Consider the following 57,671-nt stretch of genomic DNA (forward strand, 5'->3'; position numbering starts at 1 on the left):
CAAGCGCGTCTATTACATGTCGATGGAATTCCTGATGGGGAGAACCCTCTCCAACAGCCTCATCAACCTGGGGCTCTGGGAAGACTTCAAGGACGCGGTCACCTCGCTCGGCAACGACTTCGACCAGATCATCAACGAGGAGCAGGACGCGGGGCTCGGTAACGGCGGCCTCGGGCGGCTCGCCGCCTGTTTCCTCGACTCCATGGCCACCATGTCCATCCCGGCCTACGGCTACGGCATCCGCTACGAGTACGGCATCTTCAGGCAGCACATAGCCGACGGCGCGCAGGTGGAGATCCCGGACAACTGGCTGCGCTACCGAAACCCCTGGGAGCTCGACCGGCAGGAGCACCTGCACACGGTGAAGTTCTACGGGCGGGTCATCTCGACCTTCGACAAGAACGGCAAGCTGGTGCGCGAATGGGTCGACACCGACGACGTCATGGCCATGGCCTACGACACCCCGATCCCGGGCTACCAGACCCACAGCGTCAACACGCTGAGGCTTTGGAGCGCCAAGTCGAGCCGCGAATTCGACCTGAAGTTCTTCAACGAAGGGAACTACATCCGCGCGGTGGAAAAGAAGATGCAGTCGGAGACCATCTCCAAGGTCCTCTACCCCGCGGACAACGTGGTGGAAGGAAAGGAGCTCCGCTTCAAGCAGGAGTACTTCCTCGCCTCGGCCACCGTGCACGACGTTCTGTACCGCTTCAAGAAGAAGCACCACGACATGCGGCAGCTCCCCGACAAGGTTGCCATCCAGTTGAACGACACCCACCCGACCCTCGCCATCCCCGAGCTGATGCGCGTGCTCATGGACGAGGAAGGGGTCGATTGGGACGAGGCGTGGGAGATCACCAGGAAGACCTTCGCCTACACGAACCACACCATCCTCCCCGAGGCGCTGGAGCAGTGGCCGGTCTGGTTCTTCGAGCAGATCCTCCCAAGGCACCTGCAGATCATCTACGAGATCAACGAGCAGTTCCTGAGGGATATCAAGGCGCGCTTCCCGGACGAGCCCGACCGCCTCACCCGCATGTCCATCGTGGAGGAGCACTGGGAGAGAAAGATCCGCATGGCGCATCTCGCCATCGTCGGGAGCCACTCGGTGAACGGCGTCGCCGCGCTGCACACGGAGATCCTGAAAAACGAGCTTTTCCACGACTTCTACGAGATGTACCCGGAGCGTTTCAACAACAAGACCAACGGCATCACGCAGAGGCGCTGGCTAAAGATGTCCAACCCCGCCCTCTCCTCCCTCATCGACGAGTACATAGGCGACGGCTGGACCAAGAACCTCTTCGAGCTCGAGAAGCTCCGCGCCATCGCGGGGGACCCGGAATTCATCGGGCGCTGGCAGCAGGTGAAGCGGGGCAACAAGGAGGACCTCTGCCGCTACATCAAGCAGCATAACGACATCGACGTCGATCCCGACTCCATGTTCGACGTGCAGGTGAAGCGGATCCACGAATACAAGCGCCAGCTTCTGAACGTGCTGCACGTGATCACCCTCTTCAACCGCATCAAGGACAACCCGGCGCAGGAAGTGGCCCCACGCACCTTCATCTTCGCCGGGAAGGCGGCTCCGGCGTACGCCGCGGCGAAGCTCATCATAAGGCTCATCAACGCGGTCGCCGCGGTGGTGAACCACGACCCGGACGTGGCCGGCAGGATCAAGGTGGTGTTCCTCGCCAACTACAGCGTTTCGCTGGCGGAAAAGATCTTCCCCGCTTCCGACCTCTCCGAGCAGATCTCCACCGCCGGGACCGAGGCGTCCGGGACCGGGAACATGAAGTTCGCCCTGAACGGCGCGCTCACCATCGGCACCCTGGACGGCGCCAACATCGAGATCATGGAAGAGGTGGGGCGCGAAAACATCTTCATCTTCGGCATGACCGCGGCCGAAGTGTCGCAGCTGCGCGAGCGCGGCTACAACCCGCGGGAATACTACAACGGCAACCGGGAACTGAAACGTGTCATCGACATGATCTCCTCGGGGTTCTTCTCCCCGTGGGCTCCCGAGCTTTTCACCCCGCTCACCGATTCGCTTCTGGACCTCGGCGACCACTACATGCTCCTGGCCGACTACGCCTCGTACGTCGCCTGCCACGAGCAGGTGGCCGCGCTCTTCAAGGACCAGCGTGAGTGGGCGCGGCGCGCCATATTGAACTGCGCCGGCATGGGTAAATTCTCCAGCGACAGGACCATCGACGAGTACGCCAGAGAGATCTGGGGCATCAAACCGATCGACATCCGCCCGGGGGCCGTGGAACTACAGAGGCTCTGATTGGATCTTTTCAACGGCAACCAAGAACAATTCGCGCCGCTCGCCGAGCGCATGCGGCCGCGCACCATCTCCGAATACCTGGGCCAGGGGCACCTTCTGGGTGAAGGGAAGATGCTCAGAAGGCTCATCGAGAGCGACCGCATCACCTCCCTCATCTTCTGGGGCCCTCCCGGCTCCGGCAAGACCACCCTCGCCCGCATCATCGCCGGGGCCACCAAGAGCCACTTCATCTTCTTCTCCGCCATCATGAGCGGCGTGAAGGAGATCCGCGAGGTGGTCAAGGAAGCCGAGGAGACCCTCAAGTACCAGGGGAAGCGGACCATCCTCTTCGTGGACGAGATCCACCGCTTCAACAAGAGCCAGCAGGACGCCTTTCTCCCTTACGTGGAACGCGGCACCTTCACCATGATCGGCGCCACCACGGAAAACCCCTCCTTCGAGGTGATCGCGCCGCTTTTGTCGCGTTGCAAGGTGCTCGTGTTGCACCCGCTTTCCGACGAGGACATCCTCGAGATCCTCAAGGGGGCGCTCGCCGACCCCGAGCGGGGCTTAGGCGCCGCCGGCCTCACCGCGGCAGACGAGGCGCTCGCCTTCATCGCGGAGCAGGCAGGAGGCGATGCGAGGATCGCGCTGAACACCTTGGACATGGCGGCCCGCCTCGCCGAGGGGGGGACCATCACCCTGGAGACGGCGCGCGACGCGCTGCAGAAAAAGCCGCTGCTATACGACAAGGGGGGCGAGGAGCACTACAACGTCATCTCCGCCTTCATAAAGTCGATGCGCGGCTCGGACCCGGACGCGGCGCTCTACTGGCTCGCGCGCATGTTGGAAGCGGGCGAGGACCCGATTTTCATCTTGCGGCGCATGGTGATCTTCGCCTCGGAGGACGTGGGCAACGCCGACCCGCGCGGGCTGCAGATGGCGGTCTCGGCGCTCGAGGCGTTCCGCCTGGTCGGCATGCCGGAGGGGAGGATCATCCTAGGCCAGGCGGTCACCTACCTGGCCACCGCGCCCAAGTCCAACGCGAGCTACGCGGGGATCAACGAGGCGCTCGCCGAGGTGAGAAAGTCCGGCGGGCTCCCGGTGCCGATGCAGATCCGCAACGCACCGACCAAGCTGATGAAGGGCTTGGGCTACGGTAAAGGCTACCTCTACCCGCACGACCACAAGGATGGCGTCGTGGAGCAGCAGTATCTGCCGGACGAGCTTGCCGGGAGGCGCTTTTACACGCCGAAAGCCTCCGGCTACGAGAAGAGCATAAAGGAGCGCATGGAGTGGATCAGGGGGGAGCGGGAGAAGGCCTAGCGGCGCCCTACCCCTGTCGTTGAAAACGATTCCACGCATGCTATATTCAACCCTTGCTTGGAGCCCCCTCCTGCGGAGGGAAACGTCAAGGGCGGCAAGATCAAAGCGGAGCGACAGATGAAGAAGATAGGGATTCTGACAAGCGGCGGCGACTGTTCCGGCATGAACGCCGCGATAAGGAGCGCCACGCGCACCGCCCTCGGGCGCGGCGTGGAGGTGGTTGGTTTCCGCAAGGGGTACGCGGGCCTTCTGAAAGGTGACTTCTTCGAGATGAAGTCGAAGGACGTGGCGGGCATTCTGCACCGCGGCGGGACCTTCCTGCAGTCCGCGCGCAGCGAGGAGTTCCGCACCGTGCTCGGGCGGGAGAAGGCGGTGCGGCACCTGCAGGACTTCGGGGTGGAGGGGCTCGTCGTGATCGGAGGGGACGGCTCGTTGAACGGCGCCCTCGCCCTGCACAAGATGGGGGTTCCGGTAATGGGGATCCCGGCCAGCATCGACAACGACATAGCCTTCACCGACATGGCGCTCGGCGTCGACACCGCCCTCAACAACATCATCTACGCCGTCGACTGCATCAAGGACACGGCGAGCTCCCACGACCGCGCCTTCGTCATCGAGGTGATGGGGAGAAATTCCGGCTACCTTGCCAGCATGTCCGCCATCGCCACCGGCGCCGAGTACGCCATCATCCCCGAGGTCGAGTACGACGTGACCGACCTTTGCAACCAGTTGCGCAGGCGCTACGAGGAAGGACGCAGCAACGCCATCATCATCCTCGCCGAAGGGGCAGGTCGCGCCCAGAACATCGCGGACAACATCAAGGACGCCATCGGCTTCGAAACCAGGGTGACCGTGCTCGGCCACTACCAGCGCGGCGGCGCACCGTCGGTGTTCGACCGGCTGCTCGGGAGCCGCTTCGGCCATGCCGCGGTCGAGCAACTTTTGGCGGGAGAGATGGGGAAGATGGTGGGGCTTTGCTGCGGCGAGATCTGCAGCACGCTTCTTGAAACCGTGGTGGTGAGCGAGAAGACCACCCAGGACGAGCTGCACGAGCTCTCGATGATTCTCGGCATCTAGTCAGCGGGCAAGAGCAGAAAAAAAGGCCGCGCCACCGGTATGATCCGGGGCGCGGCCTTTTGTTTTAGAAGAAATGACATGATCTTACGCCAGCCCCGTCCACGTCCCCTCTCCCTCCGGGAGAGGGCTAGGGTGAGGGCGTCGCTGACCGGTCAATTCGCGCCCCGGGGTGAGAGGGAACAGGGGATCGTCCTGACCGAGGTTGGATTTTGCCGATAAGGCTGTGTGTACCTTCAGCGAAGCCCTATGCGGCTCAACCCGATCCCGAGCCACTTGTTCAGGAAGTGGTCGCGGCTGAGAAATGGGAGCGGCGGCGGCTTTCTCGTCCCCAGCTTCCTGAGCAGGTCGACGATCTCTTCGCTCCCCCCGATACCCATCCCTTTCCTCAGCACCTCGATGGCCTGTGGCTTGTTGCCGGCCACCTGGTGCACCCGGGCAAGGTTCAGGTAATGCGCCGGATTCTGCGGCTCGTGCTCAAGCGAGGCGTGGCAAAGCTCGGCCCCTTTTTTCACCTGTCCCCGCTCCTTGGCGATACAAAAGCCCAGGTAAGAGTGGAGCTGAGGGTTGTCACCGATCTTCAGCACGCGCTCCAACTGGGCGAGCGCGGACGAGAACTCCCCTGCGGAATAAGCGCAAAGGGCACGGCTGGTCAGCTTCTCCGCATCTTCCTGCGGCACGGGCTCCATAGATCGACCTCCGGGTTAAAGCAGTGACAGCAGATCCTGGTGTTTCTCTATCCTAAGCGGTGCGGGGAAATCGCCGCGGTACGAGACGAAGCGGACGCCCGCCCCTTCGGCAGCGCGCTGGTCCACCTCGGAATCCCCGATGAAGACGGCCTCCTCCGGGGCTATTCCGTAGTGCTCAAGAACCTTGAAGACCGGCTCCGGGTGCGGCTTCGGGTTTTTCACCCGTGCCGCGGTCATGACGCAACTGAAATACCCGTCCAACCCGAAGGTGGAGAGGAGTGCCTCCATGGAACTCGAGCGGTTGGTGCAGACGGCCAGTTCCACCCGCCCCTTCAGTGCGTCAAGCGTCTCGCGCAGCCCGGTCTCCATCACCATGAGGGGGAAGAGCCTGCGGTAATCGAGGCCGGCCGAGAAGGCTCGGACCTCGTCCATGCAATCGCAGCCGGCGAAGATGTGCTCCAGGACGACCTTGTTGCTGTAAGTGTGCAGGATGCGCATCGTCTCTTCGTCCGCCCGGTCGAGCGGCGGCCTGCCGAAGCGCTCCAGTATCAGGTGGTAGAAGGCGTAGTTCGCCTCGAAGGAGTCGAAGAGGACGCCGTCGCAGTCATAGATGACCGCCTTGATGCCGTTGTTCAAGTCATTCTCCACGGGAAGGCTCACCCTCCCCCGTCCCCATCTGTTCCAGGTATTCCTGCCACTCGATGGGGAGCATGTGCTTCTTCTTGTTGTTGCATTCCTTGCAGCAGGGGACCACGTTGCCCCGCGCCGATTTGCCGCCGCGGATCACCGGCACGATGTGGTCCATCGAAAGCTGGTCCGGGGAGAACTTCCCGCGGCACCAGTGACACACACCCTTGGCAACCCGGTTCTTCCACCACTGGGTGCGCCGCAGTTCACGCCCCTTCTCGCGTTCGCGCCGGATCTCCTCCTCGGAGACCTCGATGATGAAGTAATCCATCCCCTTCCCTATCTTCCTGCGCCCAGGCGGAAGCTGTCGATCGCGGCACGCGCGAGCTCGTCGCAGCGCTCGTTCTCGACATGGCCGTTGTGGCCGCGCACCCAGACCCAGGTGATCCTGTGCGTCCTGGAGAGGGCCATGAGGCGCTCCCAGAGTTCCCGGTTCAGGACAGGCTCCTTCTTCGAGTTGACCCAACCGCGCTTCACCCAGCCGTGGATCCATTCGGTCATACCCTTCACCAGGTACTGCGAGTCGGTGGTGACGACCACCTCGCAGGGACGGGTGAGCGCCTCCAAAGCGCCGATCGCAGCGCTCATTTCCATCCGGTTGTTGGTGGTTTGCCCCTCGGCCCCGGAGAGCTCCTTCACCTTGTCCCCGTACCGCAGGATGCTGCCCCATCCGCCGACACCGGGGTTGCCGCTGCAGGCGCCGTCGCAGAATATCTCAACTTGCATGAGGCTTCCCCCCTTGCCGTTCGATCAGTTCGGCAATGGCGGCCATGACCCGGTCCACGATGAGCTGATGCGTCTCTTTGCAGTCCTCCAACTGGTAGAGGTCGGAGAAATCGAGCGGCGCGCCGAAGGAGACACTTCCCTGCAGCCCCACCCCGGGGAACTTCCACCGGTTGATGCCGACCAGGGCGGTAGGTATCACGTGCGGCCTCGTGTCGTAAATGATCTTCCCGACGCCGCGGTTACCTTTGCCGAGGACGCCGTCCTTGTGGCGGGTCCCCTCGGGAAAAAGCATCACCTTCTGATCGGCCAAAAGAGCGTTGATCTGCTTCCCGGCGCGGACGTCACGCCCGCGCTTCACCGGGAAGGCACCCCAGGAGCGGTAAATGAGACCCGGGAAAGGCTTCTCGAAGAGCTCCTCCTTGGCGGGAGCCCACAGCATCTGCATAGGGTGGCTGCGGATGACAGCCCATGGGAGGAAAACCGTGTCGTAAGCGGAGATGTGGTTGGAAGCGATGAGCACGCCGCCGCTACCCGGGATTGCCTCGCCCCCAAGGATGCGGAAGCGGTTGAGAAACGAAGCGTAGAAGCCGATCACCCAGATGGAGAACGTCACCCAGAAGCGGCGTAGAAATGAGACCTTCAAGAAGATAACCTCTTCATCACGTGGATTTCATTACGAAGAATGGGTATAGCACGAATGCCGGACCCGGGGCAACCGTTTCGAGCCCACCTTACCCCGGGAGGGTGAAGTAGAAGCTCGCCCCCTTGCCCGGCTCGCCCTCCGCCCAGATGCGGCCGTTGTGGCGGCGCACGATGCGGCGCACGGTGGCAAGTCCGAGACCGGTACCGGGAAAGTCGCGGTAGCTGTGCAGCCGCTTGAAAGGCTGGAACAGTTGGTCGGCGCGTGCGCCGTCAAATCCCGCGCCGTTGTCCCGTACGAAAAAGACCGTTTCGCCTGAGGCGTCGGCCATGGTGCCGAGCTCGACGGCAGGGGAAGGAATGCCGGAAGTGTACTTCCAGGCGTTGGACAGCAGGTTTTCCAGCACCACGCGGACGAGGCTCGCATCGCCGTTTGCGACCAGTCGCTCAGGAAGCCGGAAGGATACCGGATGCCCCTCGTAGTCCTGACGCAGTCGTGCCGCTATCTCGAGAGCAGTCGGGACGAGGTCCAGCTCGCGGCGTTCGATCTCCACCTGGGTCACGCGGCAAAGGACCATGAGGGAGTCGAGCAATTCCTCCATCTGGACGCAGCCGTCGTGCACGAGGTCGACGAAGAACCGGCCGTTGTCGTCCAGAAGCTCGCGGTACCCCTTCAGCTCCTGGGCCGAGCTGTAGACGCGGGTGAGCGGCGCCCGCAGGTCATGGGAGATGGCCTGGCAGAAGGATTCGAGTTCCTGGTTGGTCTGTTTGAGTTCCTGCGCCTGCCGGGTGAGAGTCGCGTTCAGCTCGATAGCCTCGCGCTCGGCGGTTTTTCTCGCCGTAATGTCGCGCACGACCTCGATACCGTACAGGGGGCGACCGTCGCTGTCCATCAGCGCGGAACCGATGATCTCGACATCGCCGCCGGTGGCGGAGTTGCCCGGCCCGAGCTCGGTGCGGTGCACCAGCCCGTCCTTGAACGCGGCGACGAGATGGCAGTCCTCGCAGACCGTGCTCCTCTTGCGATAGGCCTCGTAACAAAGACGACCGACGCTGTACCCGGTCAACTCCTGGTGGGCGCGGTTCTGGTAGATGACGTTCAGGTCCGGGTCCTGAATGGAGATGGCATCCCCCATCGCCTCGACGATCCCTTCAAGCTTCGCCCGTTCCCGCTCGGCCTTGTCGAGCGCCTGCTGCAGGGCCTCCTCGAGGCGTGTCTCGACACGGTGCGACCGGCGCGAGTACAAAAGCAGGCAGCAAACGAGAAAGAGCACCAAGGCGAAATCGGACATCTCGTGGGGATCGGGGTGGAACAGGAACTCGAGGAAGGTGCGGTCTCCCTGGATCATGAAATCCATGACCGCGTCGGCGAGCCAAAAAATGAAGATCAGCAGGGCCCCGATGAGCGCCTGGCAGATAAACGATGCTGCACCCGGCTCACCGAGCCGGGTTAATCGGGACAATTTACGCACTAATTCCATACACCCTCGATACCCGCGCCGCAGCCGGGACAGTGACCGTCCGAGAGGAGATTTTTCTCCACCAGATAGCCGTACCTCTTGATCAGGAGCAACCCGCAGGACGGGCAGTAGCTGCTCTCTCCCCCTTCCCCGGGAACGTTTCCTTCGTACACGTAACGAAGGCCTGCGTCAAGGCCTATCCGGCTTGCCATCCTGAGCGTCTCCACCGGGGTGCGGGGCTGGTCGGTCAGCCGGTGCGTAGGATAGAACTGGGTCACGTGCCAAGGCGTCTCGACCCCGACCTCCGACGCGATGAACCGAGCCAGGTCGCGAAGCTCCCCTTCGGAGTCGTTACGATTCGGTATCACCAGGGTGGTGAGTTCAACCCAGATGCCGTGCCGCTTGTAATCGAGGATGCAGTCGAGAACCTCGGCGAGCGACGCCCCCACCACATCGCGGTAGAAAGAGTCGGTGAACCCCTTGAGATCTATGTTGGCGGCGTCGAGGAAAGGTGCGATGGCGGCGAGGGCCTCGGCGGTGATATAGCCGTTGGTGACGAAGACGTTTTTCAGCCCGGCGGCCTTGGCAAGCCGTGCGGTCTCGTACGCGTACTCGAAAAAGATGGTCGGCTCGGTGTAGGTGTAGGCGATGGAACGGCACCCGGTGGCGATGGCCCGCTCGACGACGGTCTCGGGGGAAACGAAACTTCCCGAGCGTTCGACGCTCGCCTCGTCGGGCTGGGCGATGGTGTAGTTCTGGCAGTGCAGGCAGCGGAAATTGCACCCGACCGTGGCGACGGAGTAGGAGCGGCTCCCGGGAAGCAGGTGGAAAAGGGGCTTCTTCTCGATGGGATCCACGTGCTCGGCCACGAGATTGCCGTAGACCAGAGAGTACAGGGTCCCTTCGCGGTTTTCCCGGACCCGGCAACGCCCACGCTGTCCATTGCTGATAAGACATCCAAAACGGCACAGCCCGCAGCGCACCCTACCCCCGTCCAGCTTTTGGTAGAACATCGCCTCTTTCATGCCGCCTCCCTTGTTGAGTCAAGGCAAAATTAACAGCGACCAATCGTACCATTAACGCAAAAAAAATTCCAGCGCAAATTTAGCGACATCCGCCGTCGTCGGCAAAAGGATGGCGATGCTGTATACGCGGACACAAACCGGTGTTCCACAAGTACCAGGTGCAAAAAAAAAGTTGAAGAAGCTACTCATTTACGCAAAGGTAAACCTGATCCTTCAAAAATGTCATACCTTTGTTTTATAGCGGGAAATGACATGATATTTCCATGTGTTACGACGAGATCAGGAGAACTTATCCTGGAAAAAGACGGAGATGTTTTAAAATTAAGGCTCGTAACGGCGGGGGCACAGAAAAGCTAAACTACTGTTTTAGGTCATTTTTTCGGAAAATTAGCACTTGACCGACCATGCATGTTCTATATATTGTCAAAATCAAAATACCCCCAACGTAGGAGAAACAAACATGGAATGCCCGCACTGCAGCAACAAAATCGGAATCGAGATCGACATGCATTCCGACGGTTACGCTAAAGACCTTCTGGAATGCACCTCTTGTGGCACCATTTGGCTTGAGAAAGCCAGCAAGATCATCACGGTGAACAGGAAAGCGGCCTAAACGGGAAAGGGGGCGCCCCAAGCGCCCCCCCTCCGATTCCTTCCTCGAATACTTCCCCACTCACCCCGGGAGCGAAGCAACCTCGGGCACCACTTGACGCTCACCCGCAGCCATCCCCTCGAAAAAGTCGTCGTACACCGGAGCAAGGCGCGCCCAGTCGTAACGCGAAACGTGCCGGTCCAACCGCGCGCGCTCCTCGTCCGGCTGTTTTATAATCGACCTGAGCCGGTCCACCAAAGTCTCGTCCTCGCGGTACAGAACATGAGAGGACAAGTGCGGCGGCACGTGCTCCGGGTAGGCAAGCCGGTCCGGCAGCAAAGGAACGCAGCCGCAGTAAAGCGCCTGCACCACGCTCGCCCCGAAAAACTCCTGACGCGAAGTAACCGGCAGCACGTCACCGCTCCAGAGCCACTTCGCGTAGTCGGCGAAGCTCTCCTGGTATCCCCACTGCACCACGCGCGCCCCGAGGCGCCGACGCGCCTTCTCGAACACCTCGGGCACCCTCCCGAAGGACTCCCCAAGCACCGCGACCTCGAAAGACACCCCCTCCTCGTCCAGCTGGTAAAGCGCCTCGAAGAAGGGTTCCGGGGCCTTGTCGAATTCCCAGCGGTGGTTCCAGAGCAAAAGGGGCGCCCTCTTCCCCGCGGCATCGTCCGGGCGATGACGGTCGAACCGCCCCAGATCGAGCCCGAGCGGCAGCACGCGGCTCTTGACCGCGATCCCGCCGACGGAATCGAGATCGACGGCGTCCGGGAAGCGCCGCAGAAAGTCGGGGAGCGCGCCGAGGAAGGAATCCATGTGATAGCGGGAGTTGAAAAGGACCGCATCCGCCGCCAGCGCGCTCACGTAGTTGATGAAGGCGTAGTGCAGGTCGCGCTGACGGGAAGGGTCCGGGTCGCCCGGGGACCACGGGTAGGTGAGCTGGTTTTCGTGGAAATAGACGGCGCTCGGGCAGCCGTCGGCAAGAGGCCGGGCGAGCGCCAGAAAGGTGGTGAGATCGAGCATGTCGGTCGCCAGGATCAGGTCCGGACGCCTGCCGCCTTCGAGAAAGCGCGAGGCAAGCGTCACCGCCCCGCCGTGCATGCGCCACTTCCAGTTGCGGCCGGCGAGCGTGAAGAGTTCCACCTCATGGCGCGAATGGGAGGCGTACTCCCTGGCCCAGGCGGCGTGCGACCCGGTGCAATAGGGCTCGACGAGGGCGATGTGCATCTTTGGCCTCCTGCGGCGGGAAAGCCGCCTCAGAACATGAAGCGGCGCATGCTGATGTTCAGCAGGATCCCGACCCCTACCATCGAGGTCACCATCGAGGTGCCGCCGTAGGAGAAAAACGGAAGCGGCACGCCGACCACGGGCATGAGACCGATCACCATCCCCATGTTGATGACGATGTGCCAGAAGAGCATCGCGGTGACCCCTACGGCGAGCAGCGAGCCGAAACGGTCGTTGCACCTCTTGGCGATGCCGAGCCCCCAGAGGATCAGGAACAGGTAAAGGGCGAGCATGAGGAGGCACCCGATGAACCCCCATTCCTCGGCGAATACGGAGAAGGCGAAGTCCGTGTGCTGCTCCGGAAGGAAGCGAAGCTGCGACTGGGTCCCCTGCATGAACCCCTTGCCGAGGGTTGCACCGGAGCCCACGGCGATCTTGCTCTGAATGATGTGGTAGCCGCTCCCCAGAGGATCGAGATCGGGGTTCAGGAAGTTGTAGACGCGCTTTTTCTGGTAGTCGTGCAGCAGGAACTCCCAGGCGACGACTACGACCGGGACCGCGGCGGCGAAAAGGGTCCCGAGGGCGGACCAGCGCACGCCGACGAAAAGGAGCATGGTCCCTGCGATGAGGGATACGAGGATCGCGGTGCCGAGGTCGGGTTGCTTCATGATGAGCGCCGCCGGGACTCCCAAAAGCAGCAGCGGATATACCAGCTCCTTGAGGGTCAGCCCCTTGAAAACGGGATAGCGACTGAAGAAGCGGGCGAAGGTCATGATGATGACGATCTTCATCGGCTCGGAGGGCTGCATGTTGAAAAAGCCGAAGCTGATCCAGCGGGTCGCCCCCATCGTGGTCTTGCCGGCGACGAGGACGAGCAGGAGCAGGACGACCACACCGCCGTAAAGCCAGTAGGCGAAGTCCTCGAGCATGTGGTAGTCGAGGCTGCAGACGGTGAGGCTCAGCAGAAGGCCGGCGACGATCCAGTAGAGCTGCTTTAGGTAATACGGCGTGCCGATGTCCCGGTAGGAGGACGAGGCGCTGTATATGTTGATCACCCCGAAGACGGTGATGAGAAGCACCACGCCCAGGAGGGTCCAGTCGAAGTTTGTGAATAGTCGTCTGTCGAACATCTCTTCCTCGTATGGTTCAGGCGTCGCGGCATAGCCCCGCGTCGCCGGAGTGCGTCATTCTTCCTTCGCTCCGGTATCGGGTTCGGCAACCCCCTCGCCCCCGGCTTCTTCCTTGACCGCCGCCTTGGGTACCGGCTTCTTGATGACCCCTTTCCCTTCGAAGTAGGCGCGCAGGATCTTCCCGGAAATCGGTGCTGCGGCGGAGCCGCCGTGCTCGCCGTGCTCGACGATGACGGCGATGGCGATTTCGGGTTTTTCGTAGGGCGCGAACGCGACGAACAAAGCGTGGTCGCGGAAACGGTACGGGATGTCTCCTTTGCTGTCGCGCAGCTTCACGACCTGCGACGAGCCGGTCTTTCCCGCTACCTTGACCTCCCAGAGCCTCGACATGCCGCCGGTGCCGTGCGGCTCGTTGACGACGGCCAAGAGCCCCTCCTTGACGAAGCGGTAGGTGGAAGGTTTGAGTCCCGTTTTGCCGATCACCTGGGGCGTGTAATCCTGCAGCACCTTGCCGTCCGAGTCCACCACGCGCTTGACGAGGTGCGGCCGGTAGATGGTCCCCTCGTTGGCGACGGTCGCGATCATCGAGGCCAACTGCACCGGCGTGGTGAGCACGTACCCCTGGCCGATGCCGACCGGGAGCGTCTCGCCCGCGTACCACTTCTTGCCGAAGCGTTTCAGCTTCCACTCCTCGGTCGGGATCACGCCCCCCTTCTCGTTCTCAAGGCCGATGCCGAGCGGCGCCCCGAGGCCGAAGGCCTTCGCGTATTTCGCGATCCGGTTCACGCCGAGGCGCTCGGCGAGCTTGTAGTAGTAGACGTCGCACGACTCGCGCAGCGATTTTTTGAGGTCGACGCTGCCGTGCCCCTTGTGGTCCCAGCAGCGGAAGGTGGCGTTGCCGAACTTGTAGGAGCCGGTGCACTGGATCGTCGTGTGCTCGTCGATGAGCCCTTCCTCGAGCCCGGCGATCGCGGTGATCACCTTGAAGGTGGAACCGGGAGGGTACATCCCCTTCAGCGCCTTGTTTTCCAGGGGATGCCGCTCGTCCTCGAGGTACTTCTTCCAGATGTCGGGGGGCATCCTGCCGGTGAAGAGGGCGGGATCGAAGTCGGGGCTCGAGACGAAGGCCAGGATCTCGCCGGTGTTCACGTCCATGGCGACGGCTGCGCCGGCCTTGTCGCCGAGCGCCTGCTCGGCCGCCTTCTGCATCTCCAGATCGATGGTGAGCATCACCGTGTTGCCGACGCTCGAACCGGTCTCGGCCACGGTGCGCAGGAAGCGGCCGCGCGCATCGACCTCGATCTGGCGCCCGCCGTCGGTGCCGTGCAGGTAGGTTTCCCACGCCCGCTCGATGCCGCTTTTGCCGATGTAATCGCCCGCGTTGTACTCGCGGTAGCGCTCGGAGTTGAGTTCGTCCTCGGAGACCTCGCCCAGGTAACCGAGCAGGTGCGAGGCGAGCGAACCGTTCGCGTAGGCGCGGATCGGCTTCATCTCGATGTTGACCCCGGAGAGGGCGAGACGGTTCTCCTCGAGGAACTCCATCTGGTCGCGGGTGATGCCCGAGGCTACGACCAGCGGGTAGTACTTCGCCCTCCCCTGCCCCTTGGTCCACTTGGTCTCGATCTCCTTGCGGTCGAGGTTCAGGTAGCGGGCGAGGTTGTCGATCAGCTGTTCCTTGTCCTTCACGTCCTGCGGGATGACCGCGACGGAGAAGGATGGCGTGTTGGAGACGAGCACCTTGCCGTTTCGGTCCAGGATGGCGCCGCGCGGTGCCGCGACCGGGACGAAACGGAGCCGGTTGCTCTCGGACTGGTCGATCAGGTCCTCGGCGCTGATCACCTGCAGGTACCAAAGCCTCGACAGGAGCAGGAAGAACATGGCGAAGGCGCCGATGGAAAGGCCTATGATGCGGCGGCCGCCACCGTCGTCGTCGGGGATGATGTTGTTCAGATTCTTCATCGCGCCTCCTCCACCGGGAGCCTCACCCCGGAAACCAGGGAGGCGACCAGGGCGTTGATCAGGGCCTGCGGCAAAAGCGCCGGCAAAAGCGTGGCGTAAAGGCCGTTCGAGACGGAGAAGACGAGGAGCATCAAGAGGTTCAACAGGGCACTCACAAGCGTTGCAATGAAGACGACCAGCACGAACAGGACGCGGTTGTCGGTGTAGAGCCGGTCGGCAAGCTCAGACAGGAGCGTGTAGATGCAGAGATAGGAAAAGGCATGCAGCCCGAGGTAGATGCCGCTGAAGCTGTCCTGCAAAAGCCCCAGGAGGAAAACGGCGATGCCCGAGTAGCGGTGCGGCAGCTTAAGCCCCAGGTACACCACCAGGATGATGATCAGGTTGGGCTGGAAAGGGTCCTGAAGGTACCTCGGCAGGAGCGTCATCTGGAGGAGGCAGGCGGCCGCCACCACGGCGGCTATCTTTAAATAGGCCATCACGGAAAATTCCTACTCATCGCGCTGCCGGACGAGCACCAGCATCTCTTCAAGCTGTCCGATGTTGACCAGGGGGCGCACCTCGATGGTCTGGAACACCCCGTACTCCCCCTTCTTCACCATGGTGACCTCGCCGATGGGAAGCCCCTTCGGGAAGACGCCGCCGATGCCGGAGGAGACCACGGTGTCACCCACCTTTACGTCCTCGTCCTTCACGGTGAACTCCATGGAGCAGCGCCCTCCGCCGGCGCCGCGCACGACGCCGCGGGCGCGGGTGCGCTGCACGATGGAGGCGATGGCACTGGCATGGTCGGTAAGAAGGAGCACGCGCGAAGAGTGCGGCGCCACCTTGACCAGACGACCTACTACGCCCCCTGCGGCGACCACCGGCATCCCCTCGGCAAGCCCGTCGGCCGCACCGCGGTCCACCACGAGGGTCTTGAACCAGGCCGAGCTGTCCTCACCGATCACCGACACGGCAACCGACGGGATGGCCACGCTCTCCTTGAGTTCCAGGAGCTGTTTGTACCTGAGGTTCGCGGCAATGGCCTCGTTGTTGGCGACGATGCGCTCGTTGAGACGCTTCACGCTCTTTCTGAGCTCGATGTTCTCGCGGCGCACGTCGATCAGGTCGATGTAGTTGTTCCAGATGTCGCTCAGAAAGCCGGTGGCGCTCGCGGCGGAGCCGGCAACCGGTGCGGTCATGCTCATCACGGTACGCTCGACCGGGTTCGCGTGATCCCTGTTCCTCAGGTTCATGGCGTAAGTGAGAAACGCCGTCAGCAGGACCAGGGCGGTCAGCAGGAATCGCCTGTAGCGGTTAAGAAGGTTTTTCATCGGCCTCAGAAATGGTTTAGGGGGCACTGCGGCCCCCTATTTGTCGAATGATGTCATCGCATGTCGCCGCGAAGCGGAGGCGCTCAGTCAAGCTGAAACGGAGAGTCCTCGAGTTCCTCGTGGCGGATTTCGTCGACCGGCTCGCGTTTCCCCTCACCCGCGTACAGCCGGTTCGGGGCGTTGAAGACGATGCCGCTCTCAAGACCGATGTTACGGTAGGCATGCACGACGCCCGGCGGCACGATCACCATCATCGGCGCGTCCGCACCGGCGTAAAGCACCTGCTTGATACCGTAGCTCGGCGAATCGGGGCGGGCGTCCCAGAGGTACACCTTGAAGTTCGAAGGCCCCATGAAGCAGAAAAGGTCGGTCTGGTCGACGTGCTCGTGCGGACCGCGCGCCACTCCGGGCAGGGTCATCGAGATGTACGCCATGGCGGGGATGACGCCCGGTTCCAGCTCGTCGGAGCGGAAAAGCTCGGTGAGCCACCCCCGCTCGTCAAGGAACTTGCCCAGGGGCTTGCACGTCACGTCGTGGATGCGCCCTTTGGTATATTTTGCCGACGCACTCATTTCACACCCCCGCAAAGTTCCGTCTCGTTGTACACCCGCAGAAGGTAATCGCGGTAGGAGGAATTCGGCGTCTGCTCGATGACCTTGGCCATCGCCTCGCAGTCGAGGTATCCCATACGCAGGGCGATCTCTTCAAGACAGGCGATCTTCAGCCCCTGGCGGGCCTCCAGCGTCCCGATGAAGTGCGAGGCCTCCAAGAGACTCTGGTGCGTGCCGGTGTCGAGCCATGCGATGCCGCGTCCGAGTTTCTCGACCGTCAACGTGCCGCGTTTGAGGTAATCGAGGTTGATATCGGTTATTTCGAGCTCACCGCGCGCAGAAGGCTTGAGCGCCTTGGCCACTTCGACCACATCCCCGTCGTAAAGGTAGAGGCCCGGGACCGCGTAATTGGACTTGGGGGCCTTCGGCTTCTCCTCGATGCTCAGCACCCGGTTGTCGCCGTCGAACTCGACCACGCCGTAGCGTTCAGGGTCCTGCACGTAGTAGCCGAATATCTTCGCGCCGCCGTCAAAGTCGGCGATTAGCTTGTCGAGCTCCATCTTGCCGTAGAAGATGTTGTCGCCGAGAATCAGGCAGACCGGTTCGCCGGCGATGAACTCTTCGCCGATGAGAAAGGCCTGGGCGATCCCCTTCGGTTCGGGCTGCACCGCATAGCTCAGGCGAATACCCCAGCGCGACCCGTCGCCGAGCAGCGCCTGGAAACGGGGGGTGTCATGCGGCGTGGAGATGATCAGTATGTCGGAGATGCCCGCCATCATGAGGGTCGCCAGCGGGTAGTAGATCATCGGCTTGTCATAGACCGGCTGCAACTGCTTGCTGGCCACCATCGTGAGCGGGTAGAGCCTGCTGCCGGCACCGCCTGCCAACAGGATCCCCTTTTTTATCCCTTGCGCCATACCAACCTTTCCAGAAGCAAAATTGACATTTAACAAACTGTATTTACTACCACAGCGGCTCATCATGCGTCAAACAGATAATCCCGTACGGTCCCGGTCGTTACGACGCCCGGCGCGCTAGAGCAGGCGCTCCTTGAGCGCCTCGTCGATGAAGCTTTCCTCGATCGCCTCCCGCGCCCAGGGCTCCTTGCAGCGGGAAAGCACCACGGCGGCCCCTTCGGCGACCGCCGGGACCGGGCTCCAGAGCGCGTTCCTGATCGAGCGCAGCCGCCTGGGATCGGGGGCTTTCATGACGGCGAGCTCGCGGCAGGAGCGGCACAAAAGCGCGAGGTTGTCCTCGACAGGCTCTTCATCCGGCCGGTATTCCCACAGACGCAGCTCCTCGCCCCCCTCGCACCATTCGCACTTGAAAGCCGCCCGTTTGCTCACGGTCTTGCCGAAAAGCTGCACCGCCTCCAGATGGTCCTTGTTTTGCTGCGCGCCCTTTGCCATTTCCGCCTCCCATGCCGCCTAAATGGCAGCGCAGACGAGTCTAGCAGAATGGTCAACCGGATCAACAGTTTTCTCGTCGCGGCGCCGTATTCACGGCTCAGTTTTCACTGGACAGCGAGCGGCGTTCGCGGTTAAGGTCTCGACGAAAAACTCCCAAGACAAGCCGCAACACGAGGACGAAGAAACATGATGCTCCCCTCCCCCCTGTACCAGGGAACCCTGATCCGCCGCTACCACCGCTTTCTAGCCGACGTCGAACTCGACGACGGCACCCTCGTCACCGCGCACACCCCGAACACCGGGAGCATGATGGGGTGCGCCGTGCCGGGGAACCGGGTGGTGCTTTCGGTGAGCGGCAACCCGGGGCGCAAGTACCCGCACAGCTGGGAACTGGTGCAGGCGGACGGCGTGTGGATCGGCATCAACACGCAGCTCCCCAACCTGCTGGCACGGGAGGCGATCCGCAACGGGACCATCGCGGAGCTTTCCGGATACGACAAGATCACCCTGGAGGTCCCCTACGGCACCGGAAGCAGGATCGACCTCCTGTTGAGCGGCGAGAGCGGCCTCTGCTACGTGGAGACCAAGAACGTCACCCTCGTCAAGGAGCGCTGCGCCCTCTTCCCGGACGCGGTAAGCGCGCGCGGACAGAAGCATCTGCGCGAGCTCATGGAGATGGTGCGCCAGGGGCATCGCGCGGTGAACCTTTTCGTGGTGCAGCGCGGCGACGGCGACGCCCTTGCCCCCGCCGACGCCATCGACCCGGTCTACGGCAGGCTGCTGCGTGAGGCGGCAGCGGCAGGCGTCGAGCTCCTCGCTTACCAGGCCCAGGTCACCCTAGGCGAGATACGCCTCACCCATCCGGTCCCGGTATTGCTCTAGGTATTTGACATCCTTGGCAAGGACGCTAAAGTTATACGCGTTGCCCGGGGGGGACCAATGAGAATACCGAAACTGACCATCTTCGCCAAAGAGACCGGCGTGGAAATAGCTCCCAGTGAAAAAAAACAAAACGGCAGGCCCGAAGAGGGGCGTGTCGCCTTCCGCTTCTTCCGGCTCGCGGCAGGCCGCCAGCATATCCGCTTCGTGGCGGAACCGTGTGAGGCTTTCGAGATCTCCAGGAAGATAGCGCAGGTGGAGGAAAGCGGCGGAAAGGAAACCTTCACGCACCGCTACGAATCCACCGACGGCGAGACGATAACGAGGCTCAGTGTGGAGTGCTACGAACGCCACGGCCGGAAGGGATACGCCTTCTCGATCCAGCGCGGCGAGGAGAGCATCAACGTGGCGGCGCCGCAGGGGGAGTTTCTCTTCGCGGCGGAATTCTTAAAGCAGCTTTCCGTGGCGCAATCCTGGGTCTCCTGGGTGGAACCGGACGCGCAGAAACAGCAGGCGGCCTCACCTGCCTGACCCCACCGAAAACTACGAAAGCGGGACAGCGTGATAAACAAGAAGCCGAGCAAAACCCTCTATCTAAGCATCGAAAGCAGATTGTGCGACGTGGCCCTCGTGGGACATGCGGTGCGAGGCGTCTGTGCCTGTTCGCCCCTCAAGGAGGAGATCTACGGTGAGATGGAAGTGTGCGTGGTGGAGGCGCTCAACAACGCCATCACCCACGCCTACCGCCGCCAGGAAGGGTACCGCGTCGACACGGCCATCACGCTGCATCACGACCGCATCTCCTTCGAGGTTTCCGACGAGGGGACCGCGATCGAGGACTTCGCGCCGAGAAGCCTCGAGTTCGACCCCGAGGTGATCGGATCCATCCCCGAAAACGGCATGGGGCTCTTCATCATCGAGACCCTCATGGACGAGGTGAGCTACCGCTCCCACAACGGCAGAAACACCCTCTCCTTCTGCCGCTACTTCACCCAGCCCCAGGCCTGACCCCTACCCCAGGAGGAACTCGAAGTCCTCCCGCCCGATCGAGACGCTCCCCCCCTGCTCCGCCTCCTCCAGAAGCGCACGGTACAGTTTCAGCTTGCGCTTTTTAAGCTCCATCATCTTCTCCTCGATGCTGTGCCGCATCAAAAGCCTCGTGATGGTGACCTGGCGCTTTTGTCCGATGCGGTGCGCCCGGTCCGAGGCCTGGCTCTCCACGGCCGGGTTCCACCAGGGGTCCAGGTGGAAGACGTAGGAGGCGCGGGTCAGGTTTAGGCCGCGCCCCCCCGCCTTCAGGCTCAAGAGAAACACGCCGGGCTCGGTCGCTTCCTGGAAGTTCTGCACCAGTTCCTTGCGGCGCGAAACCGGCGTGGAGCCGTCCAGGCGCGAGGAGGCGATGCCGTGCTGGGTGAGTCCCTGCTCCACGATGTCGAGAAACGAGGTGAACTGCGAGAAGACGAGGACGCTGTGCCCTTCCGCGAAGAGTTCCTGCAACTGGTCCACCAGGAACTCGATCTTCGGTGAGCGGTCGTTGGCCCCGGGGAGAACGAGTCGCGAGCAGAGGCAGATCTGGCGGAGTTTCAGGATCGCGGTGAGCGCTATGATGCGCGCCTGCCCGGCGGCGTTGGAGGCGAAGGCACGCGCCACCGTCTCGCGCACCTCGGTGACGGTCCGGGCGTAAAGCGCCTTCTGCCTCGGGCTCATTTCCAGGTAAAGGTCGGTCTCCACCTTCGGGGGGAGTTCCGCGGCGATCATGTCCTTCGAGCGGCGCAGGATGAAGGGACGGGTGCGCCGGATCAGCGTCTCGATGAAGTCGCTTCCCTCGCGCCCCATCTGCTTGCGGAACTGTTCGTAGGGGCCTAGCAGCCCGGGGAGTGCCAGGTCCATCACGGAGAAATATTCACCCAGGTGGTTTTCCAGCGGCGTGCCGGTGAGGGCCACCTTGAAGGTTCCCTTCAGCCTGCGCACCGCACCGGTGGTCTCGGCGTGGATGTTCTTCACCGCCTGGGCCTCGTCGAAGACGACGACGTGGAACGGGATCTCGCGCAGCACCTCGATGTCGCGCTGCACTACGCCGTAGCTGGTGAGGACGACGTCGAAACCGGCGAACTCGGCCCGGCGCCCCTGGCCGCGGTAGACGCCGACCTTCAGGTCCGGATAGAAGCGGGCGAGCTCGCTCTCCCAGTTGAAGATGAGGGTGGGCGGGACCACGACGAGGTGCGGCACCTCTTGGGGGACGTCCGAGGCGATGGTCCCCTCTTTCAGCCCGGCCAGCAGCGCGATGGCCTGGATGGTCTTGCCGAGCCCCATGTCGTCGGCAAGGCAGGCCCCGAAGCGGTGCTCGTAGAGAAAGGCGAGCCAGCTGTACCCCTCGAGCTGGTAGTTTCGCAGGGTCGCCTTGAGCCCGACCGGCGCTTCGAGCTTCGGTATCCCCTCGAAGCGGGTGAGACTCTCGAAGATGCGCTCGTCCTCCGGGGACAAAAGCACCCGCACGCCGTTTTTCCTGAGCGTGATCCAGTCGAGGATCTGCAGGCGCGGCACCCGCACCACCTCGCGTTTGGTATGGGGGGCGAAGAGGGCTAGGGTGCTGCTCGTGAGCGGGTCGAGAAGGAACACGGCGCCCCCACGGCGGAAGACCCCGCCGCCGTTCAAGGCGGCCATCAGTTCCGCCTCGTCGACCAGTTCGCCGTCGGCACGAATCTCGGGACGCAGCTCGAACCAGTCGATGGTCGACCTGGTGGCGTCCAGGGTGAAGGTCCAGGAAACGGTCTGCAGCTCCTCGCCTGCAAGGGCGATGGCGTACCCCTCGGCGACAAGCGCCGCCTTCAGTTCTCCCAGGCGCCCCATGAAAACCTTGCGCTCCAGGGAGAAGCGCTCCCCCTCCCCCGCCTGCCAGAAGATGTCGAAGCCGAAGGTCTCGGCAAGGATCTCGAGAATACGCGTCTGACGTGATACCTCGACCCCGAGGGCGAGCCACTCTCCAGCGTCGGAGAGCTGCAGCAAGGTGAGGGTCCTGCGCGCCTCCTCGCAGAAACCGTTGATGATGGCACGTGCGTCGGCTCTGATGCCGCGCTTGAAGAATTCGGCCCCTTCCAGCGTCTGACGCACAAGGCGGTCGCGCTCCACAAGGTTATTGGAACCAAAGGCGGCGAAGCAGGCCTTCACGATGGCGGCGACACGCTTCTTCGCCTTCAACGGTTGCGGGTATGAGGCGCGGCCGTCTCCGTTCAGGAAGCGGAAGGCCTCGGAGGAGAAGGAAAAGACGGCCTCCCCGGCGACCCCTTCGGCAACCAGCGGCACCACATCTTCGAGTTCGAGGATGTTCAACCGGTAGCGCGGTTCCACGACTCTGGGCGTTACGCAGACGCCCGAGACGGATAGGATGAGGCGCGAAGCCGTCTCCCCCTCGGCGCCGAGATCGAACTGAAGGCGGTTGAACATTGCCGCGGGGAAACGGCAACCGGTCGCCTCCGCCGCCGGGGCGTCGGGAAGCCGCTTAAGGAGGGCCGTGAGGCTTCCATAGAGGCACAGGCCGGTGTCATCGACCTTCTGGATCAAGCTGCGTTTGAGATCGAAGAGGTATCCCTGGTGGATGAAGAGCGCGTCGTCCATCGAGGAGCCGTCCTCGAGGGAGAGACTCGCGGTAACGTCGCCTTTATCCAGGTCGAGTTGCAGCAGGACGGCACGGGTCACCGAGGCATCGAAAGAGAGCGGCCTTGCCTCATCCCCGGAAAGGTAGAGGATCGGGAAGCGCCCCCTGAAACGCCCGAGGAACTCCTCCACGACACGGCCGCGCAGCGCCGAGGAATGCAGCAGTCTCAGGAAATCGCGCATGGACGCGGGAAGAGCCGAGTCGTAGAGTGCGACCGGCAGGAGGTTCTGCATGAGGCGGAGGCGCACCTCACCCTGCTGCCTTTCAAGCGCCAGGGCATAGCCGCTTTCAGCAGGGATCGCTCCCTCCTCGGCGGCTACTTCTTTGATCGGAACAAGGTAGAGCTTCTCGCGGATTCCGGTCAGGTAATCGTTGGGGAGTTGAAGCATGGGAAGGGAAGCCGGGGCGAGCGCCTTTTTCACGGTGGCAAGGGCCGCGACGAGGTGCGGGCAGCGCCCGTGCGGACTCCAGACGCCGCAATTGCAGTTGCCGTTGAACTCGCCATGGGCGATCGACAGGGATACCCGGCAGGTCTGCCCCGCATCCGACAGGCCGACCTCGAGGACGTCGCCGGCCTGCTGCCAGGCAACGCTTGCGACAGGAGTCCTCTTGCACAGCTCGAAGCCGTTGAAGAGGTGCACCTTGTCGGCCAGCGCGTAGATGCCCGCCGCTGGCATCTGGAACAGGTGCCGCAGCAGTGGGTTGGACGGAATGTCAATCACGTGGGAACTCCCCGGGTGTGCGAGCAAAGGATCGTATAAGGTACCAGAAACAGAGCCCGAATACAACAGTGCCTTGCCGTGGATTTAAAAAGCTGCCCCTAAGACCCGGGGTTTGTGACAATAAACATCAAAAACAGTGCGCCTACCTACCATTTATATGGCCATAAATACCGGACAAAACGCCGTAAAGATCAAGCATATCGTCGTTTATATTCAATTTATCAGGGTTCGAATCGAACAAATCGTAGCTCGCATTTGATAAATCGTCGTTGACTTCTAATAAATCGTAGTTGACTTCTAATATATCGACGTTTATTTCTAATATATCGACGTTGACTTTTAATATATCGGGGTTGACTTCTTATAAATGAACGTTGACTTTTAATAAATCGCAGTTGACTTCTTATAAATGGACGTTGACTTTTAATATATCGGAGTTGACTTTTAATATATCGGAGTTGACTTCTTATAAATCGGCGTTGACTTTTAATAAATCGCAGTTGACTTCTAATAAATCGTAATCAGCGTTTAATAAATCGTGATTGCGTTCGTATAAATCGCAGTTGAGTTCATATAAATCGCAGTTGAGTCCGAATGAATCGCGGTTGGATCCAAATGCATCGCGGCAAAGTTCCGAACGCATCGCGATTAACAACGAACGCATCGGGGTCAACACCGAGTGCATTGTACTCACTACCAAACAAATTGTAGTGATGTGGGCGCAGACATCAACGGATCAGTTTTATTTAGGGGTGCGCGTCTTGCAGAATGGCCGACTGTGGAAAGGAGAGCAGTGGGAGGAAGAGGCAAAAAAAATGGGGACGGCAGCGACCGTCCCCTCGAAAAGGAGACCCAGGAGTGTGTTCCAAGGTTCACAACCACTCTTCGGACACAGCTTCCAGGACTTTAATTATTTTTTTCACCCCTCGTCTTTTAGGGCGAAATTGTCGATGATCCAGCGCGCGATGCTGCGCTTCGGGGGAAGCGCCGGGGGCATGCGCTCCTTGGTGAACCACTGCGCATCCTCCAGCTCGTCGTGATCGACCCTGATCTCGCCGGACTCGTGACGCGCGACGAAGCCTGCCATGAGCTGGCTCGGGAAAGGCCAGTTCTGGCTTCCGACATAGCTTACGTCGGTTACCTTGAGACCGGTCTCCTCGAACACCTCGCGCGCCACGCACTCCTCAAGCGACTCTCCGAAATCCACGAAACCGGCAACGAGGCTGTAGCGCCCGGTTGCCCATTCCGGCTTTCGCGCGAGCAGGAATTCGTCGCCGCGCTTGATGAGAACGATGACGCAGGGATGGATGTGCGGGTAATGTTCATGCCCGCAGCCGCCGCAGCGCTTGCCCCAGGTGGGCGCGATGCGGGTCATGTCGCCGCTGCCGCAGCGCGAACAGTGGCTGCTTTGCCGCTCCCAGTAAAGGATCTGTTTGGCGACGCCGTAGATGGTGGCCAGCTGGTCCGGAAGCTCGGTCCACGGGACGGGCACAAGCGCATCGGGAACCGCTTCGGTCTTCCCGAGGCTCAAAAGACGCACCGGCGCTCCGTCCCACTCACCGAACTGCAGCGCGCGACCGTCGTCGCTCAGAGACGGGGGGAGTTCGCCCCGGTAGAGGTCGCCATCCTGCAAGAGAAGCGCGTCCCCCTGGAGGAGGACCCAGTAGCCCGGCCCGGTATCTGCGGCCGCGTCCGGTTTCAGCTGGGTAAATCTGGTTCTTATGATCTCGCCATTAAAGGGAAGGTTGATGGTATCCGGGTATGACATGGACCGCTCCTGTTGCGTGACTGGGGCCTGCGATGAGGTCGAATAATACAGGAACCGCACAGGGAAGCAATGCCCTTTTCATTCAGAGCATTTGACTTGCATTGCTTTCGCGCGCCATGGTATTTTTTCCGTTCGCCAATACCCGGGCCGAGGCCCACGCAGGAGATCAAGTGAACCAAAACAGAAGACTACCGGCGGAATGGGAACTCCAGGACGGCGTGCTCCTGGCATGGCCGCACGAGAACAGCGACTGGCTGCCGTATCTCGACCAGGTCCGCCCCGTTTTCGCCGCCATCATCACCGTCATCAGCCGCTTCGAAACGGTAGTGGTAGCCGCCGACGACCCCGAAGAGGTGCGTGAAACGCTTGCCGCAGCCGGGGCCGACCTCGAGCACGTACGCATCCTTCCCATCGACACCAACGACACCTGGGCACGCGACTTCGGCCCCATCACCGTCTTGGAAGACGGCGCGCCGAGGCTCCTCAACTTCGGCTTCAACGGTTGGGGGCTCAAGTTCCCCTCCGACCTCGACAACCGGATCAACAAGCAGTTGCAGGCGCTAGGCCTCTGGAAGGCCCCGCTCGAAACGGTGGGCCTCATCCTCGAAGGGGGGAGCATCGAGAGCGACGGCAGGGGGACCATTCTCACTACCGAAGAATGCCTCATGAACGATAATCGCAATCCGCACCTGACCCGCGAGGAGTTGGAAGAGGAGCTGCACGGGCTTTTCGGCAGCGACCGCTTCCTCTGGCTTTCCAACGGGTACCTGGCGGGCGACGACACCGACTCCCATGTCGACACGCTCGCGCGCCTCTGCCCCGACAACACCATCGCCTACGTGCGCTGCGACGACCCGGATGACGAGCACTACCCTGCCCTCAAGGCGATGGAGGACGAGATCCTCGCCTTCCGCACCGACGGCGGGCGGCCGTACCGCTGCATCCCTCTCCCCTGGCCCGGTGCGAAGTTCGACGAAGACGGGGATCGGCTTCCGGCGACCTACGCGAACTTCCTGGTGATCAACGGTGCCGTGCTGGTGCCGACCTACGACGACGAAAAGGACGCCGCCGCGCTGGTTGCCGTCGGCGAGGCGTTTCCGGGTTACGAGATCATCGGCATCGACTGCCTGCCGCTCATCCTGCAGCACGGTTCGCTGCACTGCGTGACCATGCAGCTGCCGAAAGGGACGCTTAAGTAGCATTAGAGGAAGGGTTGACGGCATTTCGTTCAGGATTAGGCTCGCCTCTCGTCCATCCCCTCTCCTCCGGGAGAGGGTGGCCGCAGGCCGGGTGAGGGCGCCGCTACCAAGAACGATCCTGCATGTGGCAACGCCCTCACCCCGGCCCTCTCCCGGAGGGAGAGGGGGCTCTATAACTAATGACGGAGAAATACATGAAAAAACTGAAAGTAGCCCTCGTACAGCAGGCCCTGCAGGAAGGGCGTGAAGCCATGGTCGCCGCCACCATCGCCGGGATCCGCGAGGCAGCCGCCAAGGGGGCTCAGCTCGTCGTGCTCCAGGAACTCCATACCGGCAGCTACTTCTGCCAGACCGAGGACACCGCCTGCTTCGATATGGCCGAGACCATCCCCGGCCCCTCCACCGAACAGTTCGGCGCAGTGGCAAAGGAACTCGGCGTCGTCATCGTCACCTCGCTCTTCGAGCGCCGCGCGCCGGGGCTGTACCACAACACCGCCGTGGTGCTGGAAAAGGACGGGAGCATCGCCGGCAAGTACCGCAAGATGCACATCCCGGACGATCCCGCCTTCTACGAGAAGTTCTACTTCACACCGGGCGACCTCGGTTTCGAACCGATTCAAACCTCGGTGGGCAAATTGGGCCTCCTGGTCTGCTGGGACCAGTGGTACCCCGAGGCGGCGCGCATGATGGCGCTTGCCGGTGCCGACCTCCTCATTTACCCGACCGCAATCGGTTGGGACCCGCGCGACGAGAAGGACGAGCAGCAGCGCCAGCTTGACGCCTGGGTGACGGTGCAGCGCTCGCACGCCGTAGCGAACGGCATTCCGGTGGTGAGCGTGAACCGCGTCGGTTTCGAGGCCGACCCGAGCGGCGCAGGCGCAGGCATCAAGTTCTGGGGCTCGAGTTTCGCCGCAGGCCCGCAGGGAGAGTTCCTTGCGCGCGGAGGCGAAGAGGAGGAGCTTCTGGTGGTCGATCTCGACATGGGTCGCAGCGAGGACGTGCGCCGCATCTGGCCCTTCCTGCGCGACCGCCGCATCGACGCCTACGGCGAACTGGTGAAGCGCTACCGCGATTAGCTTCACTTTTGTGGCCTGCCCCGGAACGGCATCAGGTTTCTACACGAAGCGCCGCGGGTGACCTCGCGCTCCCCCCTTCGCAAAGGGGGGAACGTTAGGGCATGCTCTCTGCTACGACAGTGACAGCATTGGCTCCCCGGAATTTCCTGAAGAACCTTTGCAAGGGGTGGGAACGTGATGCCAATGGTTACTGTTACTTCAGAATGAACGAGGTCCCTCCGTGAAGCCTGACAAGTCGCCACACCAAATGCTTCTTGACGCCTTGGCAGTCTGCACGCAGGAACAGCTGGCCGTCCTCCAGCTTCTCTCCGTCGTCTACGCGCCGATTTCCAAACACGTCCTGCTGAACCTCATCAAGCATGTCCCGTTGCCCGCCCCGCCCGGTCGCAGCTACACCGGCGCCGTACTTTCCGAAATTCTCGAAGAACTGAAGGCGTTAGACATGGTCGGAACCGGCGACCGCGGCGTCGCCTGCAATCCAATCATCGCCCATGCGGCGACGCTCGGCGCCCAGGCTGAGGGGCGCTTCGAAGCGATGGCCAAAACGGTCCAGTCCGAGATCCCCATGGTCTCTGAGTGGGGGAGCAGCTACTACCGCATCTCCGAACACGGCCTGCGCGACCTGCGCATCTGCTTCTACCGCAACGATACCGACGGCGCATTCGACGCCGCGGAAAGGTACCTGAAGCAGTTCCCTTACGAGGCGATGCGCTGCCACCCCTTCCAAATCGCCTGCTTCATGCCTTACGACGACGCATGGTTCCGCTCCCTTCCCAACGCACTGCAGGGCGCCGCTCTGCTCGTTCACGTTCCTTACGCCCGCCGCCAGATGATCCCTTGCGTCGCGCCGTTCAAGGCGCTCGCCGACTTGATCGCCTCCGATTCCAAGGCATCGTACCTGCTGCACGACCTGTACTGCCGTGAGCTTCTATGGCGCGGCAGGGTTGTTGAGGCAGAAGAAGAGGCACGCGAAGGTGCCAGTGCGGCACAGCTCGCGGTGCTCGGCTGCTGTTCCCTGCGGCGCGGATCGCAGCAGGACGCGGTCGACAGGTTCCGCATCGCGCTGACGGCGCTTAAGAAGGAGACGGGCAAGCGCAAGACCTTCTTCGAGGACGGCCTCGGCCCCTTCTTCGTCATCGCACTCATGGCGTCGAACGATCCGGCCATGCTCGATGAGGCGGCCGAGCACTGCCGCTGGGTTCTCGCCAAACGTGACTGGCCCGATCAGGACGTGTATTACCTGTTGCAGCTCGTCATCGCCGACCGGCGCGGCGAGGCGGGAATCAAGGAGCAGCTGGAAAACCGGCTCTATCGCAGCCAATCCTCCACGATCGAGACGTTCGTCCGCCTGCTCGCACTTTTCTGGTGTGGTTCGGAAACGCGAAAGGCCGAGGCGACGAAACAAAAGCATCTGGTCGCAAAGCTGCGGGACGCCTCCCAGCTCTGGCTTGCCGAAGACCTGGAAGTCCTCCTCACCGCGTGCGGCGTCCAATACGCGGCCGCCCCGGAGGGTTCTCAAAGCCTCCGGAAGCAGGGGCTCGTCCCGCTGTACCGCTGTCTTGAGCCGGTGGAATCCTGGCAAAGCGCCCTCGCGGCGCTGCTGCGTCTGAACAGCGCACCGCCGGAATCGGGGGCGACTGGATCGCAGTCGCGCCTCATCTGGCACTTCGAGGAGTTGCGCCACCACTTCCAGATTACGCCGCGCGAACAGAAGCAGGGAGTCAACGGCAAGTGGAGTGCTGGGCGCACCGTTGCGCTGAAACGGCTCGCGGAAGAAGCTGATTCTTTTGAATACCTGACCCCACAGGACCGCCTCATCTGCGGGTCCATAAAAAAAGAGAGAGGCTCCGGCTACTACGCGCGCGACAGCTACCAGATGGATCTGGACCAGGCCGTGCCGCTTATGATCGGACATCCGCATATCTACCTCGATACCGGCGCTTCGGTGCGGCTCGAACTCGTGCGCGGCGAGCCGGAGATCCAGTTGATCGCGGAAAAGGATGGTTTCACGCTTCAGCTCGTCCCGCCGTTCCAGCAGGGGCAAAAGCTTTACCTGCAGAAGGAAAGCCCGACTCGCATCAAGGTGTTCGAGGCGAAGGCGGAATATTTGAAGATCGCCGCCATTCTCGGCACCGGACTGACGCTTCCGGCACGCGCGAAGGAGCAGGCGTTAAGCGCGGTGAACGCCCTCTCCTCCGTGCTCACCGTCCACTCAGACATAAGCGACACCTCGATCGAAACTATCGCGGGAGACGTCACCCCATGTTTCCACCTGCTCCCGTATCAGGCCGGACTGAGGCTCGAGGTTCTCGTTCGCCCGTTCTCAGACGCAGGCCCCTATTTCCGCCCTGGTTCAGGCGGAGAGACCGTGATGGCCGAGCTGGACGGGAAACGGGTGCAGGCGAAACGCGACCTCAAACTCGAGGAAAGCCGTGCCGCCGAGGCCCTCGTCCTTCTCACCGCGCTGGGCGAAGCGGAGGAGAACGAAGGAGAATGGCTCGTCCCCTCCACCGAGAGTGCGCTCGAGCTGCTTTTGCAGTTGCAGTCCTTAGGAGAATCTGCGCGCGTGTCGTGGCCGCAGGGGGCGAGCTTCAAGATAAAGCAGGTAGTTACCCCTTCACGTTGCAAGCTTTCCGTGAGGCAGGCAAAGGATTACTTCGAGCTCTCCGGCGAGGTGAAGGTGAACGAGGAACTCGCCCTTGACCTTCGGGAACTGGTCGAGTTGGCGCGCGGTGCGCAGGGACGTTTCGTGCAGTTGGGTGACGGCGAGTTCATCGCACTCTCGGCGCAACTGCGGAGGTACCTCGATGACCTCGCCGCCTGCTGCGACCCGCACGGATCGACCTTCCGCTTCCACCCTCTAGCCGCAACGCTCTTCGAGGATTTCGCGGCGGACGCCGGGGAGTTCGAAGGAGACACGCAGTGGCGGACGCAGTTGAAAAGGCTGCGCGAGGCGCAGAGCTTTCGCCCCGAGATACCGAACACGCTGCAGGCCGAGCTGCGCGGCTACCAGGTGGAGGGTTTCAACTGGCTGAACCGCCTGGCATACTGGGGCGTCGGGGCCTGCCTTGCCGACGACATGGGGTTGGGAAAGACGGTGCAGGCGCTGGCCCAGATGCTCACAATGGCGGCGCAGGGGCCGTCGCTCGTCGTCGCCCCCACTTCGGTCTGTCTGAACTGGGAGAGCGAGGCAGCCAAGTTCGCACCGACGCTCAAGTGCATCATCTACGGCGGAAACAAACGTGAAGAGCTTCTGAAGGGGCTGGGACCTTTCGACCTCGTCGTCTGCAGTTACGGCCTTTTGCAGCAGGACGGCGAGCTGCTGGCCGCGGTGCAGTGGCAGGCGATCGTGCTCGACGAGGCCCAGGCGATCAAGAACATGTCCACCAAGCGGAGCCAGGCCGCCATGCAGCTCTGCGGCGCCTTCAAGATGGTCGCAACAGGCACCCCGATCGAGAATCACCTGGGCGAGCTCTGGAACGTTTTCCGCTTCATCAACCCGGGGCTTCTCGGCTCGCTCAAGCAGTTCAACGTCCGTTACGCCTCACCCATCGAGAAAAGCGAGGACAAGAAAGCGCGCCAGCGCCTGAAGCGGCTCATCCAGCCCTTCATCCTGCGCCGTACCAAGAACCAGGTGCTGGAGGAACTCCCGCCGCGCACCGAGATCACCGTCGCCGTCGAAATGGGGAACGAGGAAGCCGCACTCTACGAGGCGCTAAGGAAAAGCGCACTGGAGAACCTCGCCGGCATCGGCAAGGTGGAGGGAAAGGGAGAGCTGCACCTGAAGATCCTGGCCGAGATCATGAGGCTGCGCCGCGCCTGCTGCAACCCGCGCCTCATCCTTGCCGACAGCGCCATCCCGAGCTCGAAGCTCGCCGCCTTTGGGGAGATCGTCGAGGAACTCCGGGAGAACCGTCACAAGGCTCTCGTCTTCAGCCAGTTCGTCGGCCACCTGGAGATCATCCGCAAGTACGTGGAGCGGGCCGGCATCCAGCACCAGTACCTCGACGGGTCCACTCCGGCGCCGGAGCGTAAGCGGCGCGTGGACGCCTTCCAGTCCGGCGAAGGGGACCTCTTTCTGATCAGCCTCAAAGCAGGCGGGGTCGGACTGAACCTCACGGCGGCGGACTATGTAATCCACATGGATCCCTGGTGGAACCCGGCGGTCGAGGATCAGGCATCGGACCGGGCGCACCGCATCGGTCAGCAGCGTCCGGTGACCATCTACCGGCTGGTGTGCAAAGGGACCATCGAGGAGAAGATCGTCGGGCTGCACCAGCAAAAGCGCGGCCTCGCCGACAGTCTGCTCGAGGAGAGCGACCTCTCCGGCAAGGTGAGCGCCGAAGAGTTGCTGCAACTTTTGCGGGCGGACGGCTGAATTTCAGTCATTTATCGGAACTGCCCGTGATCCCCTCTCCCCCTGGGAGAGGGTGGCTGGAGGCCGGGCACGCCCCCCGTAGCTTTGCGAAGGGGGGTGAGGGCCTTGCCACGAGCGCGTATGACGCATCCGCCGACGCCCTCACCCCTGCCCCTCTCCCGGAGGGAGAGGGGTTCGACCGGACGTCGTACTTTCACCAACGGAGGGCACGACAATGGAAATCACCCTTGCCTTTGATGTCTACGGAACCCTTATCGACACGCATGGCGTCATCGTCGCGCTGGAAAGGATGATCGGGGACCGGGCCGCAGCCTTCTCGCGCACCTGGCGTGAAAAACAGCTCGAATACTCCTTCCGTCGCGGCCTGATGCAGAACTACGAGAACTTCGCCGTCTGCACGAAGGACGCCCTCGACTACACGAACGCCTTCTATAAAACCGGCCTGACCGAAGCAGAGAAGGAAGATCTGCTGGCGCTTTACCGGGTCCTCCCCGCCTACGACGACGTGGAACCCGGGTTGCAACGCGCCAAGGACGCCGGTTTCAGGATGTACGCCTTCTCTAACGGAAGCGCCGCCGCGGTGGAAACGCTCCTCACCCACGCCGGCATCCGTCAGTACTTCATCGACGTGGTGAGCGTGGACGAGGTGAAGTCCTTCAAGCCCAATCCCGGGGTCTACGCCCACTTCCTTCGCAGGTCCAGCGCGACCGGCGCAAGCGCCTGGCTCGTCTCCAGCAATCCCTTCGACGTGATCGGCGCCATCTCCGCAGGGATGAACGGCGCGTGGGTGAAGCGCTCCCCGGACGCGCTCTACGACCCGTGGGGGATCGAGCCGACTCTCACCGTCTCATCACTTGCCGACCTTGCCGAAAGTTTGAAAGACAACACCCGTTAGCATTCCGATACGCTGTAGCCGTCCGACTTTACGAAAAGAAAGGGAGAAGCCTTATGTGTCTCATCATCATCGATATCCAAAACGATTATTTCGCAGGCGGCACCATGGAACTGGTCGGCATGCCGGAGGCCGCAGCGAATGCGCGCCTGCTGCTCGACGCCTACCGCGCGGCCGGGCGCCCGGTCATCCACATACAGCATTTGGCCGCACGCCCCGGCGCCACCTTCTTTATCCCCGGCACGCCGGGAGCGGAGATAAACGATAGCGTCGCCCCCATTGCATCTGAGCCTGTCGTCGTAAAACATTTCCCCAACTCCTTCCGCGAGACGGAACTCCTCGATCTCCTCAAGTCGCAGCAGGCGACGAATCTCACCGTCTGCGGGGCCATGAGCCACATGTGCGTCGACACCACAGTCCGCGCCGCGTTCGACCTGGGCTTTACCTGCACCTTGGCGGCCGACGCCTGCGCCACCCGCGACCTCACCTTCGAAGGGCGCACAGTTCCGGCAGCAGACGTTCACGCCGCATACATGGCCGCGCTGTCGGTTCCCTTTGCGCGCGTCACAGCCACGGCGACCATCATCGAAGAACTCAAAAGTGCTTAGCCGGGCACGTAAATCAGGCGCAATCGCCGTCTCATGAAATGAATCGGAGCAAAAAGCTCATTTTCAGGTTATTATTAACCGACAAGAAAGAAAAACTCTGCCTCCACCGAATTCTTCGATAGACGGTGCACGGCCGTAACATTGGCGGGCTGTTTGTGAGCTACCTAAACCATTCCTATAAACGTGTCAGGATCATCGATCTCACCTTCTCATCCGCCTTGCTGCTTCTCGCAGCGATGCTGGTCCTTGCCTACCACATCAGGATAGAAGTGGCGCAGTCGAACAAACTGACGGAACACACCTACGAAGTGATCATGTCGGTCGACCAGCTCAACAACTCGCTACTGCAGGCGGAAAGCAGCAGGCGCGGCTATGTTCTGACGGGAAACCAGCAGGAGAAGGCGCGTTGCCTCTCCTTTTCCCAGAGAACCGAGGACAATTTTCAGGAGCTGAAAAAGCTGACCCTTGACAACGGCTCGCAGCAGGGGCGGCTGAACCGGCTGCAGGAGTACATGAGCCGCAAGCTGACCATCTTCCGTCTCTCCATGAACGACTACGACAGAAAAGGCTTCAATGCCGAGTCGCAGGCCCAGTTCACCGAGGAAGGGTCGACCCTGATGGGTTACCTGCGCAACGGAATCGAGGATGTGAAGAACCATGAGAAGGGGCTGCTGGCAGTACGGCGCGCCGAGGAGCGGACCTCGCTCATGGTCCTCACCATGGTGATCCTGTCGGGGATGTTCATATCTTTCATCCTGCTCAGTTTCAGCTACTACATCGCGCGCAGGGAAACGCGCAGCCATCTGCTCGCCGCCAGCGACCTTGAGTCCTCGAACCGTGACATCTCTGACCTGAGCAACTTGACTCAATTGCTGCAGTCATGCTCGGACTTCCAGGAGGCGCGCTCCATACTCTCGAGCTACGGAAGCAAGTTCTTCCCGGAAGCTACAGGCGGCATCTACCTGATCAACGCCTCCAGAACTTTGATGTCCGACCTCGCGGTCTGGGGCACGGCTGAACAGGCCCCCTTTTCTCCAGATCACTGCTGGGCCATGCGCCTTGGACAGCCGCACCTCTCGGCAAAGGAAACGGATGTGAGATGCCAGCACGTGGCGACAAAGGAAGGAGCCCACCTGTGCATCCCCCTTTCGGCGCACCACGAGACCCTGGGCACCCTCGATCTGCATCACCCAAAAGAGATGGCCACGGCGGAGCTCGAAAAATTCAAAGCAAAGGCCACGGCTTTTGCCGAACAGGTTGCCCTCGCCATACGCAGCCTTCAGTTGCGCGAACAGCTGAGGGAACTATCGATTCGCGATCCGCTCACCGGTCTGTTGAACCGGCGCCACATGGAAGAATCGCTGTTGCGAGAGATCAGCCGCGCCACCAGGACGAAGCAGCCGCTCAGCGTGCTGATGATGGACGTCGACCACTTCAAACATTTCAACGACACTTACGGGCACGAGGCGGGCGACCACGTGCTGAAGGAGTTCGGGCACCTGCTGCAGAAGCAGGTCCGGGAAAGCGACATCGCCTGCCGCTACGGAGGCGAGGAGTTCACCCTCATCCTGCCTGAAGCGGACTGCGACACGGCCTCAGACATCGGCAATCGGATCAGAAGCGCGGTAATGGATTTACAGCTCGTGGTGGGAAGGCAGTCTCTTGGGCGAGTCACCATTTCGGGAGGGATTGCGGTGTTCCCGGAGGATGGGGACACCATACAGCAGCTCCTGGCGCGCGCCGACGAGGCGCTTTACGACGCCAAGAAAAACGGCCGCAACCGCATCGAAGGAAGCTGTGCGGCCGCGGCCGTTGCGGCAAAGGAAAAGGCTGGCAAGTAGAGTGCGCCCCTACCAGGTCTGCGTCACCGTATCAGGGGTAACCACAAACGCGGCGCGCAGCCAGCTGAACTTCGCCTTCATAGAATCGTACTCCTCTCCCGAGGTCAGAAAGGCTGCCTTGCCGCGAATCAGGAAGCCGGCGCCAGGCCCGTGCAATCCCTGCACCTTGCTGCTCCCGACGGTTATGAGGACTTCGGGGTTGAATGCGACGTTGGCTTCGGTTTTCTGCATGTAGCCCGCAGGAATCAGCAGCTTACCGTCAGCGGTCACCCGGATGTAGCTGTTCCAGGTATTTACCATGTGCGGCCCGTCCTCACCCAGCGTGGCTATGGCGACTACTCCATCCTGCTTCAGTATCTCAAGCAATTTTTCAGCAACCATCTCGTTTCTCCTTCGTTGTTATGAGGGCATGACGCCCGTTGATTCAGGGATACCACTATGTTCATCCTAAGCGACAGTACTCCGCTTCCCTTCTATAAGCAGCTCTACAACCAGATCAGGGAGAAGATCCTTGCCGGCTCTCTCGCGCCGGACCAGAAGCTCCCCTCCGTCAGGGATCTGGCCGTGGAGCTCTCCACCAGCCGCAACACGGTGGACGCTGCCTACCTGGAACTCTACTCGGAAGGCTTCATCTACAGCCGCGAGCGCAGCGGGTATTTCGTATCACCTCTGGAGCGGGGATTCGCCTCAGCGCTCCCCTACCCTTCGCCCCGCCCTACTCTGTCAGGGGAACCGGATCACCTGCGTTACGACTTTCACCCGGCACGCCTGGCGCCAAAGACCTTCCCGGTCGCGCAGTGGCGCAACTGCTACCTCGAGACGCTGCGCGATTGCTCCGATTCTCTCACCACCTACACGGAGCCCCAGGGAGATTGGGCGCTGCGGACAAACCTGCGCGAATACCTGGAGCGGTCACGCGGCGTGATCTGCGACGAAGCGCAAATCATCATCACCTCGGGGCTGCAGCACGGTCTGGAGCTTTTATGCCGCGTGATGCGGGAACGCCGTCCATCGGTCGCGCTGGAAGAGCCCGGCTACCACCTGCCGAGGGCGGTGTTCGCCAACAACGGGTACGAACTGCACCAGGTCGCGGCGCACCCCTGCGGCATCGACATCGATCATCTCAGATCGACCGGAAGCGGCATCGTCTATGTCACCCCCTCGCACCAGCTGCCCTTGGGGCACGTGATGCCGGTCGCCAATCGGCTCAAGCTGATCGAATGGGCTCAGACGGGCGACAACCTCATCCTTGAAGACGACTACGACAGCGAACTGCGCTACCACGGCAAGCCGATCTCCTCATTGCAGGGGCTGCGTCCCGACGGCAACATCGTCTACCTCGGCACCTTTTCGAAGGTGCTCTCGCCGACCCTGCGCCTAAGCTACATGGTGCTGCCGCGCACCCTGCTTCCCGCCTACCAGGCAAACTTCGGGAACTACTTCTCCACGGTGCCGCTATTGGAGCAAAGGTGCATGGCGAAATTCATGGAGCAGGGGTACTGGGAGCGCCACGTGCGGCGCATGAGGACGCTGTACCAGAAAAAGCACGACATGCTCCTTGCCGCTATCGGGCGGGAGTTCGGCGCAGACGGCGTGGTGCTCGGGGCCGACGCCGGTCTGCACGTGGTACTGCGCCTTGTTTCGGAGAACCCTGGTGAGGCCGAGATCCTGCGCCGGGCCGAGGATAGCGGGATGCGGCTGGTCCCCTTCTCGCAGATGTGCGCCGGCACCCCACCTGCGGAGACCCATCTGCTGTTGGGATTCGGCGGTCTGCTTCCTGAGCGGATCGATGAAGGCGTCGCACTGCTTCGTTCCCTGTGTAAGGGAAGATAACGAAAACTCCAAAACGGCAACAGGTGCAGTTCCCAACTAAATCATGGGGGCAGAAGATACAGAATAGGCCGTTTCTTTTCCTGCAACGCTTGCTGCGTGACGACATCCCCAATGGTAAAATCGTGCAGGTTTCTATCTCTAAGCCAATCAAAGGGGGGCAAGCATGGCTTTACTGAGCAGGACCATCGCGGGGGCGCTGCTGCTGACGCTAGCCGCATCGACACAAATGGCATGGGCGGCCGCGAAGAGCACGAGTAGTTCAGGTGCAATCGAGCGGGGACGCTATCTCGTGAGGATCGGGGGCTGCAATGACTGTCATACGAGGGGCTATGCCATGGCTTCCGGCAAGGTTGCCGAAGAGCACTGGCTGACCGGAGACCGGCTCGGATGGAGGGGCCCCTGGGGCACCACGTACCCTGCCAACCTCAGAAACTTCATGGCGCAGATGACGGAAAAGCAGTGGCTCACTTTCGCGCGTACCGCCGAGACAAAGCCCCCCATGCCCTGGTACGACCTGCGCGCCATGTCCCGGGAGGACCTGAGCGCGATCTACCGCTACGTGAAGGCCTCCGGCCCAAAGGGCGAGGCGGCCCCGGCATATCTCCCTCCAGAGCAGGAACCCCAAGGCCCCTTCATCCTCTTCCCGCAACCGCCGAAGTGATATCAGGTAAGGCAGGAGTTGCCCCCTGCGGCTCCCGCCACCGTCTCATAAAATCCCTCCTCTGCTTGTATTGTCGTTGACTTGGCGCCGATCACCGGTGTATTAGAGTAAAATTCTAATAAGCTCCCGCTATCCTGACACAGAGACTTTTTGGGGGACGAGGAACAGGCAATGGACATCTCAATCACCGTTTTCTTCGCACTGGCAGCACTGGTCGTACTATTCGCCATAGGGATCTACAACAATCTGGTCAGGCAGCGCAATCAGTTCAAGAACGCCTTCGCTCAGATAGACGTGCAGCTAAAGCGCCGTTACGATCTGATCCCGAACCTGGTTGAGACGGCGAAGGCGTACATGAAACACGAGCGGGAAGCGCTGGAGGCGGTGATCGCGGCGCGCAACCAAGCGGCGGCATCGGAACGGCAGGCCGCGGCCGCCCCCGGCAACGCACAGGCCATGGCTTCCCTTGCCGGCGCCGAGAACGCCCTGAATGGCGCCCTGGGGAGGCTCTTCGCGCTGGCTGAGGCATACCCTGACCTGAAGGCGAACCAGACCATGATGCAGCTTTCCGAAGAGATAACCTCCACGGAAAACCGCGTCGCATTCGCCCGGCAGGCCTACAACGACGCGGTAACCTCCTACAACACCTCGCGAGAGCTTTTCCCCGCCTCAATCATCTCGGGTTCCTTCGGCTTCGCGCCGGCTTTCGTCCTCGAGATCGAGACTTCGGAGCGCCAGGCCCCGCGGGTCTCCTTCTCGTAGGAGCCTTGCATTATGAAGGATTTCTTCGCACGGCAGGAGGACGCCAGGCGTCAGACGGGACGGCTGCTTTTCCTATTCGTTCTGGCGGTGACGGCCGTCGTCTCCGCCGTCTACCTGCTGGCGGCCTTTCTGTACTTCTTCGTCGCTCTGAAGAACGGTACGAACATCAGCCTCTGGCAGCCTTCACTCTTCCTGTGGACCACCTTGGCCACACTCGCCGTCGTCATGGGAACCTCTATCTGGAGGATCATGCAGCTTCGTGAGGGGGGTGCTTCGCTAGCGGTGACGCTTGGAGGAAGCCTGGTCCCCCCGCATACCAACGATCCCAAAGAGCGACTCTTGCGCAACGTCATGGAGGAGATGGCAATCGCCTCAGGTGTACCGGTTCCCGAACTCTACCTACTGGAAAAGGAACGCGGCATCAACGCCTTTGCCGCCGGGATCGGGCCTCGTGACGCGGTCATCTGCGTGACGCGTGGCGCCGCCGAACTGCTGAGCCGTGATGAGCTGCAGGGGGTCATGGCGCATGAATTCAGCCATATCCTGAACGGCGACGTCCTGCTCAACATCCGGCTCCTCGGTTGGTTGGGAGGGATCCAGGCGGTAGCCCAGACGGGCAAAGTCATGGTGAACGGGGTGCGGCACGCGCGCGGGCGCGGGGCGGGAGCGGCTCTCTGCATCGGAGGCGCCCTCTACGTGATCGGATACATCGGTCACTTCTTCGCACAACTGATCAAAAGCGCCGTCTCCGTGCAACGCGAGTACCTGGCCGACGCGTCGGCGGTCCAGTTCACCAGAAATCCCGAGGGGCTGGCGGGGGCGCTGAGGAAAATCGGAGGGCTAGGTGCAGGATCGCGGCTGAACCACCCCCGCGCCATCGAGATGAGCCACATGTTCTTCGGCGACGCGCTGGAAGAGAGTTGGCTCCCGGCACTGGCGACGCACCCGCCGCTCAAGGAGCGGATCCGACGCCTGGAGCCACGCTTCAGCGGCATTTTCCCGAAGGTCGCGCCGCTTCCGATCCCCGAAACCGAAAAGATGCCCCAGGCAGTTGCGAGGCCCAAGACGTCGGCGGCGGCAGCTCAGCCTCTCCTTTCCGGTGCAGCGATCGCTGCGCTTCTCGAAACGGTCGGTGATCCGATGCAGCAACACCTCGACATGGCGCGCAGGCTGCTGGGCACGTTGACGCCGCCGCTACGCGACGCGACACGCACCCCGCTTGGCGCCGCGGCCCTCAGCTACGGTCTGCTGCTCGACGCCGATCAAGCGATCAGGAAGCGGCAGGTCGAGTTGGTGACCAACTTGGACGGGCACGAAACCGCAGCCTGCCTGGAACGGATCGCCCCTGAGCTCGACCTGATGCCGCTACAGGTACGCCTGCCGCTTCTCGACCTGGCGATCCCTGCCCTGCGGCGGCTTACTCCCGCGGAGTACCAGCGTTTCAGGAAGACCACGGACGCGCTTTCGACTGCGGACCGGCGCTTGAGCGTCTTCGAACTCACCCTGCGCCACCTGCTGCAACGCCACCTCGATCAGCACTTCTCCCCAGCGCCCTTCAGGGCCGCCCAGATTTACGCGTTGCGGGGCGTCGAAAAGGAATGCTCCTGCGTCCTCACCACCTTGGCCCGGGTCGGCAACCGGGACGAGGTTGCAGCGGCAGCTGCGTTCGCCTCGGGAGCGACGCTGCTGAACGAAAAAAAGACCGAACTCGTCTTCCTGCCGGCTGAGGAGTGCACCGGAGCATCCCTGCAGCATGCCTTCGGCGCCCTGGAGCGGACCAGTCCTCTCATAAAGAAGAAACTCCTTGCGGCCTGCCTCGCGGTCCTCGAGCACGACCAAGTGGTCAAGGTGGACGAGGTGGAACTCTTCAGGGGGGTAGCCGACGCGATAGGTTGCCCGGTGCCGCCTTGGCTCGCCCCGCTGCCGGACTGGACCGAACGCCATTGCGACAACTAGCCTCAATCCACCATCGGAGTCATCAATGTCATCAGTGAAACAGAGCGACCCCGGCGTGCTGCGCCAGGTGTTGGGTCTCCCCGTCATCGTCGCCGCCCTCGGCTACTTCGTCGATATCTACGATCTCGTGCTCTTCAGCATCGTGAGGGTGCCGAGCCTGAAGGGAATCGGGCTCGCCGGACAGGAACTGATCGACAAAGGGGTCTTTCTGCTGAACATGCAGATGGCGGGGATGCTGCTGGGGGGAATTCTCTGGGGGATCCTCGGCGACCGCAAAGGGCGCCTCAAGATCATGTTCGGCTCGATCTTCATTTACTCGCTCGCCAATTTGGCCAACGGCATGGTCGGCTCCATCGAGGCCTACGCCGCGTTGCGCTTTCTGGCAGGTGTGGGGCTGGCGGGCGAACTGGGAGCCGGCATCACCCTGGTTTCCGAGGTGCTGCACCGCTCCATCCGCGGCTACGGCACCATGATAGTCGCCACGGTAGGAGTCTCCGGGGCCATCCTCGCCAACTTCGTCGCGAAGCAGTTCGACTGGCGTACCGCCTTCGTCATCGGCGGAATACTGGGGCTCATGCTGCTCGTACTGCGCCTTTCCGTCGCCGAGTCCGGCATGTTCAAGGGGATGGAGGGGGCTCAGGTTTCCAAGGGGAACTTCCTCGCCCTCTTCACCTCCCGCGACCGCTTCGGGCGCTTCCTGCACTCCATCCTGATCGGGCTCCCCTCCTGGTTCGTGGTCGGCGTGCTCATCACCTTCTCGCCCGAATTTGCCAAGGCGCTCGCCGTACAGGGTACCGTGAACGCGGGGAACGCGGTGATGTACTGCTACCTCGGCCTGGTAGGAGGAGACTTGGTGAGCGGCGTACTGAGCCAGTTGATGCAAAGCCGCAAGAAGGTGGTGCTCCTCTTTCTGCTCCTCACCGTCTTAGGAGTCGCGGTCTATTTCAACGCCTTAGGCGTTAGCGCCGGCGCCTTCTACGGGATCTGCTGCCTGCTCGGCTTCGGCATCGGTTACTGGGCCATCTTCGTAACCGTGGCCGCGGAGCAGTTCGGCACCAACCTGCGTGCGACCGTTGCCACCACCGTTCCCAACTTCGTGCGCGGCATGACCATCCCGATCACCATGCTCTTCCAGGTGGCGAGAAAGAGCATGGGGCTGGAGGCAGGCGCCATCGCCGTCGGGGTGGTAACCCTCGCCATCGCGCTCTTCTCCCTGTCACGGCTGCAGGAAACCTTCCACAAGGATCTTGACTATTTCGAGGAGTTCCTCTGAGCCGTCACATCCAGGAAGCCTTCCCCTCGAGCCGGAATCCGTCCTCAAGAGTGGCGCCGCTCAGGGTGCCGACCTCGGCCTGGATGCAGATGAAGTAGAGATCTTCGGTGCCTGCGGTCCAGGAACGCGCCCCCTCCGGCGCCACACGCACGACACTCCCTTCACGGACCGGGAATTCTTCGCCGTCGACGCAGAAGGTGCCGTTGCCCGACAGGAAGATGTAGAGCTCCTCGTTTTTTCTGTGGGCGTGCAGAAAGGGCATCCCCTTCCCCGCCTGCAGGCGGTTCAGCGAAACCTCGCACCCGGTGAGCCCCAGGTTCTTGCCTAGGAAGTATTTACCCTTGACGCCCCGGAACTCGTGTTCCATAAGCGACGCGAACGGCCCGACCTCTTCGACTGCGTAATGCTTCGACTGCTCCGTCATGATCTTCTCCTTTGAGCGCGCCCTCACCGCAGCGCCGCCATCATCACCCGCACCACTTCCCTCGTTTCCGCCGCGCCCATCCCCCCCTTGACCACGGTCTTGATGCCTCCCAGGCAGGTGAGCAGGTAGGCCGCCAGCACGTCCGGGTCCTTCTCCGCCGGGATGTCGCCGTCCTCTTGCGCCGCGACCACGGCGCCGCGCAGCAAGGAGCGCAGCCCGTCGAAAGCGCGCCCCACCCGTGCGCCTATTTCAGGATCCTTGTGCGCCAGTTCCGTCGCGGTGTTCATGAGCAGACAGCCGCGGCGCACCTCGTTCGTTTCCGCCTCTGACCCTGCGGTGACAAGCAGGGTCTCGATGAACGTGTACCCGGAACCCGCGCTCCGCAGCAGAGCGCGCCACCGGTCCCCCCTCTGCTCGCAGTAGAGCCGGATGCACTGCAAAAAGAGATCCTTCTTGCCGCCGAAGCCTTGGTACAGGCTGCTCTTCGAAAGCCCCATCGCCTTCAGCAGCTCCTGCAGCGATGTCGCCTCGTAGCCGTGCAGCCAGAAGACGTGCATCGCCGCCTCAAGCGCTTCCTCGGGGAGGTATTTCAAGGGCCGTCCGGTCGCCATGGCGCGCACTTTAGGACCGGTCGGTCCAAAAGTCAAGAAGAGAATCGGGCTCCTCCCCGGAAAGGCGCAAAAAAGACGGCCCATCGGGCCGCCTTTCCTGTTTCCAGCGTTTGGTATGGCGCCGTCTGTCAGCCGGACACTTGGCGCGCCGAGTTGATGCGGTCGAGCAGCTTCAACTCCGGATAGACCTCGTCGAGGGCGACTATGAGCACCTGATCGAGTTCGGAGATGAGCGAGGCACGGTCAAACCAGTGCGCAGGCTCCGGCGGCGGACGGAAGATGGTGCCGCCCAAGCCGGCGAGCCTGCCGGCGAGGCTCCCCGAAAGGGCGCCGGCGAGGTCGCCGCCGAAGGAAGGATGGGCCGGTTCCGGCGGCGGACGGAAGTGAACCGGTTCGGGAGGCGGACGGAAAGTGATGCTGCCGAGCTTCAGCCGGAGCGCCTCGTGCCAGATGACGTAGAACTGATAGGTCCCGCTGCGCAACTGGTTCTCGCGTCCGGCGGGGAATTCCAGGAGTTTCGGCTCCAGCACCTCTTTCAGGAGCCTGTCGTGGAATAACGTCCCCGACAGGTGCTCGCCCAAAAGCGCCACCTCAACCTTCTTACCTTCATCCTCCACCTTGAGCGTCACCGGAAGAGTGGTCGTGAACACGAAGCCGACCTGGCTCGCCACAGCGTCGAAGGCGTGGTCGATCTCCACCTGGAACTTGCGCAGGTACTTGAGGATCGCCACCAGGTCCTCGAAATGTCTCACGACCGAGGTGTGCGCCGGCTCCGGAGGAGGGCGAAAACCGGACAGATCTGCCATAAATACCCCCTTGTCTTTTAGATTGACTGCCTCGCTGCCCATCTGTAGGGTCGATCACTCGGGACGGCAGCTCATCCCCTTAGGATCGACACACCGTCTTCCACTGCTCTTTCAGCAAGCTGTCTCTTGAACTCGTGATAGGGGATGGCTGAGGGAGACAGCCCGAAATTGTAACCGCCGTCCACCCACCCCTTCGCCGGATCAAGAAAATCGACCTGCTCAAGGCTGCGCGCCCCCAGGTACGCGACCGGCTGCGGTGAGCCTGTTCCCGCGGCGGGGGCGACCATTGCCACGGGCGGATAGTCCAGATGCATCCCCGCACGCCACCCGCGTCCAGCGTTCGCGTCCTCTAGCCATGCCAGCAGGTACTCCCCCCTTTCCTTCAACTCTGCGCTCTTCGCGTCGACCCGCCCCCGCATCTCTTTGGCGAAGGTCCGCACGTCCAATTCTCCGAGCCTCTTGCCGTCTTCGACGTAGTCGTAGATCCGGCACAGACACTGGTAGGTGTCGATGTTGGTCTCCTTGACAAAGTTGCGCACCGCGCCGCGCAGGGTCTGGGTGAGCGCGTCCGGCTGAAAGCGCCTAAGCACCTGGAACAGGAAGTCCACCTGCATGTTCAGGTAGTGCAGCCCCATGTCGTCGAAGTTCCTGTCGAAGAAGGCGTAGTTGGCGATCTTGTGGAACGCCTCGGAGCGAGGCTCCTTGAGCCGGTAGTCATAGCCGAAGTAGTCGCCGAGCAGCCGGTTCTCCGCGGCCAGCTTCGCCTGCAGCCCGGTCCCGGAATAGACCTCGGCGCGGCAGAAGTTGAACGGGTTGTCCATGTGCCGCTCCATGAAGCGCAGGTTGACCAGGATGTCTTCCAGCTCGGTGTCCGGCTCGAACATGAGCAGGTTGTACGCCACGTGGATGTCATGGTCGTTCAGGATGCGCAGCGCGTTCAAGATGCTCTCCACGTCGCACTTGCGGTTCAGGTTGCGCAGCCCCCGCAGCGAGGCGTTCTCCACGCCGAGAAAGATCCGGAAGAGCCCCAGGTCGTCCAGGATGGCGATGGCCTCGTTGGTGATGCTGTCGGGGCGCGCTTTGACGGCGAAGGCGATATCCTCCACCCCCTCCCGCCTGAGCCCCGCACGCAGCGCTTCGAAGCGGCGCACCGCCTCTTGACGGTCCGGGTGGAAGAAATTGTCGTCATGGAAGTTAAAGATCCGGATCTGGTGCCGGTGGTAGAGCTCGGTCATCTCTGCAACCAGGTTCTCGATGCTGCGCAGCCTGAATTTCTTGCCGCCGCCGTGCTTGTACCAGGCGTTGATGCTGCAGAAGGCGCAGTCGGCGTAACACCCCCTGGTGCTCAGGATATTGGCGATCCTGCGCCCGAAATAGTCGTGGAAGGTGGTGCGTTTGGGAAAGGGGAGCTCGTCAAGATCCTGCGGATTGCCGCTCGACGGGTTGAGGGCGACGGAACCGTCCCGGCCGCGATAGCAGATACCGGCGACGCGGCTTACGTCGTCGAGGTTCCTCGCGAGGTCGCAGATGATCTTCTCTCCCTCACCCAGCGCCACCGAGTCGAAGGCGGGAAAATCGCGCAGCAGGGATTCACAATTGAGGCAGGCGAAATGCCCCCCACAGGTCAGGTGCCCGGAGAAGCCACCCTCCCTTAAAGCGGCAGCGAGACGGCAGAATTCGCGCGCGCGGCCGGTAAAGACCATGGAAAGCCCGGCAAGATCGGCGCCGAACTCAATGACGCGTGTAACGGCAGAGGGGATGTCGCCCGCGCTGTTAAAAGGGACCAGCTCCACCAGGTGTCCGTCACGCTCAAGAACTGCAGCCATGTAACGCAGGCCAAGGTTTTCTTCCAGCTCTGCACCCAACAAAGCTACTTTCATGCTCCCTCCTCACCCAATGAATTTGCACCATCCCCGCTCTCATGATGGGCGGGAGACGCGCCAGGGAGAAGTATGCCGTCGCCAAGGCAGTAGTCAACACTATTTAACTAATTTTTACTAATTTAAATCAAGGACCACATGAGGTTCATGAACGTCTCGGGAGGTTGACTTGGCTGTGCAAAGCGTGTATCAATCGGCAACCGGAAGCGGAAGGAGAGGCGCAGACAGCGGTCCCGTCCCCATTAAGCCCGCCCCGATTGCCAGGAGTTTCGACTGCACATGCACCAAGACAACAGCCGCCACACGCTGCGCACTTCGCTAGTCACCGCCATCGCTCCCTGCATCTGGGGGAGCACCTACGTGGTCACGACGCAGATGCTGCCGCCCAACCATCCCCTGACCGCGGCACTTTTGCGCGTCCTCCCCATAGGCGTGCTCATGGCCCTCGCGCTGCGCACGCTTCCCAAAGGGAACTGGTGGTGGCGCCTTTTGTTCCTGGGGCTTTTGAATATCGGCGTCTTTCAGGCGCTCCTCTTCATCGCCGCCTACCGCCTCCCCGGCGGCGTGGCCGCGACGGTGATCGCGACCCAGCCCCTTGCCGTGATCTGCCTCTCCCGGGTACTTTTGCAGGCTCGGCACTCGCGGCTGGCCTGGGCGGCGGCCGGGACCGGGGTGATCGGCGTTGCCCTGCTCGTCCTCACCCCGGCGGCACGGCTCGACGCAGTCGGGGTCGCCGCCGCCTTCGCCGGCGCGGGGTGCATGGCGCTCGGTACCGTGCTTACCAAACGCTGGACCTCGCCGCTGCCGCTCGCCGTCTACACCGCTTGGCAACTTGTCTTCGGCGGGCTCTTCCTGCTCCCCTTCGCGCTTTTCTTCGAGGAACCGATCACGCACCTCACCGTCATGAACGTCATGGGATACGCCTACCTCGGCGTCTTCGGGACGGGGATCACCTATATGATCTTCTTCTGGGGGATAAGACGGCTGCAGCCGTCGGCGGTCTCCCTGCTCGGGCTTTTAAGCCCTGTCATGGCGACGCTGCTCGGCTTTCTCGTGCTGGGGCAGAGGCTTACCCCGCTGCAGCTTTTGGGAGGCGGACTCGTCTTGTGGAGCATATGGGCGGGACAGCAACCGGCGCCGCGCAAAATTGGGTAAGGCAGCGATGCAATTTGCCGGTCACGTTCTCCTACGCGTCAACTACTCTATCCATGCAGCGTAAGAGTTCTTTACGATGCTGATGCAATCGTCCATGTTCAGCAGGGTGTTCAAAACGGACATGCGGACCGACGTGAACTGTTGCTCAGTACTGACCGGTGCAGAGGACAGCCTTCTTTTGTAAATCGCCACAATTTCCCTAATTGCTGCAGTATTTGCGGAAGTGAGGTCCAGATACAGTGTAGGTACGTCGTGCCGTCCCGTCAGGCTGTACAGCGGGTATGGAGTGGTGATCAGAAAAGGCCCGGGGTTGGCGGCCAGCTTCCCCCTCAGCTTCTCTGTCCGTGCCACCATCGCGAACTTGCGGGTCAACCTCTTGGACAACTCAAGATTGAGTTTCCCCCCCATATCGTACGGCACCAGAAATAGGTTGATCTGCCGGCAGTCCTCAGTGGAGACTTGGCCGGAGTCGTAGTGCGGGGTCGACCTTATGGCCTCAACCAGTTCCAAGAATTTTTGAGAGGCCTCGTCACGTTTGAGATCCTGATTTAGCAACACGTAGGTGTACATGCCAAATTCGCGGGCCACCGGTTGTCCTTCCGAGTATAGTTCCTCCCAGACATGCGCACGCACGGGTGGCATCGGTTCAGCAGCAGGTGCCGGTTCAGCAGCTACCGGTTCATGAGCAGGCGTAGGTTCAGGAACAGGCATCGTCTGCGGCGGCTCGGAAGCTCGAACTGGGGCTACCGCTTGTTTGGCGCACCCCGTAACGGCAATGAAGGCTCCAATCAACAATGCGATGCTGCAAAGCTTCAGGAATCTCGCCGTCATATCAGTACCCTCTCGTCCGTAGCAGCAGCTCAATCAGCAATGCGACGAGCAGCGCCACTCCTGTAAGTACGGTTGAAACGTGAAGGAGATCCGTTTGCGGAAAGGCATATTTAAAGGTAAGCAAAAATATCGTAGCAATGATGACTGTTACGGCAAAGACCCGTTTTTTGTTCATCTTGCCTTCAGACATACCCCAGTCCTCCACGCAATTTGACCGCGCCAATTGTACTGCGTTTTTTCAACCCGTCCAGACACCGTCATAGCATCCGTGCTGCAGAATCAAGTAGGACCGATAAATCAGTGATGGCTGTTGCCAAACCGACAGTATCTTGCACGGAACATCGACGTGGACAGAATGAGGTTGGTGGGGATAAAGAGGTTGGGCGCTACAGAAGAGTGCTATTCAGCAAATCCGTCAAACGACTACAGTTAGGCAACGCCGCCCGACCGCCGAGGGCCGTGGTATTAATAGCCCCAGCGGCACTGGCGTACTCGGCCGTTTCGCGCAGGGAAAGACCGCGAGCTATGCCGAAGAGAAATGCGCCATGGTAGGCATCCCCCGCACCGGTGGTGTCTACAACAGGGACAACGTTGAATGCAGGCTGGTGAAAGAACTCTCCACTTATTGACGTTACGTAGCTACCTGCCGTCCCACATGTCACCACCACGATTTTCGGACCGACCATGAGCAACTGTTGGGCGGCCCCCTGAGGATCTGCAACTCCCGTATAGGCAGTTGCGTACTGTTCCGCGACAATGCAGATATCGACCAGCCGCATCAACTCATGGTGAGCTTGCTGAAAACGATGGGAACCGCCGTCGAAGGAGACCAGTCCCCCGGCCTCCCGTGCGATTTGTGCCGCACACAGCGAGGCATCCCAGTGGCGGCCGTTCAGGTGCAGAATCCTGGCGGCGCGGATCGTGTCAGCCGGGAGGTCTGCGGCATCAAGTTCGCCGCTGTCGCCCGGGGCGAAGGTGATGGCCCGGGCGCCGTCGCGCCGCCGAACCAGGATACTCGCATGCGACGAGCTCTTCCCCTGAGCTATCGCGATACCGGAGGTATCCACTCCTTCGCGGCCGAACTCCTCGATGATCATCCTGCCGAAGAGATCGTCTCCCAGCCGGTCGAGCATGGCCGTTTTCGCTCCCAGCCGCGCCAGTGCGACCAGCGCCGTTGCCACCGGCCCTCCGCCCGCCACCGCCGTAGCATGCGCCTTCTGCACCAGCTCACTCCCCGGCAGCTCATCGACCACCATGAGGAGATCGACGGTTGAGACGCCGAGACCGACCACATCGTATTTCATCGCCGCTCCCCTCGTTCGAAATAAACGCAGAGCAATATACGGCGATACCGACGCCGATGTAAAGCGCGTCCGGTATCAGATGCAGAAATCGATCAGGTTGCGACCCCGGTCCTCGGCGCCATCGATCTTCACCAGCACGTCGGCAAGCGTCGTACCATCGAGAATCCTGGCCATCTCGTCGCGCACATCCTTCATCACGAGCCTGATGCCGCAGGTGAGCTCGCTGCCACACTCGGTGCATCTGGCGTAGGCCATCTCGCTCACGCAGGGGACCGGGGCGAGCGGCCCCTCCATCAGCCGTATCGCCTGGCCGAAGGTGATCTTCTCGGGCGGTCGTCCGAGCGCATACCCCCCTCCCCTTCCCTTGCGGCTTTGCAGCACCCCCGCATTTTTCAGGTTGAGCAGGATGTTCTCCAGGAACTTCTTCGGAATGCTCTCGTCGCGTGCGAGGTCGGCGATAAGGATCGGTCCCTGCTCATAGCGCCGCGCCAGGTAAATGAGCGCCTTCAGACCGTATTTGGTTTTTTTTGAAATCATGTGATTTTCCTGTCAGATCTTCAGGCCGAGCACCGGCCAGACAAACACCACCGAACCCATGAACAGCAACCATGAGACGGCCATCACCACTGCACCTGCCACGATGATGTCGCGACTTTTCAGGTACCCGGAGGCGTAGGCTATTGCGGTGGCGGGCGTTCCCATGGGGAGGCAGTAGGCAAGCCCGGCGGGAAGCGCGATGGAAAGGGTCATCACCTTGGGGTCCATCCCAGTGGTCTGGCAAAGCCCCATCCCCACCGGCATCAGGATGGCGACGACGGCCGCGTGGCTGATGCACTCGGTCACGAGGATCGCCACCAGCGAGATCACCGCGATCACGGCGAGAGGTTCGTGCGCCTGGCCTCCCATCCCCTTTTTCACCACCCAGACCGCGGCTCCGGTCTTCTCGAGGGCCGAGGCAAGGGCGATGGTGCCGCCGTACATCAGGATTATCCCCCAGTTGACGTACTCCTCGATCTTCTGCCAGGAAACGACCCGGAAGGTGAACAGTGCGGCAGCGCCTAAGATGGCGATGGCAGCGAGGCCGGTCTTCTCGCCCAGAAACATCCAGCAGGCAACCGTCACAACCATGACGAGCGCGGTAAGGATTTCGTCGCCGCTTATCTTCCCCATTTCCAGGCGCTTGCCGTTCAGAAATTTAAGTCCGACTTCAACATCGTCGATGTCGGAAGGGAAGAACCTTAAAAGGATCACGAAGCCGAGCACGAGGAGCGGCAGGACGATCATGCATGCGGCGGTGGACCACTCCACGAAGGAGAAGTGAAGTCCGGTGGCCTCCTTGAGAAGTCCGGCCGCGAGCGGTGCGCGGGCACCACCAAGGAAGGTCGCGATGCCGCCGATGATGCATCCCCACGCCATGGACATGAAAAGAAGCCTCCCGAAACTGCTCTTTCCTTTCTCGAGGCGCAGCGCAGTGGCGAGTTCGGTAACCACCGGGAAGAGCATGGCGGCGACGGCGTGTTCGCTCATGATAAAGGAGAGGAAGGCGGACAAGAGAAACACGGTAAGGGCGAGCCTGGTCGGAGTCCGGCCGAAGCGGGCGAGCATGGCCCTGGCAAGGCGGGCCGAGATGCCGGTGCCTGTCATGGCGGCGGCCAGAATGAAGGCGCCGAGGATGAAAAAGACGGATTCGTTCCCGAACATCGAGTAGGTCTTCTTCGCGTCCATGATGCCGAGAAGCGGCAGCATGACCATGGACAAAAGCGCGGTCACCGCGATGGGGAGCAGGCCGGAAATCCAGAAGAAGACCGTGGCGCCGAAGAGGACCAGCGCCCGATAACCTTCCACGGAGAGTCCCTCGGGAGGAGTCAGGCGAACCAGCACGGCGATGACCAGGGCCACGGCGGCCATGACCTGGTAGCGCGCGGTACGGTCCAGGAGGATGAGCCACATGGGGCGGTTGTCTATCTTGAGCGGTTTTTCGAGGAGGTGATTGTTTTCCATCGGTGCGACACTGCCCTCTTGATTGATCGATTGCATGACACAGGCTACAGCCCGGACGACTCGAAAGATTCTGCCACTTCCTTAACACGGAGCAAGCGCCTGAGGTCGGAGGTAGCGAGGAGGCGACGGTCTTCAACGCTGTCGATGAAGCCGCGCAGGATCCCCTTACGCGTCGCCGGCGCGAGGGGCGTGATCAGGTAAATGAGCGGCAGCAGCGGCTTCACCAGCACCTTTTTCTTCTGCCAACCGGACTGTAGGTGACCGAACAGCTGGGTGAGGTCCTTTTCAACGCCCCCGGCAGCGTCTCCCGACAGCTCAACCAGCGGGACTATGCCATCTTCGAGCAGTGCATCTATTCCGACTTTGATGACAGCGGGAGCCGCCTGGGCCGCGTCTAGAGTAGAGACTACGGACCACTTGGGGAATATGGTGCGGGCGTATGCCAGGGCCTTGACCCGCTCTTCATGCTCGCCCCCCTCGCCAGCAGCGGATGCAGAAACGTAAAAGTGCAGGGGGATGTCGAGAATATCGATGCCGGCAGCATAGGCGCGATCGATCATCTGCGGGGTAGCGGCGAAGTCAAGCCTGCCGGTCAAGCGCGCATTGAAGTTCTTCTTGATAAGACGGGCGAGGTTCTCGCCGTTGCCGAAGCGGTCCCGATCGCCGAAGGTGAGGTGAAACAGAGCGGCGTTGCTCTGGTAATGACTCTCGTACAGGGTCTCTATGGTCTGGCGTTCGGGAAGGTTGCCACCTATGAAGAAAACGTTCTCCTCCCGCCGCAGTTCGTCCGGAGAAAACGGAGAAGTCCGGGCTGCCAGCTCCCGCATTTTATTCTCGTCTATCCTCATGGCCCCTCCCCCCACCGTCGATTCGAAAAAACAAAGCACACCGGAGCGTGCAATTTTAGGCAAGATACTTTATTCAACTATTTCAGTCAACAAAAATAGATACATTGCCTACAAAATAAGTAGAGTATTCAAATATCGTGGAAAACCGGTGTGTTACCATCAAGTGATGCGTGCAGTTCGAGACCGATGCAAAGAAGAGGCAGGTTCCGGCGCCGCGCGCTGCACCCCTGAGTCCATACTCATTGACTTGCGATCACGGACGCGCTATAGAAACAGGGATTTTGCAAGCCATCACAAGAGGATATCCGTCCGCCGTTCACGATAACCGATACTTGGAACCGAGGTGTCAAATGCATGCTTTAAGATTGTTCCTGATCACCCTACTGCTTGCCTGGCCGCTTTCCCTGCACGCCGCTACCGGCACTCTGCAAGCGCAGTCGAGGATCACGGCGGTCACGGTGTTCTCCGACCGTGCCCAGGTTACCCGTCATGCGGCCCTCACCCTTAAGCCTGGTATGAACCTTTTGAACTTCGACGACATGCCGCAGCTCATGATGGAGGAGTCGCTCAGGGCCGAGGGAAAGGGATCCGGCCGCGCGCGCATCGCCGGCATCTCCGTGAAAAAGGTCTTCCTGGACCGGACCCGTGAACAGCGGGTGCGCGACCTTGAGGACGAGATCGTGCAACTCACCCGCAAGGTCGAGAGCATCGAGGCCCGCCGCAAAGCGCTCGCGGCGCAGAAGGCATTCGTCGACTCGATCAGGGTCGGCTATGGTGAAAGGATCTCGAAAGAGATCGGCGCGGGAAAACCGATCACGGGAGAACTCGACCAGGCGATGCGCTTCGTCGGTGAGAACACCGGCAAGATCGAGGAGAAAATCTACGATACGGAGGCGGAGAAGCGTCCCATTCAGGACCGCATCGCCGCCCTGAAAAAGGAGCTGGAGCAGAACCGGGCGGACGGGATGAAGGAGGTGCGCTCGGTACAGGTGGCGATCGAGGCCGAGCGCGAGATGAAGTTCGACATGGAGCTCAGCTACCTGGTCCCCCAGGCGACCTGGGTTCCGACCTACGACGTGCGGCTCTCCGCGGACGGTAAAGAGGCGGAGCTTGTCTATCGCGCGCAGGTTTGGCAGATGACCGGTGAAGACTGGCCCGGGGTGAAGCTTACCCTCTCCACGGCAAGCCCCGCCTCCGGCGGCGGTGCGCCCGAGCTTTTCCCTTGGCGCGTTTCTTTCTACGAGCCGCCGCGCCCCATTCCGTACCTGCCGCGCGCCAAGATGGAAATGGCTGCGCCGGCGTACGGCGCGGCCCCGGCGGCACCCGCCGAGGACCGGATGCAGCAGGCTGAGTTCGGTGCGGCCCAGGTTGCGCAGGGACAGACTTCGGTGCAGTTCCAGGTGGTGCAGCCGGTGGACGTCACCGCCGACGGCAGCCATGCGCAGAGCGTGATCGCGACGGAAAAGCTCCCGGTCACCGTCGGCTACGAGACGGTGCCCAAGCTCTCGCCAAGGGCCTATTTGAAGTCCACCGTCACCAACCGCACCACCTATCCGCTTCTTGCCGGCGAGGTCAACATCTTCAACGACGCCGTCTTCGTAGGCAAAAGCCAGCTGAAAACGGTCGCTTCCGGCGAGGATTTCGACCTTTACTTCGGCAGCGACGACCAGGTGAAGGTGAAGCGCGAAGTGGCAAGGGTGAAGAAAAAAGGGGGGCTCATCGCTGACAGCAGCGTCACTTATCATGTCGATATCGAGCTGCAGAACTTCAAGGCCCGTCCGGTTTCCGTGCAACTGAAAGACCAGAAGCCGCTGCCGGGGAACGCAGAGATCGGGGTCAAGGTTGAAGAACTCTCGCTGAAACCCGCGGAGACCAAGGAGGACGGCACCCTCATCTGGAAGCTCGAACTTGCGCCGGGCGAGAAGCGGAAGGTCTCCTACGACATCGTCATCGACTACCCGAAGGGGCGCGACCTCGTCGGGCTCGAGTAAGTTTGGTCGATCAATCCCTGGAAAATGCAGGCAATAAATATGACCCAGCGTTCCCCCCTTTGCGAAGGTTCATCAGGGAATTCCGGGAAAGCAGGGTGACCGTTTCCACGAAGCAGAGCAGCAGGCGTTATGTTCCCCCCTTTGCGAAGGGGGGACAGGGGGGATTTGCCTTAGTTGATCACGCATCCGTCAGTTGAGGCTGCCGCCTCCCCCCCCAGCAACAGCAATCCCACCCTTGCATCGTTCCTACGCTCCAGCGTGGGAACGCAAAGCCTCGGACGCTCCGGCGTCTGCTTACGGGGACGCTGGAGCGTCCGGAACGTGCGTTCCCACGGAGGACCGTAGGAACGATCTCTAATTCCACCCTTTGGAAAGGTTCCCATGAAATCTCTGATGCTTGCCGTCGTCGCCCTCTTCTGCCTGGCAACCACCGCACAGGCGGCCAAATTCGACACCGGGTTCAGCTACTCCACCATTGAGACCGCTCACTTCGCCATCCACTATCACCAGGGGCTGGAGGCTGCGGCGCAAAAGGCCGCTCGCATGGCCGAGGAGGCGCACGAAAAGCTCACCCTGGAGTTCAAGTGGCAACCGGCGGAAAAGACCCAGGTGGTCCTAATCGACGACAGCGACTTCACCAACGGGCTCGCCATCACCATCCCGTACAACACGATCTACCTGCAGGTGGTCCCCCCTTCACTCGCCTCCACGCTCGGGGAGTACGACGACTGGATGAGGACGTTGATCACGCACGAGTACGCCCACATCCTCTCCGCCGACCCGGCGCGCGGCTACTCCAAGGTGACCCGCGCCATTTTCGGCAAACCGCTTCCGTGGATGGATCCCATCGCCGTGGTCATGTTCCTCGCGACGGCACCGCCCAACACCTTCATGCCGCGCTGGTGGCACGAGGGGATGGCAACCTGGGCCGAGACGAAGTACACCGGCCAGGGGCGCGGCAAGGGGAGCTACTACGACATGATCTTCCGTGCGGCCGTAGCGGAAAACAACCTCCCGGGCGTGGACCAGATCAACGGCGACGTGCCTTTCTGGCCCGCGGGCAGCCTCCCCTACATCTACGGCTACCGCCTGCAGCGCTACATCGCCAAGACCTACGGCGAGGATGCGGCGGGAAGGCTCACCCAGGCCCATGCCGGGCGCGTCCCATACACCATCAGTGCGCCCGCCAAGAGGAATTTCAACGGCAACAGCTATCGCGATGTGTACGAAGATATGCTCGCGGCGCTGAAAAAGGAGCAAAGCGCAAGGATCGCTACCCTCGCGCAGAAGCCTTTTACGCCGCTCTCCCGCATCAGCGACGAAGGTGAAAACCTCACCTCCCCGCGCTTTTCACCGGATGGAGGCCGCATCGCGTTCACAAGGCGCGACCCGCACGATCACACCTCGATCGTTGTGACCGATGCCACCGGCCGGCGCGTGCTGGCAAGCTTCCGGCGCCAGTTCTCCGACGGGAGCATCTGCTGGTCGCCGGACGGCAAACGCATCTACTTCACCCAAGCCGAGATCACCCGGGGCTTCGACCTGTACCAGGACCTCTACGTCCACGATCTCGACCATGACCGCACCACACGAATCAGCAAGGGCGAGCGCCTCGGCGAAGTGCAGCTGTCCCCGGACGGGAAACTCTTTGCTGCGGTGCAAAGCGGCGCCGGGAGCCAGAACCTCGTGATCTTCGAGAATCCGGCTGGGCCGCAAAACCCGAAGCCTTCCTCCGTGACCCGCTACCAAGGGGAGCGTGTCTCCGCTCCGCGCTGGTCGCCCGACGGCCGCATGCTGAGCTACGTCCGGACCGACAATTACGGCCGTAGTTCCCTCATGATTTATGACATCGACCGGAAATCCGAGCGCGTCCTGATAAGCGCGGGCAACTCCCTCGCCTACCCCGCCTGGTCGCCCGACGGAGCGGTCGTCTATTACATCTCGGACGAGACCGGTGTCTTCAACGTCTTTGCCTATGATCTCAAGGCACGCAAGAGCTACCAGGTGAGTCACCTGCTGACCGGCGCCCTGCAGCCCGAGCCTTCTCCCGACGGAAGCCGCATGCTGATAGCGCACTACACCTCGCACGGTTTCAGAATCGCGGCATTCCAACTGGATCGCCCGGCCTGGAGTGAAAGCCGCGGTCCCTCACTGCCGCTTACCCGCGCCCTCCCCGCTTCTCCCCAATCGGAGCCGACCGCACCGGGAGGGGGCAGACCCGATACTGCGACCACGGAGGCTGCAACTGTCCAGTCCACTGCTGTCCAGGCTGTTACAGCTGAGACACCGGCGTTACTGCCGTCGACCTCTTATTCGCCGATGAAGACGATAGCGCCGCGCTTCTGGCTGCCGCGCTTCTACGCCGACGGCGAGGGGGTCGCCATCGGCGCCTATACCGCCGGGAGCGACGCGCTCGGCTACCACACCTACGCCGTAAGCGGCGCCTACAGTGACGGCCGCAAACGCGGCTACGGAAGCCTTATCTACCAGAACGACTCGTTCTACCCGACCTTCACCCTCAGGGCTCACAACGAACCGTTTCTGTACGGGGACCTTTTCCAGACGGGCAACGACTACTACGAACTGAACCGCGGGTTATCCGTCGAGGCCGCCGTCCCCCTGAACCGGCTCGAATCGCGCTACCGCCTGCGGGCCGGCTACGAACTTCTCGACCAGAAGGCGCTGAGCGAAGTGGCGAGCGACGGCACCTTCCATGGCGTTCCCGTCTTTCAGGGGCGCAGGGACAACCTCTTCGCGGGAATAGACTTCGACAACGTGCTCAAGTACCCCTATTCGATCAGTTCGGAGGAAGGCAGGAGGGTATCGCTGTTGTACCGCCGCTTCGACAAAGGGTTCGGGAGCGACATCAACCTCTCCGAGTACAGCGCGACCTGGCAGGAGTACCTGCATCTGCCGATTCGGCAGCCGGGGAACCAGGTGCTGTATCTGCGCCTGGCCGGTGCCTTCGCCGATGGCGACCTCCAATACGGCCAGCAGGCCTTCCAGTTGGGCGGTGCGCCGTCCGACCTCAACCCGTACCCGCTGCGCGGCTATCCGCTCCGTTCCATGACCGGCAAATACGTGGCAACGGGAACCATCGAGTATAGGGCTCCGATCATGTATCCCTTCTCCGGGCCGGGCACCGTTCCCGCCTTCGCAGAAAAGCTGCACACCGCCCTTTTCGTAGACGCGGGTCAGGTTTGGGGCGGTCTGCGCCCCTTCGCAGGCGACGAAACGAGAGTCGGCGCCGGTGTCGAATTGCGCGCCGATCTGACCATCGGCTACTGGGCCAAGGTCACCCCTGCGCTGGGATTTGCTCACGGGTTCAACAAGGACGGCGAAGATCAGATATACTTCGCGCTGTACCTGGGGCTCTAAAGAGAAACACCGGGCCCTCAAACCATAACCGCTTAACAGGAGGAGCACATGCGGATTATCGTGGTGGGAGCGACGGGAACCATAGGGAAGGCGGTGGCGAAACTCCTGGCGACCGAGCACGACGTCGTCAAGGTCGCCTTCAGAAGCGGCGACCACAGGGTGGACATGTCGAGCAAGGAGTCCATCGAGCGGATGTTCCAGGAGGTGGGCCATTTCGATGCCCTCGCCTGTGCCGCAGGGGTCGCCCGTTTCGGGTCGTTGGCGGAACTTTCCGACGAGGACTTTCAGACCGGGCTTTTCGGCAAGCTGATGGGCCAGGTGAACCTGGTGCGGGTGGGGATGAACTACATCAGCGACAACGGCTGCTTTACCCTGACGAGCGGGGTCTTAAGCCACAGCCCGATGCCGGGGAGCGCCTCGATCAGCATGATCAACGCGGGGTTGGAAGGTTTCGTGCGCGCCGCCGCACTCGAGATGCCGCGCGGCATACGCATCAACGTGGTGAGCCCGCCGTGGGTCAAGGAAACACTCGAAGCGCTCGGCATGGACGCGACCGGCGGGATGCCCGCCGAGCAGGTGGCACAGGCCTACTGGTCGAGCATCCACGGCACGCGCAGCGGCACCGTGATCAACGCCAAGGACTTCGCCTGAGAGAAGAGAGAGGCAGCAAAAAGGGCAACGGCGCGGGAAGGTCTTCCAACGAGCCGTTGCCCTTTTTTTGTCTGACCACCATGTTCCGCTAGTACGTCCACCTCCCCTCTCCCTCCGGGAGAGGGCCAGGGTGAGGGCGTTGCGGTAAGCTCCAGTCTCGCCTTGTGCAACGCCCTCACCCGCCCTTCGGGCACCCTCTCCCGGAGGGAGAG

50 protein-coding genes (1 of these 50 cut by a window edge) are annotated in these 57,671 nt (G+C 61.8%); 22 read left to right on the plus strand and 28 right to left on the minus strand.

The features are described from left to right. The 3 genes from D6Z24_RS05750 to pfkA form a co-directional block, all read left to right on the plus strand. On the plus strand, positions 1-2,287 hold the 3' portion of the coding sequence (locus tag D6Z24_RS05750) for a glycogen/starch/alpha-glucan phosphorylase (protein WP_129125613.1). 209 nt of this gene lie to the left of the window's left edge; 2,287 of the gene's 2,496 nt are visible here — the last part of the coding sequence; the start codon falls outside the window, past its left edge; the stop codon is at positions 2,285-2,287. 51 nt (positions 2,288-2,338) lie between these two features. Then, positions 2,339-3,592 carry a replication-associated recombination protein A gene (locus tag D6Z24_RS05755; protein ID WP_129126085.1) on the plus strand — a complete coding sequence of 418 codons (1,254 nt, stop codon included), beginning with the start codon at positions 2,339-2,341 and terminating at the stop codon, positions 3,590-3,592. 117 nt (positions 3,593-3,709) lie between these two features. Next, positions 3,710-4,669: a 6-phosphofructokinase gene (gene pfkA, locus D6Z24_RS05760; protein WP_129125614.1), complete on the plus strand. Its 960-nt coding sequence runs from the start codon at positions 3,710-3,712 to the stop codon at positions 4,667-4,669. A gap of 233 nt (positions 4,670-4,902) precedes the next feature. On the opposite strand, the gene D6Z24_RS05765 is transcribed toward pfkA, so the two are convergent. The 7 genes from D6Z24_RS05765 to amrS all read right to left on the minus strand — a co-directional run bounded on the left by D6Z24_RS05765 (position 4,903) and on the right by amrS (position 9,892). Next, on the minus strand, positions 4,903-5,355 hold the full coding sequence (locus tag D6Z24_RS05765) for a tetratricopeptide repeat protein (protein WP_129125615.1): 453 nt from the start codon (positions 5,353-5,355) through the stop codon (positions 4,903-4,905). 15 nt (positions 5,356-5,370) lie between these two features. Next, positions 5,371-5,991 (minus strand): HAD family hydrolase, encoded by a 621-nt coding sequence (locus tag D6Z24_RS05770; RefSeq protein ID WP_129125616.1) that lies wholly within the window; start codon positions 5,989-5,991, stop codon positions 5,371-5,373. Position 5,992: 1 nt separating this feature from the next. After that, a complete protein-coding gene (locus tag D6Z24_RS05775; protein ID WP_129125617.1) occupies positions 5,993-6,313 on the minus strand; it encodes an HNH endonuclease in 321 nt (106 codons plus the stop codon). Between the two features lie 8 nt (positions 6,314-6,321). Continuing rightward, positions 6,322-6,768: a ribonuclease HI gene (rnhA, locus tag D6Z24_RS05780; protein WP_129125618.1), complete on the minus strand. Its 447-nt coding sequence runs from the start codon at positions 6,766-6,768 to the stop codon at positions 6,322-6,324. Next, entirely contained in the window at positions 6,758-7,411 is a 654-nt protein-coding gene (locus D6Z24_RS05785; protein WP_129125619.1) for a lysophospholipid acyltransferase family protein, read from the minus strand. The genes rnhA and D6Z24_RS05785 overlap by 11 nt, the downstream gene beginning before the upstream one ends. An 88-nt stretch (positions 7,412-7,499) precedes the next feature. Further along, entirely contained in the window at positions 7,500-8,888 is a 1,389-nt protein-coding gene (locus tag D6Z24_RS05790) for a sensor histidine kinase (protein ID WP_129125620.1), read from the minus strand. Beyond that, on the minus strand, positions 8,879-9,892 hold the full coding sequence (gene amrS / locus D6Z24_RS05795; protein WP_129125621.1) for an AmmeMemoRadiSam system radical SAM enzyme: 1,014 nt from the start codon (positions 9,890-9,892) through the stop codon (positions 8,879-8,881). The genes D6Z24_RS05790 and amrS overlap by 10 nt, the downstream gene beginning before the upstream one ends. A gap of 460 nt (positions 9,893-10,352) precedes the next feature. Between amrS and D6Z24_RS21605 the strand changes: the two genes are divergently transcribed. Further along, on the plus strand, positions 10,353-10,505 hold the full coding sequence (locus tag D6Z24_RS21605) for a hypothetical protein (RefSeq protein ID WP_198419511.1): 153 nt from the start codon (positions 10,353-10,355) through the stop codon (positions 10,503-10,505). A 60-nt stretch (positions 10,506-10,565) separates the two neighbouring features. Here D6Z24_RS21605 and D6Z24_RS05800 read toward each other — a convergent pair whose 3' ends face one another. The 8 genes from D6Z24_RS05800 to D6Z24_RS05835 form a co-directional block, all read right to left on the minus strand. Then, the gene (locus tag D6Z24_RS05800) at positions 10,566-11,714 is read right to left on the minus strand and encodes a tRNA-queuosine alpha-mannosyltransferase domain-containing protein (RefSeq protein ID WP_129125622.1); all 1,149 of its coding nucleotides are present in this window, start codon (positions 11,712-11,714) and stop codon (positions 10,566-10,568) included. Positions 11,715-11,743: 29 nt separating this feature from the next. Next, entirely contained in the window at positions 11,744-12,844 is a 1,101-nt protein-coding gene (rodA, locus tag D6Z24_RS05805; RefSeq protein WP_129125623.1) for a rod shape-determining protein RodA, read from the minus strand. Between the two features lie 54 nt (positions 12,845-12,898). Next, a complete protein-coding gene (gene mrdA, locus D6Z24_RS05810) occupies positions 12,899-14,803 on the minus strand; it encodes a penicillin-binding protein 2 (RefSeq protein WP_129125624.1) in 1,905 nt (634 codons plus the stop codon). Continuing rightward, positions 14,800-15,282: a rod shape-determining protein MreD gene (gene mreD, locus D6Z24_RS05815; protein WP_129125625.1), complete on the minus strand. Its 483-nt coding sequence runs from the start codon at positions 15,280-15,282 to the stop codon at positions 14,800-14,802. The genes mrdA and mreD overlap by 4 nt, the downstream gene beginning before the upstream one ends. Positions 15,283-15,291: 9 nt before the next feature. Continuing rightward, positions 15,292-16,116, minus strand: a complete 825-nt coding sequence (mreC, locus tag D6Z24_RS05820; protein WP_129125626.1) for a rod shape-determining protein MreC — start codon at positions 16,114-16,116, stop codon at positions 15,292-15,294. A gap of 83 nt (positions 16,117-16,199) precedes the next feature. Then, positions 16,200-16,688 (minus strand): dTDP-4-dehydrorhamnose 3,5-epimerase family protein, encoded by a 489-nt coding sequence (locus tag D6Z24_RS05825; RefSeq protein WP_129125627.1) that lies wholly within the window; start codon positions 16,686-16,688, stop codon positions 16,200-16,202. After that, positions 16,685-17,584, minus strand: coding sequence for a glucose-1-phosphate thymidylyltransferase RfbA (gene rfbA / locus D6Z24_RS05830; protein ID WP_129125628.1), 900 nt, complete (start codon positions 17,582-17,584; stop codon positions 16,685-16,687). Before rfbA ends, D6Z24_RS05825 begins: the two co-directional genes overlap by 4 nt. A gap of 117 nt (positions 17,585-17,701) precedes the next feature. Next, complete coding sequence (locus D6Z24_RS05835) at positions 17,702-18,076, minus strand: hypothetical protein (protein ID WP_129125629.1); 375 nt, start codon at positions 18,074-18,076, stop codon at positions 17,702-17,704. 186 nt (positions 18,077-18,262) lie between these two features. Here D6Z24_RS05835 and sfsA point away from each other — a divergent pair, with 186 nt between their 5' ends. The 3 genes from sfsA to D6Z24_RS05850 are packed head-to-tail and all read left to right on the plus strand — an operon-like array spanning position 18,263 to position 19,963. Continuing rightward, entirely contained in the window at positions 18,263-18,958 is a 696-nt protein-coding gene (gene sfsA, locus D6Z24_RS05840; RefSeq protein ID WP_129125630.1) for a DNA/RNA nuclease SfsA, read from the plus strand. A gap of 57 nt (positions 18,959-19,015) precedes the next feature. Next, the gene (locus tag D6Z24_RS05845; protein WP_129125631.1) at positions 19,016-19,486 is read left to right on the plus strand and encodes a hypothetical protein; all 471 of its coding nucleotides are present in this window, start codon (positions 19,016-19,018) and stop codon (positions 19,484-19,486) included. 30 nt (positions 19,487-19,516) lie between these two features. Next, positions 19,517-19,963 (plus strand): ATP-binding protein, encoded by a 447-nt coding sequence (locus tag D6Z24_RS05850; protein ID WP_246014581.1) that lies wholly within the window; start codon positions 19,517-19,519, stop codon positions 19,961-19,963. Between the two features lie 3 nt (positions 19,964-19,966). Here the strand turns inward: D6Z24_RS05850 and D6Z24_RS05855 are convergent, their stop codons facing one another. Continuing rightward, positions 19,967-23,332, minus strand: coding sequence for a DEAD/DEAH box helicase (locus D6Z24_RS05855; RefSeq protein WP_246014582.1), 3,366 nt, complete (start codon positions 23,330-23,332; stop codon positions 19,967-19,969). A gap of 919 nt (positions 23,333-24,251) precedes the next feature. Next, positions 24,252-25,100: an NAD(+) diphosphatase gene (gene nudC, locus D6Z24_RS05860; RefSeq protein WP_129125632.1), complete on the minus strand. Its 849-nt coding sequence runs from the start codon at positions 25,098-25,100 to the stop codon at positions 24,252-24,254. Positions 25,101-25,270: 170 nt separating this feature from the next. Here nudC and D6Z24_RS05865 point away from each other — a divergent pair, with 170 nt between their 5' ends. From D6Z24_RS05865 to D6Z24_RS05890, 6 genes are all read left to right on the plus strand, one after another. Then, positions 25,271-26,299, plus strand: a complete 1,029-nt coding sequence (locus D6Z24_RS05865; protein ID WP_129125633.1) for an agmatine deiminase family protein — start codon at positions 25,271-25,273, stop codon at positions 26,297-26,299. Positions 26,300-26,493: 194 nt separating this feature from the next. Further along, positions 26,494-27,375 carry a carbon-nitrogen hydrolase gene (locus D6Z24_RS05870; protein ID WP_129125634.1) on the plus strand — a complete coding sequence of 294 codons (882 nt, stop codon included), beginning with the start codon at positions 26,494-26,496 and terminating at the stop codon, positions 27,373-27,375. A gap of 220 nt (positions 27,376-27,595) precedes the next feature. Next, positions 27,596-31,753, plus strand: coding sequence for a DEAD/DEAH box helicase (locus tag D6Z24_RS05875; RefSeq protein WP_129125635.1), 4,158 nt, complete (start codon positions 27,596-27,598; stop codon positions 31,751-31,753). A 214-nt stretch (positions 31,754-31,967) separates the two neighbouring features. Continuing rightward, positions 31,968-32,648 carry a haloacid dehalogenase type II gene (locus tag D6Z24_RS05880; protein WP_129125636.1) on the plus strand — a complete coding sequence of 227 codons (681 nt, stop codon included), beginning with the start codon at positions 31,968-31,970 and terminating at the stop codon, positions 32,646-32,648. 53 nt (positions 32,649-32,701) lie between these two features. Then, positions 32,702-33,253, plus strand: a complete 552-nt coding sequence (locus tag D6Z24_RS05885) for a cysteine hydrolase family protein (protein ID WP_129125637.1) — start codon at positions 32,702-32,704, stop codon at positions 33,251-33,253. Between the two features lie 155 nt (positions 33,254-33,408). Continuing rightward, on the plus strand, positions 33,409-35,094 hold the full coding sequence (locus D6Z24_RS05890) for a sensor domain-containing diguanylate cyclase (RefSeq protein ID WP_129125638.1): 1,686 nt from the start codon (positions 33,409-33,411) through the stop codon (positions 35,092-35,094). A 9-nt stretch (positions 35,095-35,103) separates the two neighbouring features. Here D6Z24_RS05890 and D6Z24_RS05895 read toward each other — a convergent pair whose 3' ends face one another. Next, positions 35,104-35,475, minus strand: coding sequence for a pyridoxamine 5'-phosphate oxidase family protein (locus tag D6Z24_RS05895; protein ID WP_129125639.1), 372 nt, complete (start codon positions 35,473-35,475; stop codon positions 35,104-35,106). A 57-nt stretch (positions 35,476-35,532) separates the two neighbouring features. Between D6Z24_RS05895 and pdxR the strand changes: the two genes are divergently transcribed. From pdxR to D6Z24_RS05920, 5 genes are all read left to right on the plus strand, one after another. Further along, a complete protein-coding gene (pdxR, locus tag D6Z24_RS05900) occupies positions 35,533-36,927 on the plus strand; it encodes a MocR-like pyridoxine biosynthesis transcription factor PdxR (RefSeq protein WP_129125640.1) in 1,395 nt (464 codons plus the stop codon). Positions 36,928-37,090: 163 nt separating this feature from the next. Further along, entirely contained in the window at positions 37,091-37,588 is a 498-nt protein-coding gene (locus D6Z24_RS05905) for a cytochrome C (protein ID WP_129125641.1), read from the plus strand. A 171-nt stretch (positions 37,589-37,759) separates the two neighbouring features. Continuing rightward, positions 37,760-38,350, plus strand: coding sequence for a LemA family protein (locus tag D6Z24_RS05910; protein ID WP_129125642.1), 591 nt, complete (start codon positions 37,760-37,762; stop codon positions 38,348-38,350). A 12-nt stretch (positions 38,351-38,362) separates the two neighbouring features. Beyond that, positions 38,363-40,306 carry a M48 family metallopeptidase gene (locus D6Z24_RS05915; RefSeq protein WP_129125643.1) on the plus strand — a complete coding sequence of 648 codons (1,944 nt, stop codon included), beginning with the start codon at positions 38,363-38,365 and terminating at the stop codon, positions 40,304-40,306. A gap of 25 nt (positions 40,307-40,331) precedes the next feature. After that, complete coding sequence (locus D6Z24_RS05920) at positions 40,332-41,579, plus strand: MFS transporter (protein WP_129125644.1); 1,248 nt, start codon at positions 40,332-40,334, stop codon at positions 41,577-41,579. Positions 41,580-41,583: 4 nt separating this feature from the next. Here D6Z24_RS05920 and D6Z24_RS05925 read toward each other — a convergent pair whose 3' ends face one another. The 4 genes from D6Z24_RS05925 to D6Z24_RS05940 form a co-directional block, all read right to left on the minus strand. Beyond that, positions 41,584-42,003 carry a cupin domain-containing protein gene (locus tag D6Z24_RS05925; protein WP_129125645.1) on the minus strand — a complete coding sequence of 140 codons (420 nt, stop codon included), beginning with the start codon at positions 42,001-42,003 and terminating at the stop codon, positions 41,584-41,586. A 23-nt stretch (positions 42,004-42,026) separates the two neighbouring features. Next, on the minus strand, positions 42,027-42,614 hold the full coding sequence (locus D6Z24_RS05930) for a TetR/AcrR family transcriptional regulator (protein WP_162605080.1): 588 nt from the start codon (positions 42,612-42,614) through the stop codon (positions 42,027-42,029). Between the two features lie 128 nt (positions 42,615-42,742). Continuing rightward, complete coding sequence (locus D6Z24_RS05935; protein ID WP_129125647.1) at positions 42,743-43,420, minus strand: hypothetical protein; 678 nt, start codon at positions 43,418-43,420, stop codon at positions 42,743-42,745. A gap of 71 nt (positions 43,421-43,491) precedes the next feature. After that, positions 43,492-45,300: a B12-binding domain-containing radical SAM protein gene (locus tag D6Z24_RS05940; RefSeq protein ID WP_129125648.1), complete on the minus strand. Its 1,809-nt coding sequence runs from the start codon at positions 45,298-45,300 to the stop codon at positions 43,492-43,494. A 279-nt stretch (positions 45,301-45,579) separates the two neighbouring features. Here D6Z24_RS05940 and D6Z24_RS05945 point away from each other — a divergent pair, with 279 nt between their 5' ends. Then, positions 45,580-46,455: an EamA family transporter gene (locus D6Z24_RS05945; RefSeq protein WP_129125649.1), complete on the plus strand. Its 876-nt coding sequence runs from the start codon at positions 45,580-45,582 to the stop codon at positions 46,453-46,455. A gap of 42 nt (positions 46,456-46,497) precedes the next feature. On the opposite strand, the gene D6Z24_RS05950 is transcribed toward D6Z24_RS05945, so the two are convergent. From D6Z24_RS05950 to D6Z24_RS05975, 6 genes are all read right to left on the minus strand, one after another. Continuing rightward, on the minus strand, positions 46,498-47,286 hold the full coding sequence (locus tag D6Z24_RS05950) for a hypothetical protein (RefSeq protein ID WP_129125650.1): 789 nt from the start codon (positions 47,284-47,286) through the stop codon (positions 46,498-46,500). Between the two features lies 1 nt (position 47,287). Continuing rightward, a complete protein-coding gene (locus D6Z24_RS05955; RefSeq protein WP_129125651.1) occupies positions 47,288-47,476 on the minus strand; it encodes a hypothetical protein in 189 nt (62 codons plus the stop codon). A 196-nt stretch (positions 47,477-47,672) separates the two neighbouring features. Beyond that, positions 47,673-48,590: a carbohydrate kinase family protein gene (locus D6Z24_RS05960; protein ID WP_129125652.1), complete on the minus strand. Its 918-nt coding sequence runs from the start codon at positions 48,588-48,590 to the stop codon at positions 47,673-47,675. A 75-nt stretch (positions 48,591-48,665) separates the two neighbouring features. Beyond that, positions 48,666-49,127, minus strand: a complete 462-nt coding sequence (locus tag D6Z24_RS05965) for an RrF2 family transcriptional regulator (protein WP_129125653.1) — start codon at positions 49,125-49,127, stop codon at positions 48,666-48,668. Positions 49,128-49,139: 12 nt separating this feature from the next. After that, on the minus strand, positions 49,140-50,591 hold the full coding sequence (locus D6Z24_RS05970; protein ID WP_129125654.1) for a DASS family sodium-coupled anion symporter: 1,452 nt from the start codon (positions 50,589-50,591) through the stop codon (positions 49,140-49,142). A gap of 44 nt (positions 50,592-50,635) precedes the next feature. Next, complete coding sequence (locus D6Z24_RS05975) at positions 50,636-51,439, minus strand: hypothetical protein (protein WP_129125655.1); 804 nt, start codon at positions 51,437-51,439, stop codon at positions 50,636-50,638. Positions 51,440-51,789: 350 nt separating this feature from the next. On the opposite strand from D6Z24_RS05975, the gene D6Z24_RS05980 reads away from it, so the two are divergent. From D6Z24_RS05980 to D6Z24_RS05990, 3 genes are all read left to right on the plus strand, one after another. Beyond that, the gene (locus D6Z24_RS05980) at positions 51,790-53,430 is read left to right on the plus strand and encodes a mucoidy inhibitor MuiA family protein (RefSeq protein ID WP_129125656.1); all 1,641 of its coding nucleotides are present in this window, start codon (positions 51,790-51,792) and stop codon (positions 53,428-53,430) included. Positions 53,431-53,811: 381 nt separating this feature from the next. Further along, positions 53,812-56,808: a BamA/TamA family outer membrane protein gene (locus tag D6Z24_RS05985; RefSeq protein ID WP_129125657.1), complete on the plus strand. Its 2,997-nt coding sequence runs from the start codon at positions 53,812-53,814 to the stop codon at positions 56,806-56,808. A 48-nt stretch (positions 56,809-56,856) separates the two neighbouring features. Beyond that, positions 56,857-57,459 (plus strand): short chain dehydrogenase, encoded by a 603-nt coding sequence (locus D6Z24_RS05990; protein WP_129125658.1) that lies wholly within the window; start codon positions 56,857-56,859, stop codon positions 57,457-57,459. Positions 57,460-57,671: the final 212 nt, after the last annotated feature.

This window comes from Geomonas oryzae (genome assembly GCF_004117875.1).
GTDB classification, from domain to species: Bacteria; Desulfobacterota; Desulfuromonadia; order Geobacterales; family Geobacteraceae; genus Geomonas; species Geomonas oryzae.

Coding starts and splice junctions, on each gene's coding strand:
- D6Z24_RS05755 (WP_129126085.1), top strand. CDS start 2,339: ATGCGGCCGCGCACCATCTCCGAATACCTGGGCCAGGGGCACCTTCTG.
- pfkA (WP_129125614.1), top strand. CDS start 3,710: ATGAAGAAGATAGGGATTCTGACAAGCGGCGGCGACTGTTCCGGCATG.
- D6Z24_RS05765 (WP_129125615.1), bottom strand. CDS start 5,355: ATGGAGCCCGTGCCGCAGGAAGATGCGGAGAAGCTGACCAGCCGTGCC.
- D6Z24_RS05775 (WP_129125617.1), bottom strand. CDS start 6,313: ATGGATTACTTCATCATCGAGGTCTCCGAGGAGGAGATCCGGCGCGAA.
- rnhA (WP_129125618.1), bottom strand. CDS start 6,768: ATGCAAGTTGAGATATTCTGCGACGGCGCCTGCAGCGGCAACCCCGGT.
- D6Z24_RS05790 (WP_129125620.1), bottom strand. CDS start 8,888: ATGGAATTAGTGCGTAAATTGTCCCGATTAACCCGGCTCGGTGAGCCG.
- amrS (WP_129125621.1), bottom strand. CDS start 9,892: ATGAAAGAGGCGATGTTCTACCAAAAGCTGGACGGGGGTAGGGTGCGC.
- D6Z24_RS21605 (WP_198419511.1), top strand. CDS start 10,353: ATGGAATGCCCGCACTGCAGCAACAAAATCGGAATCGAGATCGACATG.
- D6Z24_RS05800 (WP_129125622.1), bottom strand. CDS start 11,714: ATGCACATCGCCCTCGTCGAGCCCTATTGCACCGGGTCGCACGCCGCC.
- rodA (WP_129125623.1), bottom strand. CDS start 12,844: ATGTTCGACAGACGACTATTCACAAACTTCGACTGGACCCTCCTGGGC.
- mrdA (WP_129125624.1), bottom strand. CDS start 14,803: ATGAAGAATCTGAACAACATCATCCCCGACGACGACGGTGGCGGCCGC.
- mreC (WP_129125626.1), bottom strand. CDS start 16,116: ATGAAAAACCTTCTTAACCGCTACAGGCGATTCCTGCTGACCGCCCTG.
- D6Z24_RS05825 (WP_129125627.1), bottom strand. CDS start 16,688: ATGAGTGCGTCGGCAAAATATACCAAAGGGCGCATCCACGACGTGACG.
- rfbA (WP_129125628.1), bottom strand. CDS start 17,584: ATGGCGCAAGGGATAAAAAAGGGGATCCTGTTGGCAGGCGGTGCCGGC.
- D6Z24_RS05835 (WP_129125629.1), bottom strand. CDS start 18,076: ATGGCAAAGGGCGCGCAGCAAAACAAGGACCATCTGGAGGCGGTGCAG.
- sfsA (WP_129125630.1), top strand. CDS start 18,263: ATGATGCTCCCCTCCCCCCTGTACCAGGGAACCCTGATCCGCCGCTAC.
- D6Z24_RS05845 (WP_129125631.1), top strand. CDS start 19,016: ATGAGAATACCGAAACTGACCATCTTCGCCAAAGAGACCGGCGTGGAA.
- nudC (WP_129125632.1), bottom strand. CDS start 25,100: ATGTCATACCCGGATACCATCAACCTTCCCTTTAATGGCGAGATCATA.
- D6Z24_RS05870 (WP_129125634.1), top strand. CDS start 26,494: ATGAAAAAACTGAAAGTAGCCCTCGTACAGCAGGCCCTGCAGGAAGGG.
- D6Z24_RS05880 (WP_129125636.1), top strand. CDS start 31,968: ATGGAAATCACCCTTGCCTTTGATGTCTACGGAACCCTTATCGACACG.
- D6Z24_RS05885 (WP_129125637.1), top strand. CDS start 32,702: ATGTGTCTCATCATCATCGATATCCAAAACGATTATTTCGCAGGCGGC.
- D6Z24_RS05895 (WP_129125639.1), bottom strand. CDS start 35,475: ATGGTTGCTGAAAAATTGCTTGAGATACTGAAGCAGGATGGAGTAGTC.
- pdxR (WP_129125640.1), top strand. CDS start 35,533: ATGTTCATCCTAAGCGACAGTACTCCGCTTCCCTTCTATAAGCAGCTC.
- D6Z24_RS05905 (WP_129125641.1), top strand. CDS start 37,091: ATGGCTTTACTGAGCAGGACCATCGCGGGGGCGCTGCTGCTGACGCTA.
- D6Z24_RS05910 (WP_129125642.1), top strand. CDS start 37,760: ATGGACATCTCAATCACCGTTTTCTTCGCACTGGCAGCACTGGTCGTA.
- D6Z24_RS05915 (WP_129125643.1), top strand. CDS start 38,363: ATGAAGGATTTCTTCGCACGGCAGGAGGACGCCAGGCGTCAGACGGGA.
- D6Z24_RS05920 (WP_129125644.1), top strand. CDS start 40,332: ATGTCATCAGTGAAACAGAGCGACCCCGGCGTGCTGCGCCAGGTGTTG.
- D6Z24_RS05925 (WP_129125645.1), bottom strand. CDS start 42,003: ATGACGGAGCAGTCGAAGCATTACGCAGTCGAAGAGGTCGGGCCGTTC.
- D6Z24_RS05930 (WP_162605080.1), bottom strand. CDS start 42,614: ATGGCGACCGGACGGCCCTTGAAATACCTCCCCGAGGAAGCGCTTGAG.
- D6Z24_RS05935 (WP_129125647.1), bottom strand. CDS start 43,420: ATGGCAGATCTGTCCGGTTTTCGCCCTCCTCCGGAGCCGGCGCACACC.
- D6Z24_RS05940 (WP_129125648.1), bottom strand. CDS start 45,300: ATGAAAGTAGCTTTGTTGGGTGCAGAGCTGGAAGAAAACCTTGGCCTG.
- D6Z24_RS05945 (WP_129125649.1), top strand. CDS start 45,580: ATGCACCAAGACAACAGCCGCCACACGCTGCGCACTTCGCTAGTCACC.
- D6Z24_RS05950 (WP_129125650.1), bottom strand. CDS start 47,286: ATGACGGCGAGATTCCTGAAGCTTTGCAGCATCGCATTGTTGATTGGA.
- D6Z24_RS05955 (WP_129125651.1), bottom strand. CDS start 47,476: ATGTCTGAAGGCAAGATGAACAAAAAACGGGTCTTTGCCGTAACAGTC.
- D6Z24_RS05960 (WP_129125652.1), bottom strand. CDS start 48,590: ATGAAATACGATGTGGTCGGTCTCGGCGTCTCAACCGTCGATCTCCTC.
- D6Z24_RS05965 (WP_129125653.1), bottom strand. CDS start 49,127: ATGATTTCAAAAAAAACCAAATACGGTCTGAAGGCGCTCATTTACCTG.
- D6Z24_RS05970 (WP_129125654.1), bottom strand. CDS start 50,591: ATGGAAAACAATCACCTCCTCGAAAAACCGCTCAAGATAGACAACCGC.
- D6Z24_RS05975 (WP_129125655.1), bottom strand. CDS start 51,439: ATGAGGATAGACGAGAATAAAATGCGGGAGCTGGCAGCCCGGACTTCT.
- D6Z24_RS05980 (WP_129125656.1), top strand. CDS start 51,790: ATGCATGCTTTAAGATTGTTCCTGATCACCCTACTGCTTGCCTGGCCG.
- D6Z24_RS05985 (WP_129125657.1), top strand. CDS start 53,812: ATGAAATCTCTGATGCTTGCCGTCGTCGCCCTCTTCTGCCTGGCAACC.
- D6Z24_RS05990 (WP_129125658.1), top strand. CDS start 56,857: ATGCGGATTATCGTGGTGGGAGCGACGGGAACCATAGGGAAGGCGGTG.